General features: G+C 48.8%; 42 protein-coding genes (1 of these 42 cut by a window edge). 22 read left to right on the forward strand and 20 right to left on the reverse strand.

Annotated elements, in window-relative coordinates:
- From BFC18_RS06475 to BFC18_RS06485, 3 genes are all read left to right on the forward strand, one after another.
- Positions 1-502: the final stretch of an alkene reductase gene (locus BFC18_RS06475; RefSeq protein ID WP_070124517.1), read on the forward strand. Its footprint begins 581 nt before the window's first position; the window shows 502 of its 1083 coding nt (coding positions 582-1083); the start codon falls outside the window, past its left edge; it ends in the stop codon at positions 500-502.
- Between the two features lie 184 nt (positions 503-686).
- Positions 687-1244 carry a DJ-1/PfpI family protein gene (locus tag BFC18_RS06480; RefSeq protein ID WP_070124519.1) on the forward strand — a complete coding sequence of 186 codons (558 nt, stop codon included), beginning with the start codon at positions 687-689 and terminating at the stop codon, positions 1242-1244.
- A gap of 31 nt (positions 1245-1275) precedes the next feature.
- On the forward strand, positions 1276-1668 hold the full coding sequence (locus BFC18_RS06485) for a ribbon-helix-helix domain-containing protein (RefSeq protein ID WP_070124521.1): 393 nt from the start codon (positions 1276-1278) through the stop codon (positions 1666-1668).
- A gap of 130 nt (positions 1669-1798) precedes the next feature.
- Here BFC18_RS06485 and fkpA read toward each other — a convergent pair whose 3' ends face one another.
- Positions 1799-2569: an FKBP-type peptidyl-prolyl cis-trans isomerase gene (gene fkpA, locus BFC18_RS06490; RefSeq protein ID WP_070124522.1), complete on the reverse strand. Its 771-nt coding sequence runs from the start codon at positions 2567-2569 to the stop codon at positions 1799-1801.
- A 203-nt stretch (positions 2570-2772) separates the two neighbouring features.
- On the opposite strand from fkpA, the gene BFC18_RS06495 reads away from it, so the two are divergent.
- From BFC18_RS06495 to BFC18_RS06505, 3 genes are all read left to right on the forward strand, one after another.
- Entirely contained in the window at positions 2773-3768 is a 996-nt protein-coding gene (locus BFC18_RS06495; RefSeq protein WP_070124523.1) for a WD40 repeat domain-containing protein, read from the forward strand.
- The gene (locus BFC18_RS06500; RefSeq protein WP_070124525.1) at positions 3761-3991 is read left to right on the forward strand and encodes a SlyX family protein; all 231 of its coding nucleotides are present in this window, start codon (positions 3761-3763) and stop codon (positions 3989-3991) included. The genes BFC18_RS06495 and BFC18_RS06500 overlap by 8 nt, the downstream gene beginning before the upstream one ends.
- 104 nt (positions 3992-4095) lie before the next feature.
- Positions 4096-4803 (forward strand): transposase, encoded by a 708-nt coding sequence (locus BFC18_RS06505; protein WP_070124527.1) that lies wholly within the window; start codon positions 4096-4098, stop codon positions 4801-4803.
- Here BFC18_RS06505 and BFC18_RS06510 read toward each other — a convergent pair whose 3' ends face one another.
- Together BFC18_RS06510 and BFC18_RS06515 are read right to left on the reverse strand one after the other, a co-directional pair.
- Positions 4804-5961, reverse strand: coding sequence for a DUF748 domain-containing protein (locus BFC18_RS06510; RefSeq protein WP_070124529.1), 1158 nt, complete (start codon positions 5959-5961; stop codon positions 4804-4806).
- A gap of 214 nt (positions 5962-6175) precedes the next feature.
- Positions 6176-6382 (reverse strand): YheV family putative zinc ribbon protein, encoded by a 207-nt coding sequence (locus BFC18_RS06515; RefSeq protein ID WP_070124531.1) that lies wholly within the window; start codon positions 6380-6382, stop codon positions 6176-6178.
- A gap of 141 nt (positions 6383-6523) precedes the next feature.
- Between BFC18_RS06515 and BFC18_RS06520 the strand changes: the two genes are divergently transcribed.
- Genes BFC18_RS06520 through BFC18_RS06535 form a run of 4 tightly spaced genes read left to right on the forward strand, consistent with a single transcriptional unit; the run spans position 6524 to position 10163 of the window.
- The gene (locus BFC18_RS06520) at positions 6524-8431 is read left to right on the forward strand and encodes an ATP-binding cassette domain-containing protein (RefSeq protein WP_070124533.1); all 1908 of its coding nucleotides are present in this window, start codon (positions 6524-6526) and stop codon (positions 8429-8431) included.
- Entirely contained in the window at positions 8415-8900 is a 486-nt protein-coding gene (locus BFC18_RS06525) for a TIGR02444 family protein (RefSeq protein ID WP_070124534.1), read from the forward strand. Before BFC18_RS06520 ends, BFC18_RS06525 begins: the two co-directional genes overlap by 17 nt.
- An 8-nt stretch (positions 8901-8908) precedes the next feature.
- Positions 8909-9919 carry a hydrolase gene (locus BFC18_RS06530; protein WP_070124612.1) on the forward strand — a complete coding sequence of 337 codons (1011 nt, stop codon included), beginning with the start codon at positions 8909-8911 and terminating at the stop codon, positions 9917-9919.
- Between the two features lie 7 nt (positions 9920-9926).
- A complete protein-coding gene (locus BFC18_RS06535; RefSeq protein WP_070124536.1) occupies positions 9927-10163 on the forward strand; it encodes a YheU family protein in 237 nt (78 codons plus the stop codon).
- A gap of 75 nt (positions 10164-10238) precedes the next feature.
- Here the strand turns inward: BFC18_RS06535 and BFC18_RS06540 are convergent, their stop codons facing one another.
- Positions 10239-10781: an outer membrane beta-barrel protein gene (locus tag BFC18_RS06540; RefSeq protein WP_070124538.1), complete on the reverse strand. Its 543-nt coding sequence runs from the start codon at positions 10779-10781 to the stop codon at positions 10239-10241.
- Between the two features lie 448 nt (positions 10782-11229).
- Here BFC18_RS06540 and BFC18_RS06545 point away from each other — a divergent pair, with 448 nt between their 5' ends.
- Together BFC18_RS06545 and mdoH are read left to right on the forward strand one after the other, a co-directional pair.
- On the forward strand, positions 11230-12870 hold the full coding sequence (locus tag BFC18_RS06545) for an OpgD/OpgG family glucan biosynthesis protein (RefSeq protein WP_245680352.1): 1641 nt from the start codon (positions 11230-11232) through the stop codon (positions 12868-12870).
- Positions 12851-14857: a glucans biosynthesis glucosyltransferase MdoH gene (gene mdoH / locus BFC18_RS06550; RefSeq protein ID WP_070124541.1), complete on the forward strand. Its 2007-nt coding sequence runs from the start codon at positions 12851-12853 to the stop codon at positions 14855-14857. Before BFC18_RS06545 ends, mdoH begins: the two co-directional genes overlap by 20 nt.
- Positions 14858-14941: 84 nt before the next feature.
- Here the strand turns inward: mdoH and BFC18_RS06555 are convergent, their stop codons facing one another.
- Genes BFC18_RS06555 through nudE form a run of 3 tightly spaced genes read right to left on the reverse strand, consistent with a single transcriptional unit; the run spans position 14942 to position 16911 of the window.
- Entirely contained in the window at positions 14942-15511 is a 570-nt protein-coding gene (locus tag BFC18_RS06555; protein ID WP_070124543.1) for a YceI family protein, read from the reverse strand.
- Entirely contained in the window at positions 15508-16344 is an 837-nt protein-coding gene (cysQ, locus tag BFC18_RS06560) for a 3'(2'),5'-bisphosphate nucleotidase CysQ (RefSeq protein WP_070124545.1), read from the reverse strand. Before cysQ ends, BFC18_RS06555 begins: the two co-directional genes overlap by 4 nt.
- Positions 16345-16347: 3 nt before the next feature.
- Positions 16348-16911 (reverse strand): ADP compounds hydrolase NudE, encoded by a 564-nt coding sequence (nudE, locus tag BFC18_RS06565; RefSeq protein WP_070124546.1) that lies wholly within the window; start codon positions 16909-16911, stop codon positions 16348-16350.
- Positions 16912-16981: 70 nt separating this feature from the next.
- On the opposite strand from nudE, the gene yrfG reads away from it, so the two are divergent.
- The 4 genes from yrfG (at position 16982) to BFC18_RS06585 (ending at position 20481) form a co-directional block, all read left to right on the forward strand.
- On the forward strand, positions 16982-17668 hold the full coding sequence (yrfG, locus tag BFC18_RS06570) for a GMP/IMP nucleotidase (protein WP_070124614.1): 687 nt from the start codon (positions 16982-16984) through the stop codon (positions 17666-17668).
- On the forward strand, positions 17668-18213 hold the full coding sequence (yjjX, locus tag BFC18_RS06575) for an inosine/xanthosine triphosphatase (RefSeq protein WP_070124548.1): 546 nt from the start codon (positions 17668-17670) through the stop codon (positions 18211-18213). The genes yrfG and yjjX overlap by 1 nt, the downstream gene beginning before the upstream one ends.
- A 232-nt stretch (positions 18214-18445) precedes the next feature.
- Complete coding sequence (locus BFC18_RS06580) at positions 18446-18844, forward strand: HVO_A0114 family putative DNA-binding protein (RefSeq protein ID WP_083272944.1); 399 nt, start codon at positions 18446-18448, stop codon at positions 18842-18844.
- Positions 18845-19104: 260 nt separating this feature from the next.
- On the forward strand, positions 19105-20481 hold the full coding sequence (locus tag BFC18_RS06585; protein WP_070124550.1) for an NAD-dependent succinate-semialdehyde dehydrogenase: 1377 nt from the start codon (positions 19105-19107) through the stop codon (positions 20479-20481).
- A gap of 107 nt (positions 20482-20588) precedes the next feature.
- Here the strand turns inward: BFC18_RS06585 and BFC18_RS06590 are convergent, their stop codons facing one another.
- The 13 genes from BFC18_RS06590 to gspC form a co-directional block, all read right to left on the reverse strand.
- A complete protein-coding gene (locus BFC18_RS06590; RefSeq protein ID WP_070124551.1) occupies positions 20589-23342 on the reverse strand; it encodes a TonB-dependent receptor in 2754 nt (917 codons plus the stop codon).
- Positions 23343-23676: 334 nt separating this feature from the next.
- On the reverse strand, positions 23677-24432 hold the full coding sequence (locus BFC18_RS06595; protein ID WP_070124553.1) for a type II secretion system protein N: 756 nt from the start codon (positions 24430-24432) through the stop codon (positions 23677-23679).
- Positions 24432-24902, reverse strand: coding sequence for a type II secretion system protein GspM (gene gspM, locus BFC18_RS06600; protein ID WP_070124554.1), 471 nt, complete (start codon positions 24900-24902; stop codon positions 24432-24434). Before gspM ends, BFC18_RS06595 begins: the two co-directional genes overlap by 1 nt.
- A 3-nt stretch (positions 24903-24905) precedes the next feature.
- Positions 24906-26099, reverse strand: coding sequence for a type II secretion system protein GspL (gene gspL / locus BFC18_RS06605; protein WP_070124555.1), 1194 nt, complete (start codon positions 26097-26099; stop codon positions 24906-24908).
- Positions 26099-27094, reverse strand: coding sequence for a type II secretion system minor pseudopilin GspK (gspK, locus tag BFC18_RS06610; protein ID WP_070124557.1), 996 nt, complete (start codon positions 27092-27094; stop codon positions 26099-26101). Before gspK ends, gspL begins: the two co-directional genes overlap by 1 nt.
- A complete protein-coding gene (gene gspJ, locus BFC18_RS06615; protein ID WP_070124559.1) occupies positions 27091-27729 on the reverse strand; it encodes a type II secretion system minor pseudopilin GspJ in 639 nt (212 codons plus the stop codon). The genes gspK and gspJ overlap by 4 nt, the downstream gene beginning before the upstream one ends.
- Positions 27726-28181 (reverse strand): type II secretion system minor pseudopilin GspI, encoded by a 456-nt coding sequence (gspI, locus tag BFC18_RS06620; protein WP_070124561.1) that lies wholly within the window; start codon positions 28179-28181, stop codon positions 27726-27728. The genes gspJ and gspI overlap by 4 nt, the downstream gene beginning before the upstream one ends.
- Complete coding sequence (gene gspH, locus BFC18_RS06625) at positions 28178-28816, reverse strand: type II secretion system minor pseudopilin GspH (RefSeq protein WP_070124563.1); 639 nt, start codon at positions 28814-28816, stop codon at positions 28178-28180. Before gspH ends, gspI begins: the two co-directional genes overlap by 4 nt.
- 11 nt (positions 28817-28827) lie before the next feature.
- The gene (gene gspG / locus BFC18_RS06630; protein WP_425388356.1) at positions 28828-29253 is read right to left on the reverse strand and encodes a type II secretion system major pseudopilin GspG; all 426 of its coding nucleotides are present in this window, start codon (positions 29251-29253) and stop codon (positions 28828-28830) included.
- Between the two features lie 8 nt (positions 29254-29261).
- The gene (gene gspF, locus BFC18_RS06635; protein WP_070124566.1) at positions 29262-30485 is read right to left on the reverse strand and encodes a type II secretion system inner membrane protein GspF; all 1224 of its coding nucleotides are present in this window, start codon (positions 30483-30485) and stop codon (positions 29262-29264) included.
- Positions 30486-30488: 3 nt separating this feature from the next.
- Complete coding sequence (gspE, locus tag BFC18_RS06640; protein ID WP_070124568.1) at positions 30489-32051, reverse strand: type II secretion system ATPase GspE; 1563 nt, start codon at positions 32049-32051, stop codon at positions 30489-30491.
- Positions 32052-32053: 2 nt separating this feature from the next.
- The gene (gspD, locus tag BFC18_RS06645; protein WP_070124570.1) at positions 32054-34087 is read right to left on the reverse strand and encodes a type II secretion system secretin GspD; all 2034 of its coding nucleotides are present in this window, start codon (positions 34085-34087) and stop codon (positions 32054-32056) included.
- A gap of 21 nt (positions 34088-34108) precedes the next feature.
- The gene (gspC, locus tag BFC18_RS06650) at positions 34109-35050 is read right to left on the reverse strand and encodes a type II secretion system protein GspC (RefSeq protein ID WP_070124571.1); all 942 of its coding nucleotides are present in this window, start codon (positions 35048-35050) and stop codon (positions 34109-34111) included.
- A 140-nt stretch (positions 35051-35190) separates the two neighbouring features.
- Here gspC and hslR point away from each other — a divergent pair, with 140 nt between their 5' ends.
- The 6 genes from hslR (at position 35191) to BFC18_RS06680 (ending at position 42560) form a co-directional block, all read left to right on the forward strand.
- Positions 35191-35595: a ribosome-associated heat shock protein Hsp15 gene (hslR, locus tag BFC18_RS06655; RefSeq protein ID WP_070124573.1), complete on the forward strand. Its 405-nt coding sequence runs from the start codon at positions 35191-35193 to the stop codon at positions 35593-35595.
- Positions 35596-35618: 23 nt separating this feature from the next.
- Positions 35619-36518, forward strand: a complete 900-nt coding sequence (hslO, locus tag BFC18_RS06660) for an Hsp33 family molecular chaperone HslO (RefSeq protein WP_070124575.1) — start codon at positions 35619-35621, stop codon at positions 36516-36518.
- A gap of 481 nt (positions 36519-36999) precedes the next feature.
- Entirely contained in the window at positions 37000-38562 is a 1563-nt protein-coding gene (locus BFC18_RS06665; protein WP_070124577.1) for a phosphoenolpyruvate carboxykinase, read from the forward strand.
- Between the two features lie 238 nt (positions 38563-38800).
- Positions 38801-40117 carry a Na+/H+ antiporter NhaC family protein gene (locus BFC18_RS06670; RefSeq protein WP_070124578.1) on the forward strand — a complete coding sequence of 439 codons (1317 nt, stop codon included), beginning with the start codon at positions 38801-38803 and terminating at the stop codon, positions 40115-40117.
- 14 nt (positions 40118-40131) lie between these two features.
- Complete coding sequence (locus BFC18_RS06675; protein WP_070124580.1) at positions 40132-41298, forward strand: MFS transporter; 1167 nt, start codon at positions 40132-40134, stop codon at positions 41296-41298.
- A gap of 239 nt (positions 41299-41537) precedes the next feature.
- Positions 41538-42560, forward strand: a complete 1023-nt coding sequence (locus BFC18_RS06680; protein ID WP_070123325.1) for an IS110 family RNA-guided transposase — start codon at positions 41538-41540, stop codon at positions 42558-42560.
- Positions 42561-42827 lie beyond the last annotated feature (267 nt).

Here is a 42827-nt window from a genome sequence, read left to right on the forward strand (position 1 = left end):
CGACGAGTACGGCGGCAGCGTTGAAAATCGCCTACGTTTCTTGAAAGAGGTTACCCGCGCCGTGCTAAAAGTCTGGGATGCTTCTCAGGTGGGCATCCGCTTGTCACCGGTTGGGAATCAGAACGATATCGCAGACAGCGATCCGTTGGCCACTTTCAGTGAAGTTATTAACTTTATCAATCCACTGAACCTGGCTTATCTGCATATGGTTGAGCGCTTTCCAGGGATGCCGGCAAACAATACCGATCTCGCAACTATCATTGAACTGCGAGAGCAATGGCAGGGTTTCTATATTGCCAATGGCGATTACGACGTGCTATCCGCTAAGCAAGCAGTAGAGTCTGGCTATGCTGATGCAGTCGCATTCGGTCGTCCCTTCATTGCAAACCCCGATCTGGCTGAGCGCCTGGAAAAAGGCGTAGCCCTTAATGAGCCCGACCAAGACACCTTCTACGCCGGTGAAGAGAAGGGTTATATCGACTATCCATTTTATAATGACTAGCGCTTAAGTGCAGTTCGCGCGAAAGGAAAGGCCTTTCGCGCAGTTTACCCTCTTAAAAATCATGCTTAAAATTGTTTCAAATCAGTAGTCTAGTGAATGTAGTAACATGATGTTACCGGCTAGGTGCTCTGCTATGTTCATATAGATTTGCAGTATTGTTGATAACCCAATTAAGGACACGACGATGAGCAAAATTCTAATGATTACCGGTGACTTCGTAGAAGATTATGAGAACATGGTGCCCTACCAGGCTTTGATGGCCTGTGGTCATACCGTAGACGCGGTTTGCCCGGGCAAGAAAGCCGGCGACACGGTTAAAACCGCTATTCACGATTTCGAAGGTGACCAAACCTACACCGAAAAGCCCGGTCACAATTTCGCCCTCAATGCGACGTTCGCAGACATTAACGCTGATGACTACGATGCGCTCTACATTCCAGGTGGCCGCGCGCCAGAGTATCTGCGTTTGAACGATGCAGTAATTGAAATGGTGCGCAGTTTTTTTGTTGCCGATAAACCGGTAAGCTCCATTTGTCATGGTCCACAATTATTGGCCGCGGCCGGCGTTCTTGAAGGTAAGCGCGTTTCGGCGTATCCGGCTTGCGAACCCGAGGTGAAACTGGCTGGTGGAACCTATGTGACGGTGGAAATGGACGAGGCCATCACCGACGGCAAGTTAGTGACAGGTCCAGCCTGGCCTGCGCATCCAGCGTTGTTAAGTCAGTTCATGGCTTTGCTGTAACGCACTATTTAAATGATTAGAGGACAAGATGATGTGTGGATTATTCATTAATGCCGACGCTGACCTGTGGGAAAGTAAAACCCGCTCGATGCGCATTGAGGGTGTGGTGACATCAATTCGCATGGAGACGTTCTTCTGGAATATTTTGCAGGAAATTGCCTGTCGCGATGAAATGACGGTAAATCAGCTGGTCACCAAGCTTTATCTGGAATCGCTGGACGCCGACCATGATGTAGGTAACTTTACTTCGTTTCTACGGGTTTGCTGTGGACGATATTTGTCATTAAGTGCCGATGGGCATCTACAGCGTGATGAAGCGAAACCGTTGGCGGGTTTAGCATCGGCCAAACTTATTGAAAAAGAAACTGAGGCAGCCAATTTGCGTCAACTCAATGCCGCAAACCGACGAGGTGAAAGCCACTAAGTATTGTGCCTTCGTGCTGCTTGCGTGCTTTTCAGGGGATATAAAAAAGCCAGTCAGGGCAACCTGACTGGCTTTTTCTTATGCATTGCAAGGGTAAGTAAATGGGTCATTGACCCCTTACTTACGCGACTTATTCAGCTTCTGAATCGTCAACCACTTCCAGTAATTCAACGTCGAAAATCAGTGTTGAATTAGGTGTGATAAGGCCAGTAGAGCGTTCGCCGTAAGCCAATTCTGCAGGGATAACGAAACGGAATTTCGCACCTACTTTCATAAGCTGTACGCCTTCAGTCCAACCAGGAATGACGCGGTTCAGCGGGAAGGTAACAGGTTCGTCACGTTCAACAGATGAGTCGAAAACTGTGCCGTCAATTAAGGTGCCGTGGTAATGTACTTTAACTTGATCAGTGGCCGTAGGGCTTTTGCCTGTACCTTCCTGAAGTACTTCATACTGCAGGCCTGAATCAGTAACCGTTACACCTTCTTTCTTCGCGTTTTCTGCTAAATACTCTTCACCAAGTTTGATGTTTTCTTCAGCGGCTTTAGCAGCCATTTCTTGCTGCGCTGCGCGAACTGCCATTTCAGCAGCCTGAGCATTTTCCTGAATTTCGCCCTGGGTCATTTTGCTTTGATCTGCCAGTGCATCAAGGAAACCTTGCTTCAGGGCTTCTTTATCTAAAGGAAGACCGATTTGATCTTGTTGTTTTACACGGTTATTTACAAAAATACCCATGCCTGCGCCCATGGCGTACGCTTGTTTTTGTTCTACTGACATGTCAGCTAAGGCACTACCTTGCGCTGCTTCTTCTGCTGCAGGCTGCTTCGGTGCTTCTTCTTTTGGCTGACAGGCAAACAAACCCAGTGCAGCTACTGTCGATAAGGCGACAAGCGACTTACGCATAAAAACTTCTCCATTATTATAAAATCTTTGTCGTGCCCCGGGGTACGACGGGTTTGTGTGATATACCCAAAAATTATTTTTCGTTGTGGGTATAAACATAAGAATTTAGCAAAATGATCACTTTCGAATCATTTTGCTAAATCGATTCGATTTGTTCCATGCTATGGTAAACCCAGAGACATTGAAAGCGAAACCTATAAGACATGCTTCATCGACGATCGTTCAAAACTACGCTATTACTGGCATTTTTCAGTGTGTTGCTGAGTGCCTGTTCAGTACCGGAAACCGAGCCGGAGGAGCGCTGGCTGCACGCTGAAGATGGTGCCTATGCCGCCGACATTTCACCAAACGGTGAATACAGCGTGGTGTCCGGTGTCGATAATGGCATTAATGTATGGCACAACAAAGACAACAAACTGCTTTTTCACTGGCAACATCAAAGTGAAGGCAACAACCTGGTGCTTGCGATTCATATTTCTGCAGATAACAAGTTCGTAGTTACCTCAGACCGTGAGGCGTTTGCATTGTGGAGCATTGAAAGCGGTGAGCCTGTAGGATTTTGGCGGATCGACGAATCTACTATTCGTGATGTGGCCGTAACGAATAACGGAACGGGTATTCTTGTAGGCCGTTCCAACGGAAAGGTTATGTACTTCGAGCCAGAAACCGGTCGGCGTCTGGAATTTCTGGGGCATCAGGAGCGTATCAATTCCGTCGACATTTCGCCCAACGGCGAATATGCGCTAACCGGTGGCAATGACTATGTGGCTTATCTTTGGAGCACGCGCACGGGGCAAATTATTCACACATTCACTCACAGCAGTCGAATTTCCTCGGTAACGCTGGATGATGAGGGTCGTTTTGCCTTTACTGCAGACAGTAAGCAAGGCGCTAAGATCTGGAACGCACAAACAGGTGCACAGATGAGTAACCTGCAGTATATTGCGCGCCAGAAAATTTTTACCGATGCGGTTTTCTCTGCTGATGGTAAGTATTTACTTACTGGCTCACCCTCAAGAAATATTTATTTGTGGGATGTAAAAAATGGTGAGCAGGTGGATGAATGGAAGGTAGCTGCTAAAGAAGGCACCCGTCCTGCCACCGCCGTAGTGTATGCGGTGGGCTTCGTCGATAAGAAAACAATCCTTTCAGAAAGCAGTAGCGGCCTAGCAGAAATGTGGACAATAGAACATGAGTGAATCATTAACACTGGAACAAGCGATGGAAGCCATCGAAGAATTACAGACCAAGGTGTCGTTCCAGGAACATACTATCGACACCCTTAATGACGCCCTGACCGATCAACAGTATCAGATTGAAAAACTGCAGGTGCAAATGCGATTTGTGATGGAAAAAGTGAAAGGTTTTGAGCCATCAAACATTGCCAAGCTCACTGAAGAAACACCGCCGCCGCACTACTAAAACGGCGGTGCTATAAATAATCCGCCGACTCTTTTAGATATATCTGAAATTCTTGTCTACGCTTTAAAAATACACTTATTTAATTAGCTGACGAATCGATATTCATGGCAAGAAAGCTCAGAACCTCCCCTGCGGGAATTCCACAGCTCGTGCAGCGTACAGGGCGCACGGGTGTCATGCCTTTCAAAGACGATACCGATCGTCTGACCTATCTAGATTATCTCGGGCGTTATGCGAGCCGTTATCAGGTTGCCATGCACGCCTGGTGTGCGGCGAAAGAAAGTATTTCATTTCTTTGCACGCCATCTACTGGCGATGGCATTTCTCATATGCTTCAGGCTACCGGTCGTTTGTACGCGCAATACTACCATCAGCGATATGGCACAAAAGGCACCATTTGGCGTGATCGTTATAAATCAGCATTAGTACTCGACGATGAATTACTCATTGAAGTGTATCGCTACATCGAACAGCAACCCGTTCGTGAGGCGTTATGTGACAATCCTGAACAGTACGCCTGGTCGAGTGTGGTGAGTAACGCATTGGGCATTCCCAGTGTGATGTTAACGGCTCATGCCGCTTATGAACGCACGGCAAATACGCCGGAAGCGCGACGTACGATGCACCTTGAACGTTTACAGGACATTGATGAGGACATGGATGCCGACATAGCCAAGTCGCTTAAAATGGGCTTGGCGATGGGCGATCCGGGCTTTATAAAACGCATTGAAAAAGTCACCGGTCGGCGATTGACGGAAGGCAAACGTGGACGACCGCGCAAAGTCGACTCTACGGCCCATCAACATCCTTGATCATGGTGTCTCGTTGCCCGGAGGCTCTGATTCCCGGGCATCGTTGTTTTGTTCGTTTTTCTCACTTTCCTCATTTGCCTGTTCAGCATCGCGCCATTCAACACTGTTTTCCAGGTCGCCCTGAATAGCCTGCACAAACGCGTTCTTCAAAATGCCAACGATGGTCGTAAATATTGGCGTTTCCACATTGTTAAGTGAACCAGAAATAGGGATGCGAGTGGCGATTTGATCTTCACTCTGGTTTTCGAACAACTCGGCAATAAAGCCAGATAATGCCTCGGCGATACTACGGAAAAAGCCGTCATCATCCCGCTCTACATCGCCTTTCCATGAGAACACCTCCACATGCCGCAGTACGGGCTTGGCGTAGCCAGATATCTCACCGTCATCGCTTGCCAATTCTAGAGCGAGTTCTAGCGTACCCGCTTCCAGATCAAAGGGCGCGTAGGTATCTAGAAAACTCTTGAAGTTGACGAGGGCGACATCGTTAGCCTGAAAATTAATGTCAAAAGTCGGCTGTTTAGTGGCTGGATTCAGTGAACCGGAAAGCGTCATCGTACCCTGCTCTTCAGCGCTGCCCGACGCCTGCACTGTGGCGATGAGGTTTTTAGATAAGTCGCGACTGTTTACCAGGTTCTTTGCGATTGCATTGATGTCGTGAAGCTGGACATGAATAGCCGGCGTGGCGTCAGGATTAAAGAAATTCACCGAGCCGTTGCGTATTTCGAAACGGTCGACTTTTAAAGGTACGAGTTGATCAGCTAAGTAGAGCCAGTTTTCATCTTCCCCGGATTGACTCGCGGCCTCGCTGCCACCATCTACAAAATTCAGTTCAGGTTGAGAAAGGTAAACTTGCGCGACCACAGATTTATTAAAAAGCGCAGACCACAGCAAGCTAAACTCCACGCGTTTCGCTTCAAAGAACGGCTGTTCTACTTCACCCGTGCGCTTGAGAATAACCACATTATCGAGGCTGTAAGCGCCTCGCCAAAGCATTAAGTCTACGTCGCCCACGCTACCGGTAAATTGCTCGCCTTCGTCCAGTACGTCGTTTATGTACCACTGGGCTGCGAATGGCAGGCTTAATCGAACGGCAACAAGCACACAGGCGATGACAGCCAAACATTTGAAAGCTCGACGAGATTTACGGGAAGCCATAATGTATTGCTCACCTCTGTTGGGAAAAATAAACAAAGGCTTCAATTGCTATGCCAGCGTGGATTTAATGGTAAAAGATGCAGAGTGGCAGTGATAACTATATGAAAGGTAAGTCAGAAACTTACATTCATGGGGCGCGAGTGAAGAATGATTTGCAGCCAGTTATTGGCTGCAATCTACAGGCTTTACCCACAAGGCAGGTAAATCTGACAAATTATTGGGGCTTGAAAACACCGATAACATTTTCGTCGGCGCGGGTTTTAGCTTCCACTTTTTCGTCAGTTTGCGATTGGGTGTAACCACATTTCACGCATTCCAGTTTTTCCACGTTATTTTCAAAAAACAACATGATGGAATCAAGGGCCTGACATTTCGGACAGGTAGCACCGGCAATAAATCGTTTTTTCTTTCTCTCAGCCATGGAGACTCCGTAAAATTTTTCGCTGCAAACGGGTTGCTGATTTTATCCTCTGGATTATGGTCATGAACATGTGAAACGCAAGCCATTATCAGGGGAGTTTGCTATCATACGCCGCTTAACGCGGAGGACAACTGCACAGGCATGATTACTTTATCTGACGTAACCCTGATGCGTGGTAGCAAGGTGCTATTAGAACACGCCAGCACACAAATTTTTCCAGGCCACAAAACGGCCCTGATTGGTAGCAACGGTTGTGGTAAATCTACCCTGTTTGCTCTGCTTCGGGGCGAATTGTCTATCGATGCCGGCGACTGTCAGGTTCCCGCACATTGGCGCATTGTTAGCGTGGCGCAGGAAACGCCGGCTGTCGACCGCAGTGCTATTGACTATGTTATCGATGGAGACAAACTTCTCCGTGATTGTCAGGCAAAACTGGCCGATGCCGAAGCCCGTCACGACGGTGAAGCAATGGGGCAGCTACATGGTCAGCTAGAACAAGCTGGCGCCTACGACGTAGAAGCAAGAGCGGCGACCATTCTGGCTGGACTGGGGTTTACTACAGCACAGCTTACTGCGCCGGTGACCGATTTCTCTGGTGGCTGGCGAATGCGTTTGAACCTGGCTCAGGCTCTGTTGTGCCCCTCCGATCTCTTACTTTTAGATGAACCAACAAACCACCTCGACTTAGATGCGGTTATCTGGTTGGAAAAATGGCTGCAACGCTATTCCGGCACACTTATTCTTATTAGTCACGATAAAGCCTTTATCGATAATACCGTGGCGCAAATTGTTAGCGTTGAACAGCAGCAACTTATCGCCTATACCGGTAATTATTCGTCTTACGAAAAACAGCGGGCTGAGCGTTTACGTTTGCAGAACATTGAATACCAGAAGCAGCAGGACAAAATTGCTCATCTGGAGTCATTTATCACCCGCTTTAAGGCGAAAGCCAGTAAAGCTAAACAGGCACAAAGCCGTATTAAACAGCTTGAGCGTATGGAGCAGATATTGCCTGCACACGCTGCCAGCGCCTTCAATTTTGAATTTGCGGAGCCTACCGGTCTGCCGAATCCGCTTATTCAGATGCGCGATATCAAATTGGGCTATGGTGAAAAAGTTATCCTCAATAATGTGAAGCTGAATCTGGTGCCCGGTAGTCGTATTGGTTTGCTGGGGCGCAATGGTCAGGGTAAATCAACACTGATCAAGTTGCTGGCTTGCGTGCACGACCCGATGCAGGGCGATTTCACCACCGCCAAAGGTCTTAACGTGGGTTATTTTGCCCAGCATCAGTTGGAAACGCTGGACCCGAAAGCTTCAGCCATCCTGCACCTGCAACGATTAGATAAGCAGGCCACAGAGCAGCAACTGCGTGATTATTTGGGCGGTTTTGGCTTTCACGGTGATCAGGCACTTGAGCCGGTTGCCCCCATGTCGGGTGGTGAGAAAGCACGACTGGTGTTAGCGCTGATTGTGTATCAAAAGCCCAATCTATTGCTGTTGGATGAACCTACCAACCACCTCGATTTAGAAATGCGTCATGCACTGAATATGGCCTTACAGGGCTTCGAAGGCGCAATGGTGCTGGTTTCGCATGATCGCTTCTTGTTATCGTCGGTTTGCGAAGACTTCTATCTGGTAGACAGTGGGCAGGTGGAGCCATTCAATGGCGATCTCGATGACTATCGTACCTGGATCTTAGCTCAGCAGAGCGAGGCCAAAGCGGCAGCGCCCAAAGACGATAGACCTAAAGTAGATCGCAAGGCTGAAAAGCGTCGCGAGGCCGAGTTCCGTAATTCCGTTGCGCCGATTAAGAAGGCCATTGAAAAACATGAAAAAGCGATGGAGAAAACCTCGACCGCATTGGCGCAAGTCGAAGAATCTCTGGGCGATACCTCAATTTACGAAGAACAGAATAAGGCAAAGCTGATGGCGCTTCTCGATGAGCAGACGACGCTGAAGCAAGCAATGGAAGAGCACGAGATGGCCTGGCTGGATGCGCAGGAAACCATGGAAGCAGCAAGGGCGAATTATGAATCTGAATGCTGATACATTCTGGCAGTACAGCCTGGAGATATACGGTCGCGACGGCGTAAGTGAACAAGCGTTGTTGTTGCAAGATGAGTTTCAGGTAAATGTGAACATGTTATTGCTGCTGTGCTGGTGCCTTGATAACGGCATGATCGTTACGCTGAATCAGTGGCAGGTGCTGCATGCCGCTATTGCTGATACCGACACGCAACTGGCTAGTCATCGTGGCAAGCGGCGGGATGCGAAAGCGGCAAGTCCGTTTAATCAGAAAGCTTATGAAGCCCTTAAGCAGGAAGAACTGGCCATTGAAATGCAGCAGCAGGAAGCACTTACTACCATGTTTAACCGCCTTACTGTGGAATCTGTGCCGGTAAAGGGCGTAAATGGCAGTGTGGCGGGTTTTGTGAACTTGTTTAAGCTTCGCCAACAACCTGCAGCAGTAAAGCGCATCACCGCCGTTATTCAGTCGTTGCAGGCCGGGCAGTAAACACGGTGATCAAACAACCTGACAGTGGTCATGGCATTGTACGTCGCAGTGATTTCACCCCGGCTCGTTGGGCGCGCAATCGTCATGTACAGACTATTTGGCCACGTTTCTTTCAAAAACGCTTACCGTTGTCGGTTAAATGGGAACGTATTGCCACTCCTGATGATGACTTTCTCGATCTTGCTTGGGGACCACAACCTTTTTCTTTGAAAGGTGTCGTCGTTATGTTTCATGGTTTAGAAGGCAGCATACGATCGCACTATGCTAACGACATGATGGCCGTGCTCAGTCAGCAGGGCTGGCAGTGCGTCATGATGCATTTTCGCAGTTGCAGTGGCGAAATTAACCGTCAGCCCAGAGCGTATCATTCTGGCGAAACCAGCGACCCGGTATATTTTCTCGACTGGCTGGAAAAGCGCTTTCCTCAACTGCCTAAAGTCGGCATTGGCTTTTCATTGGGCGGCAATATGCTGCTTAAGCTACTTGGCGAAAACCCCGCACAGAAATGGCTGCAAGCCGCTATTGCGGTGTCTGCGCCAATGAAACTGGCCGATTGCAGCCAAAGTATCGCCACCGGCTTCTCCCGTGTTTATCAAAATTATTTGCTAAAAAGTATGAAGTCCACGCTGATTAAGAAAATGCAGCGTATGGACTACCGGGGCCTGATAAACGTATCGGTTGAGCAGGCATCCCAGTTATCTTCGTTCCAGGAGTTCGACGAAAAAGTCACTGCACCCCTGCACGGTTTTGCTGATGCGACTGACTACTATGAAAAATGTAGTGCACTGCCGTTTCTTGGTGCCATCCAGTGCCCAACCCTTATTCTTCATAGCCTGGATGACCCGTTTATGAGTCCGTCCGTGGTGCCGGATGCCAGCGATTTGGCACGAGCCGTAACCCTTGAACTCAGTGACTTTGGTGGTCACGTGGGATTTATGCAAGGTGGTCTGTTAAAGCCCACAGTGTGGTTACAACAACGCGCTGCCGAGTGGTTCCGCCAATATCTGCCAACACATTGAGGTAAGAATGATTATTCCCATCACCGAGCTAGCCCCAGACACGCTCCGCAATATTGCTGAGTCTTTCGTACTGCGCGAAGGCACCGACTACGGCGAAGTAGAAGCCTCCTTTGATGAAAAAGTTGATCAGGTTTTACACTCCCTGAAAAACGGTGAAGCGGTATTGGTGTACTCAGAACTGCATGACTCGGTAAATATTCGCCCTAAAGATGAATACCAGGCTGGTGAAGAGGAATCGTTTTAAAAAAGCCCAGCCAGATGGGTTGGGCATCTGAGCCAGGCTTTGACCTATCGGGTCTACTTCAAAATTGAAGGGATTTTAGAAAGTGTAACGCGCGTTTAGCTGGGTGATATCAAGATCGTCAATCTTCTCGAAGCTAGCGCCCACGGCCCAGCGTGGTGTGAAGTAATAGTTCGCGCCTACTTTTACTGTTACATCGCCGGTGTCCACATCGTAGTAACCAATTTGGCCCAATAACTCGACTTGTTCGGTAACCATGGAACGCAAACCAGCGTGTACGCTGTAGCCATTCTCATCATAGTTTTCCAGATCTACTCGCTCGAAGTTCGCGCCGAAATAGGCATCGGTGGATGAATCCAGTGGCATGCGGTAACCCAGCCCCACCGTTGTCATATCCAGATCGGTGCCATTGTCGTCTAACATTTTGTGCTCACCGGTAACGTAAATATTGTTTTCGAGCAGGTAAACCCCGCCCACATCTACGCCGTCAAAATCGCCAGCACCCACATCTGCGTTGGTATAGCCACCTTCAACAAAGCGCCAGTTCGGTGATGCTGCCATTGCCGCTGAAGAAAGGCCAGAAAGAGCAACGACAGTCAGTAATGATTTGGTAAAACGCATAAAGAGACTCCTTATCTATGCTTGGAAGAAAATCATTTAACTGCGACTGAAGAGCAATCATCTTGCCATTTCGTATATCGGCAAAAGGATATTCTTACCATTCCTGTGTATAAGGCGCTGATTTTAAATAGCTAAATTTATTATCGTCTCATCTTCAATCAAACACTGAGAAGTTGTGCCTGTATACAAAAAAAACATGACTGAACAACTGTTATACAAAAAGTGTCGGTGGGTACAGACAGTTCTCCCTGATTTACTCACTGCCTTGTAATTGTTGCTGTTTGATAAACACTCACCGAATTGGTGTGAAATATTAAATTTCTGATTTGAAAGGAATAATTGTAATTTTAAGTGAGTTTTTAAGCTGGAACACCTCTTGCAAAACTCTGTGCAAGAAAAAAACAAATCGTAACGCACAGTTATCAAAATTTATCGGAGTCAGTAAATCATGCTGCCGCAATTACAGTTAGCCAATAACACGGAAATTACGACACCTTCACTGGCATCTTTGTGCTCTTTCTTTTCCATCAGCCCAGCCGTCATGCGCGCTTTTATTTACTGCATTTGTGTGGGCTTTAGCACGCTTAGTCTGGCAGACGAGGTATCTGATGAGAATCTACCTGCAGGCAAACCAATTCTGAATCGCGTTATTGATGCTGCACAGAAAAATGCCGGTCGCGATTATGTGGTCAATGACCATGGTCTGGCAGATGAACTTAAAAACATCGACTATGAAACCTATCGTCAAATTCGCTTTAACCCAGAAAAGGCATTGTGGGCAGGTGAAAACGACTACGAAGTACAGTTCTTCCACCCTGGCTTTCTGTATCAGCAGCCTGTCAGTGTGGTGACCATCGCGTCGGACAACAGTGAGAACCTGGTACCGTTCGAAAGCGATAATTTTATCTACGAAAAAAATGCCGAACCTCTGGCTGGCCTTACTGATGAAAAATCCGGTTATGCCGGATTTCGTCTTCATTACCCAATAAAAAATCAGAAATACAAAGACGAATTTGCTGTGTTTCTGGGGGCCTCCTATTTTCGTCTGGTAGGCAAAAATCAGGTTTACGGTATTTCCGCACGTGGCTTGGCAATTGATACGGCCATGCCTGAGGGTGAAGAGTTTCCTCACTTCACTAAATTTTGGTTGATAGAGCCTCAAGAAGGTCAGCCAATTAAGATTTATGCCCGTTTGGAAAGCCCTTCTGTTGCCGGGGCGTATAGCTTTGAAATTATGCCAGGTACTGACACCACCATGAAGGTGAAAAGCTGGATCTTCGCCCGTGAAGACGTTGATAAGCTCGGTGTCGCTCCCTTTACCAGCATGTTTTTGTACGGTGAAAACTCACAAATCCGTCGCGATGATTATCGCCCGGAAGTGCACGACAGTGACGGCGTACAAATGCTAAATAGTAAGGGAGAATTGATTTGGCGTCCGCTTACCAACCCAACTAAATTGCAGATTACATCTCTGAGTGACATTTCCCCCAAAGGCTTTGGCATGCTGCAGCGAGATACCGATTTTTCTAACTACCTGGATGCTGAAGCGAATTATCACCTTCGTCCGAGTCTGTGGGTAACACCTAAGGCTGGCTTCAATGAGGGTAAGCTGGAAATTGTTGAAATTCCTACCGATTCTGAAGTGCACGATAATATTGTGGCTTACTGGGTGCCCGTTGAACCTTTCCTCGCTGGCCAAAGTCGTTATTTCGAATATGAACTGAAAACGGTTGAGAAAAAGCCAATGCGTTACGGCGTTGCAACCGTAGAAAGAACCCGTCAGGGGATCAGTACCTTACCCGGATTCGAGACCACTGAAGAGCGTAATGTTCGCCGCTTTGTTGTGGACTTCAAAGTGCCAAAAGGCATGAACCTCAAACCTGACGACGTAAATCTAATTCTCGACGCCACCAATGCCAGCGTTGATCAGGCCCGTGTTTATGAAGTGGATGGTGGTAAAAGCCTTCGTGTGACGTTCCTGGTGATCCCTGAAGGCGAAGCCGTAGTGGATATGCGGATGTTTCTGAATCACAACGAAACACAAATGAGTGAAATATGGAGCTATGTGTATGAGCCAATCCAACAGTAAGGCTGATAACGCGATAGCCGAAAAGGATGTCGCCAAAGCAAGTAAATTGAACGTACGAGGTCGCCGCTGGCGACTTCTGTTAATGGGATTCCTGACTATCGTTTCTACGGCCCTCACCGGCTATAGCATGTTCGAGATTTTCCGCCCTAATCGATTCACTGAACTTGAAATGGTGCAGTTAGGCTTGGCAATGGTGTTGTTTTTATGGCTCACCTGGTCATTCTGGACATCAGTAATTGGTTTCTTACTAAAGCTATTCCACATCGACCCCATATCATTGCGCCGCGAGCTTCCTACCGCCGATGTGAACACGCCGATTACTCAACGTCACGCCATTGTGATGCCGGTTTACAACGAAGATACCGATCGCATTATCGTAGGTTTTGAAGCTTGCGTGAACGCGATCCTTAACACCGAATACGCTGATAACTACGATTTCTACATGCTTAGCGATACGCAGGATGAGGCAAAAGCAGAAGCTGAACTTAGAGCCTGGAAGCGTTTAGTGGATCGTCTAGGTGAACATGGCGATAAAGTTTTTTATCGTCGCCGTGAAGATAATTGGGGTCGCAAGGTCGGTAATATTCACGATTTCTGCGTACGCTGGGGTGGGCAGTATGAGTCTATGCTGGTGCTTGATGCCGACAGCGTCATGTCTGCTCACCGGGTGTTGGATATGACACGCCGCATTGAGGCGAATCCCGAAGCTGCGCTTATCCAAACCATTCCGATGCCGGTGCGTCAGGATACATTTTTTGGTCGCTTCGTGCAGTTTGCTGCTCATCTTTACAGCCCTATGCTGGCCACGGGTCTTTCGTTCTGGCAGACCGACAGTGCCAATTACTGGGGCCATAACGCCATTATCCGGGTGAAGCCGTTTATGCAGCATTGTGGATTGCCTACACTGGAAGGCAGAGCGCCATTTGGTGGCGATATTCTAAGCCATGACTTTGTGGAAGCTGCGTTGCTACGACGTGCGGGTTGGGAGTGCTATCTCATCACAGACACCGACGGTTCCTACGAAGAGGTGCCAGGCAATATGGTGGACTACGCTATTCGCGACCGCCGCTGGGTACAGGGGAATATCCAGCATCTCGGGCTGCTGCGCACCAACGGCTTGAAAACTACCAATCGCCTCCACTTCGGCTTTGGCGCCTTTGCCTATATGTCTTCACTGTTGCTGTTCATGATGCTGATGGCGGGAACGGCAGATGCATTGGTAAAAGCGCTGGTGGACCCAGTGTACTTCACTTCCGATCACCAATTGTTTCCTGATTGGCAGATTGCCCGTGAAGGACTCATGATTGCTACCCTGTGGGGCACTATTGCACTTCTGTTCGCGCCGAAAGCCCTGGGGCTGATCCTGGCTCTTATCCAACGCAGAAAAGATTTTGGGGGTGCCTTCAAGCTGATTTTCGGTGGCCTTGTGGAATTGTTCATGGCCGTACTTATTGCGCCTATGATGATGTTCTATCACAGCTACTTTGTGATTAGTGTGCTTATTGGCCATCAGGTTAAGTGGGAAGCGCAGACCCGGGAAGGCCGGATGGTGCCGTGGAAAGTGGCAATGTCGAAAGCCGCAACCATGACGGTACTGGCATTAATTTGGGGCGGTGCTACTTTTTATTACACGCCTTCGCTATTCCTTTGGTTACTGCCAGTGCTCACCGGCATGGTGTTCGCTGCGCCAATCATTCGCCTTACCAGTAGCCCGGGGTTTGGCCGTGCTTGCCGCAAAGCAGGCGTATTTGTGATTCAGGAGGAGTTACGTGAAGCCCCCGTGCTGGTTGAAGTACGTGAACATATGGCAACGTTTAATTTGAGTGAGCTAGAAGGCTACGCGCCAGAACAGCCTGGGTTGCCAGAAGATGTGCCTCATAGCATGGTAGTACAGGATTTGTCGGCTCCACCATTACCAAAACGCGCCGATGAGGTTGCGCTTAATGCAGCCAGTGAATTGAATACCAACGACAGAAACGCGGCCTAAACGCTTAATTTAAAGCCACAGTCGCAGATAAAAAAATGGCTCATCATTTGATGAGCCATTTTTATTTATCACCAAAGGCTCAGACTATTCCGTAAACGTTACCGCAAAAGTAACAGGTACTGCTGCGGTGATGCTGCTAAGTTTAGCAACGTCCTGCAAGGCTTTAACGCCACCATCTAATTTGAAATCTGCTGCACTGACGATGGTCGGTGCCGTGGTTGCCACGGTGATTTCATCATCAGAAACTTTGCTTACTAGCACGCTGAAAGTCGCCGGGGCGGTAACCCCATGAAGGCTCAGTTCACCTTCCACTTTACCGGTCGTGCTTTCACCCGCGCTGAGTTTCATTAATTCAGCCGGTACCGTTGCAGTGAATGTAGCCGAAGGGTACTTACCACTTTCAAACAACATTTCCTGCATGCGGGTATTACGCAGAGGAATATTGGTGTTTACGCTGCTAAGTGGTACTTCAACCGTTAACTTTCCAGCGTCGCTTAAACTTCCCTCCAGCTTGTCGAAGCTGTGAACTTCGGTCACCTGGGCATTCTTGGTTGATAGAAAGTTCAGGCTGGAACCTTCGCTGTCCAGAGTCCATGCCGCAGATGCTGGCAGTGCAATGCACGCTGATAACGCCAGCAACGTTCTCTTCATCATTCCTTCGCTCCTTTGTCGTATTGTACGATGTCGTTCCAAGGCACACGCTGGTCGCCAAGTACTACGAAATCTGGGTTTTCCAGCGTGTTACGCTGGTTGTATGTGAGTGGTTCAAAGTTTGCGGCAAGAATACTACCGCCAGCTTCAGACACGATACATTGCGATGCGCCTGTGTCCCACTCTCCGGTAATGCCGAGTCGCATGAATACGTCAGCTTTGCCTTCAGCAATAAAGCAGGCCTTTAGTGAGCAGCTGCCCAGCGGCAGAGTTTGATAAATCCGCTTTGCTGACATGCGAGAAAAGACTTTCTCTCTCGACTGACGGCGACTAATGGCGATCATCACTACGCTATCGTGAGGATCGTCTAGCTGGCGCACGTTAATCTGTTTATGCTCGTCTGGCGCTTCTTTAAAAGCACCATGGCCTTTAGAGGCGTAATACAGCGATTGTCCCGGAGGCCAGAATATGACACCAATAACCGGCTCATTGTTCTCGATAAGCGCGATATTTACGGCAAAATCACCACTACGGGCGATAAATTCCTGAGTACCGTCGATGGGGTCGATTAACCAATAACGATCCCAGGTTTTACGCTCTTCCAAACTGGCATGTTTGTTCTCTTCCGAGAGAATGGGAATATCGGGTGTAGCTTCAATCAGGCGTTTGTTAATGATGTCGTTAGCCAGGTAATCGGCACTGGTAACAGGCGATTCATCATCTTTGGTGTATTCATCGAAATCACCCTGATCGTAAACTTTTAACACGGCTTCGCCGGCTTCTACAGCGACTTTCTTTGCCAGTTCAACTAAGGCTTCTCGGGGATCGTTTGGCATGCGTTAGTGCTCCTCTAACCACTTCTGAGCTAAAAACAGGGCGGCGACACAACGGGCTTCGGTGAAGTCTTTTCGCGCGAGCAGTGCATTAGCCTGACTAACAGGCCATTCCACAACTTCAAGGGGCTCGGGTTCGTCGCCTTCCAGCGACTGCGGATACAGGTCGCGGGCAAGTACGATTGTCATTTCGGCATTAAAAAATGTCGGTGCCATACTCACGGTATGAATAACGTGTAAGTCGCGGGCAGCGTACCCGGCTTCTTCCTGTAGTTCGCGATTAGCCGCTTCCAGAGCGGTTTCTCCCGGATCGATCAATCCTTTTGGAAAACCCAGTTCGTAGGTATGTGTACCCGCGGCGTACTCTCGAATAAGTACCATGGTGTTTTCATCGAGCATGGGCACAATCATCACTGCGCCCCGGTTTCCGCCAGCCATTCGCTCAAACTGGCGTTCTTCGCCATTAGAGAATGTGAGATCCAGCCTTTCGACTTTAAACAACCGGCTACGGGCTACAATTTCCCGGTGTGTAATTTCTGGCAGTGTTTTGGCGGGATCAATTTTACTCATGTTTATCCGTTACAACTTTCGTTATGATGACAACCAATGATTAAGCTTAATGTATTTGAAGGAAAATCGCTTGCCATTTCTACCCTGGAGTGAAATTGACACGGTTCTGCTCGACATGGACGGAACCTTACTGGATTTGCACTTCGATAATCACTTCTGGATCGAGCACCTGCCGAAAAAAATCGCTGAACGCAGTGGTAAGACGGTAGAAGAATGCAAAGCGACCATGATGGCCCACTATCAGCGAGTGATGGGGCAGATACAGTGGTATTGCCTGGACTATTGGGCTGAACAGTTAAACATGGACATCATGGCTGCCAAGCGCGAGGTTGAGCATCTGATTTCCATGCGCGACGATACCTTGCCATTTCTCGATGCGCTGCATGAAACCGGCCGACAGGTCATTTTGGTGACTAACGCCCATCCTGATAGCCTTTCTTTGAAAGTTGAGCACACTCGATTAGACAGCCACATCGACACGCTGATTTCCACCCACGAATTCGGTGTGACGAAAGAATCGCAAAATCTGTGGAAGCAATTGCAGGCTCGTGTTGGTTTCGACCCGTCACGTACACTGTTTGTAGACGACAGCCTGAATATTTTAGAAGCTGCGCAGAAGTTTGGTATCGCGCATTTGCTCGCCGTAAGCAATCCTGACAGTAAACAGCCGGTACGGTCAATTAACGCATTTCCTGCGGTAGAAGATTATCGTACGATGGTAGAAGAGATTCGTCGCCATCCAGTAAGGAAACGATAATGACGGTATGCATCGTGGGCTCTAAAAACCCGGTAAAGCTAAACGCTGCCAGATCATCACTTAGCCTGTCGCTGGACTTGCCTGCCCTTGAGGCCATTGGCATGAATGTGCCAAGCGGTGTTCCAGAACAACCGATGAATTCGGCAGAGACGCGTCAGGGCGCCATTAACAGGGTCAAAGCCTGCATCGCACAAGCCGATGAGACGTCCCGCGAGCAAGACTGGTTTATCGCCATTGAAGGCGGTGTGGACATGTTTGAAGATGGCCCGGCCACCTTTGCATTTGTCGCTATTTACCATAAAAATCAGTGGTCCGTAGGGCGCAGTGCTAACTTGCCATTGCCACCCTCCGTGTTCAGCGCATTACAGGCCGGTGAAGAACTCGGCCCGCTGATGGACAAACTGTTCAACACCGACAACATCAAACAGAAAGGCGGCGCCATCGGCCTGCTCACCAACCATCTCGCAACACGCCAAAGCGTGTACGAACTCGCTATATTGCTGGCAATGGCGAAATTCAATCATCCAAATTTGTTTGCTGACTAACGTAGCTAGTTAAGATTATCTTAGCCAGAAACTGGACGGCTATATCTCTTTTGGTTATGCTCTGGTCATAACATTGGTGTGCGAGATAAAAATTGGATAACGGACTAGCTAATCTTCTTGCCTTACATGATACCGAAGCGCACAGAGATGATGGTTATAAAGACGCTGCTTCGCTATTAAATGATTTTTTCACTGGAATTGATATAACCATTGAAACTATAGAGAGTAAAAGATGATGAAAGCTCGAATCGGCATCATGTCAGAGCAACTTATCCGTGTGCGGGCGATAGCCATTGCTCAGGGAAAATATACACCTGGCAAGGATGAACCAAAAGTCTGGTACACCTCTCTCAATGGAATATCTCAGATTTTGAATCCTGATAACATCGCACTACTGAGACTGATTGATCGTGAACGTCCAGAAAGCGTTACTGCGCTTGCCGAATTAAGTGGTCGCCAAAAGTCGAATCTATCCAATACATTGAAATCATTAAGTGATAAAGGATTTCTTCGCCTTGAAAAAGGACCAGGGCGGAGTTTGAAGCCAGTTGCATTGTTTACGGATTTTGAGATCGTTATTACGCAGGAAATCGAGAATCTGCTTGCGGAATTACAGCAGCAAGCAGCATAGGATGCTTCTGTGATCTTTTTCTCCGATAATTTGTTCGAAGGATCATCTAGAAAACTCCCTGCGTTATTCACTTCAGTAGTGTGAAAAAAATTCCTTATCTGTGAATAGGTTAACATTAACTTGAAGTAATGTTGGTCTGTTCGTTGACGCTAACTTCCTGAATAAACATAAATTTTACAATTTAATATTTGTCTGGCTTCATGCTTGCACCTGTTTCTCACAACATTGAATTAATGAACATGATGAAACAGGAGCAAACTATGACCGACAAAGTACAAACGATTAATCCTGCCACTGAAGAAACTGTTGCCGAATATACGCTGATGTCCGAAGCGGACGCGAATCAGGCTGTTGATAATGCCCATGAAGCCTTTCTGAGCTGGAAGAAAACCAGTTTCGATGAACGGGCAAAACTAATGAATAATCTTGCCGATCAGATTGAAAACAATGCCGACGCCATTCTCGATTTAATGACCAAAGAGATGGGGAAAGTAACTGAACAAGGTAAGCAGGAAATTGCGCTGTGTGCTTCCATTTGTCGTTACACCGCCGAAAATGGCGAAAAGGTGCTGGAAGATGAAAATCGTGTATACGATGGCGGCAGTGCCATTATTACCTTCCAGCCAATTGGTGTGATTTTGGGCATTCAGCCGTGGAACTTCCCGCTCTATCAGGTTATTCGTTACAGCGCAGCCAATGTCATGGCCGGTAACACCACAGTGATGAAGCATGCTGCCAATGTGTTTGGTATGGCGGAATTTATCGAGAAGCTCTATTTGAATGCTGGTTTCCCGAAAAACGTGTACCAGTCATTGCTGATTGATGGCAAAACTGCCAGTAAGCTGATTGAGCATGACAAAGTGCGCGGCGTTACCTTTACCGGCAGTGACAATGTTGGCAAAACTGTGGCAGAAACCGCAGCGGGCTTGTCGAAGAAAACTGTACTGGAGCTGGGCAGTAACGATGCCTTCGTGGTGCTGTCGGATGCCGATATTGAAACCGCGGTGGAAGCCTGCGTACAGGGACGCATTGTTAATAACGGCGAAACCTGTGTGGCGGCCAAGCGCTTCATTATTGTAGACAGTGTTTACGACGCTTTCCGTGACAAGTTTGTTGAAGCGTTCAAGGCGCTGAAGGTGGGCGACCCTACCGATCCGGAAACGGATCTTGGCCCTATGGCGCGCGAGGACCTGCGGGACAAGTTACACGAGCAAGTTGAAGAATCAGTAAAAAGCGGTGTCACAGTGACACTAGGCGGTGAAGTGCCTGACAAGACAGGCTGGTTCTATCCGGTAACTATTCTGGAAAACATCAAGCCGGGTATGCCTGCATATGATGATGAGCTATTTGGTCCGGTGGCTTCTTTTATCCGCGCGAAGAATGATGCAGATGCTATGCGTATTGCCAACGATTCCCGTTATGGTCTGGGCGGCGGTATCTTCACCACCGATAAGCAGAAAGCCATTGATCTGGCCCGGGAAGAATTCGACACCGGAATGGTTAACATTAACGGCTATTCACTGGCACAGCCTAACCTGCCCTTTGGCGGTGTGAAAGACAGCGGCTATGGTCGTGAGCACGGCGGTTTCGGCATGAAAGAATTCGTTAACGAGAAAACGATTTTTATTGCTGAATAAGCGTTTTATGTAAATGCGTAAAGTATTTAGCAACGCCCTGACTTACGAAAGTAAATCAGGGCTTTTTAGTTTATTAAGAATAGATTTTTACGGCAGTTAAGTGCTGATTAAATCGTATAAGTCGCACCTATGTAAAACGTTCTGCCACTTTGTGAGGTGTTATATAAGCGATTGCTACTGTCGGAATATTGCTCTTCCCGCTCATCGCTCAGGTTTACCCCTTCCAGGCTCAGTTTTAGATTTTCTGACACGTTGTAAAACGCCGAGAAGTCCCAGTAAGTGGTACCGTGGAAGCCAGATTCATCTTCATCTACGCTGGAGGTTTCTACCCAGGTAATGTATTTATCGCGGTGCGCCGCCGATACTCGCGCTCCCCATGCATCAGTCTCGTAATACACCGTAAGGTTATAAGTATTCTTCGACAGACCGTAGAAAGGACGCACAATCTGGGTAGTTTCACCATCAACAATCACATCATGCTCCGAGTCACCATCGGCATAGGTATAGTTTGCAATGGCGCCCAGCTTATCGAATGGCGCAGGCAAAAAGTCAAAATCACGCTGCAAAGAGAATTCCCAGCCGCTGAAGTCACTGTCCTGAAGGTTTTGCGGCTGATACACGTCGTAAAGCGTGTCAGCGGTTTGCGGGTTGCCGTCTGCGTCCACCGCGCCGTCGATGAGTTCCAGCGGATAACCGGTTTCACCATAAGCGGTTGGTGTGGTGGTAGTGCTGATAAAGTTTTCTATATCCTTTCGGAAATAAGACACAGCCACGTAGCCAACTTCATCGAAGTAATATTCTACACCTGCTTCCATGTTTACAGTTTCAAACGGTTGCAATGCCGTATTTCCCGCGCTGATAGAAAGGCCGCTGGCCCCGGCTTGAGGATCGGTGTTGATGCTGCCGCCAACGGCAAGGTTGTTAAGTGTCGGACGGGTTAGGTTCTTGCCCGCACTGGCGCGCAGTACTAGATTGTCAGTGGCATACCAGGCCAGATTCATGGTTGGCAGATACCCATCGTAGTCACTTTCCAGTGTGACGTACTCCGTCTGGTTGAACAGACCCGCAGAGGTAATGTCGGTTTGATAATAGCGAACACCGGCATTCGCTCTCAATTCAGTATCGCCCAGGAACAAGCTAAGGTCGTACAGCACGTAAGCCGCCTTTGTTTCTTCTTCCACTTTGTTTGGTGTGCGCACCATGTCGCCGTTTCTGTCGATGCCATAAGCCGCGAGTACACTGTTCACATCGGTACTCAGCCAGGCTTGTTGACTGTGCTGGTTATTTACAAACACGTAATCGGGATTTACCACGTCGGATACGGCGCCAGACTGCCAATCATCAAGCAACAGATTGTCGGTTTGCAGATAATTGTCTGAATGTTCAAATTTCTTGTAAGACATGCCCACTTTCAATCCGCTATAACTGTTCAGCGCATAGTCGGCATCAATTTTGGCCACATCAAAAGTGTTTTCAATATCGTTAGCGAGCAGGTCGATATCGTGATAGCGAAATTCATCGATGTTGGTGGGGCTATAGCCGTTGATATAACTGTTCTGACCATAGAAACGGTCCTGGGTGAAATCAATGGTTTCGTCACCGAAGGATTCCAGATAAACCTTGGCACTGTTGTCCTGATAAGTGCTTTTCATGGTGCCGGCAAGAGCGGACAGTGTGAGATCAGACGATACCGTCCAGTCTGCATTCAACACAAATTGAGTTATTTCACTGTCAGCCGTTTGATTACGGGTTTCAGACTGGATATTGGTGTTACTGAAAGAGGAATACACCACTTCATTATTGGCGTTGTATTCAATGTCGTTGAGTTGAGAACAGACATAACCTGCGCCATTGTCGTAGTCTGGGCCGGCACAGCCCAGCGCCGTAGAGTTTGAGCCATTATTGGCGAGGTGATATTCATCACGATCGATATCTAGTTTGCCGTAAAGAGCGTCAAAGCCAATAGACAGGTCGCTATTCGGGCGATACTGCAATGCTAGCGTCGCGCCCAGGCGGGTTTGGTCACTGTTAAACAGTGAATAGCGACTCCCCCGGGAAAAACGTAAATCGCCACTGTTAACTGCCGCTTGGTCGGCTTCCGACAAGGCTGAGATATCAGAGCCTTGTGCATCGAGTGGGCGCCAGCGATAGGTGTTATAACCTTGTTCACTGGTATTGCGATTGCTGTAAGCCACAGAGACTAACGCACCGAATTTGTCCCAAGTGTTAGAGACCAGCGCGGCAATGCGCGGGCTGGTGTCGTTGGTATTTGCGTTATCGCCGGCCTGGGCGCTGATGGCGCTACGGAAGCCGTCGTAGTCGAATGGTTTGGCCGTGTGCAGACCAACGGTACCGCCAATGCCTCCTTCGTCCATGTCTGCAGAATACGATTTCTTCACATCAATTTGGTTAAACAGTTCAGAGGCAAAAATATTGAAGTCAAAAGAGCGGGAGTTATTGGTGCTTCCCCGGCTGTCCATGGATGACGAAGAGGTGCCCAGTGCTTCCATACCGTTCAGTTGTACCTGCGTGAAATCGGCATTCAAACCGCGTAGAGAGATCTGTCGACCTTCACCCGCTTCGCGGTTAATGGTGACACCAGGAACCCGCTGGAGCGATTCAGCCAAATTCAGATCGGGAAAGTCGGCAATGTCTTCTGCCAATATCGTGTCTTGTGTACCCAGTGCATCTTTTTTTAAGTCTTTGGCTTGAATAAGCGAGCGACGGTAGCCGGTTACTTCGATTTGCTCCATCGCCTCTGCAGAAGGATCGGATTCTTGCGCCTGCGCGGTTTTTGGCAAACTGCCTAAAATACTCAATACGGCCAGAGCGAGAGACGTTTGTCTAAAAGCGGTGTGCATAGTGGGTCCTTGATAATTCTATTTGTGTCGCTTCGTTATTGTTTTCAGGACCGACTATGGCAGGGATTGTGCCAGTCTAGATGGGGATATTCAGAACCGCTTTTTTCTTGAACGATAAACCGTAATCTCGAGGGCGAATGGATAAATTGATGGGATGAATGACACCGATGTCAATCGGTGATCTTTTAGGACTGACGGTGTTAAGAGATGTTCTGTTTGAAGGCGCTGTGTGAAGTGTTCCTGAAAAGCAACACTTCACCACGAGTTAATTGCGGAAAGCCTTATATTTTCTGTTTTATTCGTTGTGGTGCTGCCGGAAGCGACAGCATACCCACTAGAGTTTTATCGGCGTATAGCCATCAGGACCGGGAGCACCGAAAATGGCGGCGGCATCGTGAACTTCATCGGGGAGTGATTCATCAATTTTAAATCGCCCGTCGATAGAGAAGTTTTTAAAGCCCTGTTCAACAATCACGTCCAGGGTTAAGCCTAACATGTTTGGCTCATTCACTTTGATCCCTAGTCCCTTATCTACACAACGTAGCTCGGCCGAATAATTACCAAAATCGATAGGGCCGCGAGTACCCGCCACTGTTGCATTCAGCCAGTCACCAAATCCTTTCAGCTCGTTACAATCTGGACCGAAGGATAAGGTTTCGATACGGGCACGGAAACGTCCGTCTGCATTAACAGGTAAAGGTAGGGGCACTTGCGCCAATACCCGGTCTGCAGGCATAAATAAAAGGAAGTCATCGGATTCGATGGTTTCTGAAGAAAACAGGCTGGTGCGTATCTCTCCTTTGAAAGATACTTCGTCGGCGGCACGAAGGTTACCGCCTTTCACGTCAGCGTGAATGCCGCCAGTGAGTAATGCCAGGCCAGACAGCTCCCATTCCACATTGGTCACTGGCGTACCTTCAAATACCACGGCCTGCGCTTTACCGTTCCACACCGTGCCGGTTACACCGTAAATATTCAGCCCTTTCGGCAATGCTTGCCCTTGCAGCAGAAAGGTGGCTGGCATGTAGATCACCAGAAAGAACAGAAACGTCAGGATTGCCGCCAGTGTCCACAGAATTTTTGCTTTCATTATTTACCCAGTTGAAGTCGACGAATACGAACCATGCCCGGCGCGTTGCCTTCTGCGAGGTCGGCCTGAAGGATAAGGATCCCCATTTCTTCCATATTCTGCAGCCAGCCCAGAACATCATTAAACGGGGCTTCATCCACCGTTACCTGAATTTCATCATCTTGAGGCTGCATGCGGGCGATGGCGATATTGAATCGCGCTGACGAGGTGTTTACGGCCTGGGGTAGTGAACCACTGAAAACCTTATTGCCTGAGGTGCGGCGCAGCTGCTGCGCGCGAACGGCATTTTCCTGCACCCACAAAAGTAACTCGCTTTGGCTCTCTAGTCGGGCTTGTTGCTGTTCAAGGCTATTTGAAAGCGGTTGCCAGATCACCCAGTAAAACAGCGCGATAATGAGCACAACACCGGAGATCAGTACCAGACGTTGCTCACGCTCGCTAAGTTGGCGGTATTTTTCCATTAATTTCATCGCTTAGCCCCGTATCGCTACTGTGCCGATAACCGCATCATCACGATTATTAATTGCGCCCTGTTCAATTTCAAACCCGGCACTTTCTGCCTGGCGTTTGAACTGCTCTAACGACTCAAAGTTTTTACCTATAGCCTGCATGCGTATTTCTGTTCGCGAAGCATCGAAACGCAAGGTTTGTGGTTTTACTTCAGAGGTAGCAAACGCATTCGTTAGTTCGCCCATCATTGCCAGCATAGACGCACTACCGCCGCCCTGCTGCATCTGCGCCATTTCACTGCGGATCTTCAAGCGTAAATCCCGGTAAGTACCAAGGTTTGGAAATCCGGCTTTCACGGCCTGATCAATCTGTGCACTAAGCTGGTCATTTTGCTGGCTTAACTGATAAATGCTCACGCCCTTATCAACCAGGCTGGTGGTAAGTGCAACAACGGCCAGGACAGCGGCTACCCGCCATTGATGGAGATGGCCGGTGCGCTTGCGTTTAATACGGTATTCGTTTTGCAGTAAGTTGAACGAAGAGCCAATCGCTTCTTTCGCCATCACGTGCATGGGCAGCTCGAGGTCGGCGGTGTGTACATCCAGATTGGGGATGGCGGACAACTCCATATCGGCGTAATTGTGCACGGTGGTTAACGATTCAGCCCGGCGCAATCGATGGCTGAATGCGGGTAACAGCCAGCTGAGCTCACCTTCCATGCCTTGCCATTCATCCTCACGAATAAGCAGGTCCTCACCGACGGCAAGCACGCTCCACGCGCCCTCATGATGAGGGACGGCGAGTACATCAGGTAACAATTTGTCGCAGTACAGGCCAGCTTCGCTCAGCCAGTCCTGCCAATCTTCCATTTTTTCGCGGCTGACAATCGCTACCGCCTGTTGGTCGCCCCGTCGAGGCCCCATGGCAAAAAATTGTTTGCTTACATCCTGTGCCAGTTCATCTTCTAGCATGAACGGTATGGCACTCAGCACTTTGCGACTTGCCCGTGGCGGCAAGGCTACCCAGCGCATTGCGATATCGCAGGTGGGTACCAGCGCGATAGCTGGCCGTTGGCCCGCCCGCTCTTTTAATGTTGCCAGCTGTGAGGCTTCGGGCAGTTCACCGGACGCGATGATTTCCTGTTCATCGGCCGACCAAACCAACCACTGCACACGGTCTTCCTGCCGTGAGCCTAGCCTGACCAGTAATTGTTCCATTACTTTACTCCTCCGAATTCGCGTCGCACAACTTGTACGTTCTCTCCACCCTGAGCTTTAAACAGCGTGCTGAGCGAAAAAGTGGCTTTATTGTACTTGGTCTTTGTATGCAAGATAAAATATCTGGTAGTGATGGTAAACCAATCAAGTTGTTCAGCGGTAAGATTCATTGCCGCAACAGACGGTTCACTCAAAAAGTCGTTTACGTCGTCCCAGCCATCTTGAGGGCGACTCGATATCAGGCTGGTGGCGTCGGTTAACGTCATGCCTGTTAGTCCTGCGAGTAATGCCGCACGCTCTTCAGTGAGCGTGTTAACGTTAATTTCCATGGCAGTCTCGTTGGGAATAACGCAAATCAATTCCTGAATATCTTTAAGCCAAAGTGGGCTGACGCCATTCACCAGACGCAGCTCTGACTGATTGGTCATGAGGTTATTCGCTGCCAGATAAGGGTGTTCACGACTTTCGTATTCGGCATCTTCAGCGCCATAAGTGCGCATGCGATCGTCCCCATCCAGCCAGTCAGCTAAGCTGTCTCGTACCGTTTCTGCGGTGTAGTTATCGATATTATCGCCGGTTGCTTCCAGCATGCGACCGAACGCCAGCATGGTTTCTGTTGCCTGGGTTGAGTTGCTACTGCTTTGACTACTCTGTGCTGCTTCGCCTAGCGCATTCAGATTAAAACAGCTCTGAGCATCCTCGAGTTGCGCTTGAATACCGCCGTTCTCCAGAGGGAATGTAAATTCCTGCGCCCAGGGCTGGGTAATCACAATTTTATCGGCCGTTTCATCGAAAATGCTTTTTATCGATTTGCGGGCGAAGGCTTCCGCGCTCATGGCATACCAGTAGGCTTGATTATTGTCTTTGATATTAGACGCCCGCTTCACCTGAATTTGTAGTCTTGAACCCATGTCGGTAGCAATAATCACGACTAACGCTACGATCATGAAAACTATAATCAGCGCGACGCCACGTTGTTTATGCATGCTTCTCATAAACTGGCCCCGCTAACCGTAAATTCGCGGCGTATAAGGCCAAAATCTTTGCTCACAAACTCGAATGCAACGGCTTTGGGGAGTGCCGCGCCGACGAAGGATTCACTCCAGTTCAGGCCTTCAGATTCATCAAAGTTGCCGTTTTCGTCTTCTTCAACATCGGCAATAAATTCAACTTTAAAATCGGAAATGTCTTCCAGCAGTACTCTGACTTTAGGCTCGGTGCCAACCACGTTGTCCACATAGTTGGTGTACAGTCGTTCAAGGTTGCCATCGCGAACCCGGTAGGCAACGGCTTGCAAGGTGCTACGGGGCAACATCATTTGCGGGTTCTGCCAACCACTGCGCACAAACTGAATGCCCTCACCATCGCTTTCATCGGTTTCGCCACCACGCATGACTACCGTATTGCTCTCACCTGATCCCGAGCGTACCGCACGGGGAACGGCCTGCTGCATGTCCCGCTCTATGGTGGTGACGGCGCGCTGAAGCTTTTGAAATTTATCAAAGCGGGCAGATGACAGCTCGTCGCTGTCGAGTACGGTGGTAAGCACTGCCGTGGAGGCCACGCCAATGAAAGCAAAAATCGCAATTGCGATAAGAATTTCAATGAGAGTAAATCCACGTTGTTTCATGGATCTGTCCCGTTCTGATTGTTATTGCTGCCGCCTGATCCATTAATATTGATGGTAGCGTCCTGCGCAATACTAGCCGGCTTGCTCACGTAGGTAATCACGTTCGCCTGGAAGTACTCGTACTGTGGATCTTGACCTACGTTCACTTCTACTGCACGTAAGTCGTCATCGGTGGTTTTGGTCACAACCTGTTGCCAGTACCAGGTGCGATCTGCCATTTCCATGGTACCGCGCTGGTTGTTTTTCGGTGGCCAGGTGCCAGTGAGCTTCATTTCGTTCAGACGATTATTGGCTACCCAGGTGGCAAAGGTGACTTCTTCAACCTGGCTGACGCTGGATAAATGTTCGGCGGCAGACTTCATTACCGCAGTACCGGCCAGCGCAAAAATGACCAATGCGGCCATTACTTCAATGAGGGTCATGCCAGACTGACGGCCAAGTTGCGCTTTCATTGTGGGGGCAGCTCCAGCGGCCCTTCCAGTTTCAAAGGAGGCACGTCTTCATTAAGAATTTGATAGTAAACCGGAGAATCGGTACCAAAGTCTGGCTCGTAATTCATTGTTAGCGTAAATGGGGTGATTTCGCCGCTGGACATAATGAGTACCTGAGGCGGGGGCAGCTTGCGATCTTCTTCGTTACCGATTTCTACGCCTTCTTCGTCTAGCGAGAAATTTTCATTAAACATTTCGCGGTCGAACAGCTGCTCCTCGGTATCCCAGGGCAGGTCATCTAGGTTTAAATCGTAAGTAAACGGGTCGGCGAGCACGTGGGCTTCATAAAGTGTTTCGTCAGTAATTTTTTCCCACTCGTCGTCGTCATTCAGAAACACAAAGTAATATTCGTGATCATCCTGTTCAAAACGAATGCCCAACTGCTGCTGATTCAGTACCGCGTAGTCACTGGCCATATCTACCAATACTTGCAGGCGCTGGGCTTCTTTTTTCAGTTGATCTGACTGGTTAACACCAAAAACATTGAATACCACATAGGTGGCAGCCAGCCCCATCAAGGCCATCACCAACATCAGCTCCAATAAGGTGAAGCCGCGCTGCGGTGTGTGCAGGTTGGGAAGACGGGGCTGTTTCATACACAATACGATTACAGGTACTCGTTCACGTTCCAGGTACCGATGTCGTCATCAGTGCCTGGTTCGCCGTCGGGGCCATTTGAATAGATGTCGTATTCACCCATTTCACCCGGACTCATGAACTGATAAGGATTGCCCCACGGATCTTCTGGCAGGCGCTGGATAATGCCACCCTTAGGGTAGTTCTTTGGAATAGGCTCGATAGTCGGCGCTTCAACCAAGGCTTCCAAACCTTGCTCGGTAGAGGGATAACGGTTTGCCTGCATCTTGTACATGGCAATTGCGCCTTCAAGTTGCTGGATATCTACCGCCGCTTTTTTCTTCTGCGCAATTTCCTGGTTACCAATTACGTTTGGCAGAACCATAGAAGCGATAATGCCGATGATAACCAGTACAATCATCACTTCAATCAGGGTAAAACCTGCGTGTCTTCTCATCTTTCTCATTAGATATTCACCATCTTATTCATAGCTAATATAGGTTGCAGTATGGCCATTACGATAAACAGTACCACCAGGGCCATCACTACAATCAACATGGGTTCAAAAATTTTAAGGGTTATGCTGACCTGGGCTTCGAATTGGCGCTCCTGGTTGTCTGCAGCACGCCCTAACATGCCTTGTAATTCTCCTGACTTTTCGCCAGAGGCAATCATGTGCATCATCATCGGCGGAAACATTTTTGAGTTGTCCAGCGCAGCCCGCAAGCTGCTACCTTCCTTAACATTGACCGCCGCTTCCATAATAAGATTCTTGATGTGCTGATTTTGCAGTACATCGGCGGATATGCGCATGGCTTCCAGCAATGGCACAGCGCTGGATGAAAGAATGCTTAAAGTTCGGGCGAATCGCGCAGTATTCAGGCTTTTGCTCACTTTGCCGATAACCGGCAACCGTAATATGAACTGGTGATACTTAAGCCGCATGGCGGGCTGCTGTACCAACCGGTTGGCCACGAAAATCAACAACATGATAAACAGTAGCAAGAACAGACCGTAACTACGCATCCAGTCACTCAGGTCAATTAAGAACTGAGTAATAGCCGGAAGTTCCTGGCCCATATTGGTAAAGTTGCCGACGATCTTGGGCACCACCAGAGTAAGGAGCAATGAGATAACCCCTATGGCGAAGGTAAGCATAATGCAGGGATACACTAACGCCTGGGTAATTTGGCTACGTGTTTGCTGACGGCGTTCGGTGTAATCAGCCAGTCGGTTTAGTACCACATCAAGGTGTCCGGATTTTTCACCGGCAGCCACCATGGCGCGGTATAACTCGTCAAATACGCTAGGGAACTGGCCCATGGCATCCGCTAAACCATGACCTTCTACAACTTTACTGCGCACTGCCATCATCATATTTTTGTGACGGGGTTTTTCGCTTTGTTCGGCCACGGCCAATAAAGCTTCTTCAATAGGAAGTGCCGATTCAATAAGGGTAGAGAGCTGGCGGGTGATAAGCGATAAATCGGCGGCTGAAATTCGCGGACGGAATAACGACGACATGCCTTTAGACTGGCTGCTGGACTTCTCCGCTACCATTTCCACTTCAAGGGGAATAAGGCCCTTTTCTCGCAGCTGTTGGCGTACCTGACGGGCGTTATCACCTTCAAGTACACCTTGCTTATTACGTCCGCTTGCGTTTACCGCTTTGTAAGAAAACGCTGCCATGGATTAATCCTCGCGGGTAACACGCAGCACTTCTTCTAACGAAGTCATGCCGGCCAGTACCTTGCTGCAACCGTCTTCACGAATACTCGGGGTATGTTGTCGGATATATTTCTCTATCGCCTGCTCGCCTTTACCGTCGTGCATCATGCCACGAATGGATTCATCAACCAGCAGCAACTCGTGGATGCCGGTTCGGCCTCGATAACCGGTTTGATTACAGGCAGCACAGCCCTTGGGCTGGTAAATTGTTGGCAGAGGTTCACCAGTCTTCACACCCAGTAGCTCAGCTTGCTGTTCGGTAGGCTGCGTTGGCACCCGACACTCGGAGCAGAGTGTACGCACCAGACGTTGCGACAGCACCGCTAACAAGCTCGACGACATTAAGAATGGCTCGATACCCATATCTTCTAATCGGGTAATTGCACCCGATGCTGTGTTGGTGTGCAGTGTGGATAATACTAAGTGACCGGTCAAACTGGCTTGAACTGCAATTTGGGCCGTTTCGATATCGCGAATCTCACCCACCATCACCACGTCAGGATCCTGGCGGAGAATGGCCCGTAAGCCACGGGCGAAAGTCATGTCTACCCGCGGATTAACCTGGGTTTGACCAATGCCGGGAAGATCGAATTCGATAGGGTCTTCCACCGTTAGAATGTTGCGGTCTTTCGAGTTGATCTCGCTTAGACCTGCATACAAGGTGGTACTTTTACCCGAACCTGTGGGGCCGGTTACCAGAATAATACCGTGTGGTTTGCGGATAAGCTCTGAGAATACATCGCGGATGCGCTTGGTCATCCCCAGATCTTCTAAATTTAGTCGCGCGTTGTTTTTATCTAACAAACGTAGTACCACGCGCTCGCCGTGGTTAGATGGCATGGTGGAAACCCGCACGTCTACCGCGCGACCCGCAATGCGCAGCGTAATACGGCCATCCTGCGGTACCCGCTTCTCGGCGATATCGAGTTTCGCCATAACCTTAATACGAGATACCAGCATGGAAGACAGCTTACGATTCGGGCGAAGGATTTCGCGCAGTACACCGTCAACCCGGAAGCGCACAATAAGCTGGTTCTCGAAGGTTTCGATATGAATATCGGATGCACCTTCTTTGATAGCTTCGCCGAGCATGGCGTTGATCAATTTGATGATCGGGGCATCGTCTTCGCTATCGAGAAGGTCTTCGGTGTCAGGGAGTTCTTCGGCTAACGAGAACAAATCGCTTTCGTTGCCCAAGTCTTCCATGAGCTGCTTAGCTGCAGACGAGTCACGCTGGAACGCCTGGGTAAGCAGACCTTCAAATTTATCCTGTGGGATCTCAGCAATAGTAAAAGGCTCGCCATAGAAGCGGCGTACTTCAGCAAACACGGTAAACGGCGTTGCTTCGGTGAAGTATAGGGTGGCCGGATCGGTATTGGTTTCAAGTAACACATGGTGGCGCTTGGCAAAGCTAAAGCTAAGCTGACGCGGTCCGGCCTCTTCTGCCAGTTCTTCATCTGACAGGCTATCCATAGCCTCTTCCTGCGCTGCGATAGCCTGCTCGAGCGGGTCTTCAGTCGCAGCCATAATTAGTCGTTATCCTTTTTCTCTTTTTCCAGAATGTACTCTTCAAAAGACGGCGGCAGCGCCATGTCATCATCCCACTTGGGCATAGAAGGCTGCTCTTGATATGGCATCAGCGATACGCCTTCATCATGACGTTTAAGCTGTTGCGCGCGAATATAGTTGTACTTGCGACGGCTGATGTCGTTCATGCGCACGCCATCACGCACAATCGTTGGCTTTAAGAATACCATCAGGTTACGTTTACGCTTGCTGGTGGAGGTCGATTTAAACAGGTGACCAAGAATAGGGATATCACCTAAGATAGGCACTTTCTGTTCACTTTCCTGAACATCTTCATCAATCAGGCCGCCAAGCACAATCGTGCCGCCATCATCCACAATTACCGTGGTCTTGATTTGACGTTTGTTGATTGAGATATCCACGCTGGTGGCACCGCTTACGCTGGATACTTCCTGTTCGATAGTCATCTGAACCGCATCGCCTTCGTTGATTTGCGGTGTTACTTTCAGCTTGATACCCACTTCCTGACGATCAACTGTGGTAAATGGATTGGAGTTGTTTGAACCCGTGGTGGTGCCGGTGATGATAGGCACTTCCTGACCCACTATAAAGAAGGCTTCTTCGTTATCCATGGTGGTTAGGTGCGGTGTTGCCAGAACGTTTGAATTGGTATCGCTGCTAACGGCTTGAACCACTGCACCCCAGCCGTTTTTAATCACCCCGGCAAGAAGACCATTAGCGCCACTTAGCAAGCTAGCCAGTGCGGTATAATCGCCTTCCTCGGTGGAATCGATCTGAACCACGTTACCTTCGTCGGTGATATACGCTTCGGTGGTGGTCTCATCTTCAGCTTGTTTGAGCGCAACCGCAAGCGAGCCTACTGGCACAACACCATTGGTGAACTGTGTACCGCCGCCTTCTTCAGACACCCACTGCACGCCAAGTTGAGCACCGTCACCTTCAAAGACTTCAACGATGATGGCTTCTACCTGTACCTGCGCACGACGTACGTCGAGCTGACGAACCACTTCTTCGAGAGAGCGCATCATGTCAGGTTCGGCGGTAATAACCACAGCGTTTGAATCTTCATGGGCGTCGATACTGATTTCGCGGTTAGAGCCACTGCGACGGGTTTGACCATTACCTTGTTCTTCGGCTTGAATGCTGGCCGATACACCTTGCAGCACTTTAACAAGATCTTCTGCTTTGGCGTAGTTTAAGAATAGAACGCGGGTATTACCGCTGGTTTCCAGTTCCTGATCCATACGCTGAATCAGGTTTACAATGCGGCTGCGAGCTTTGGCGTCGCCTGAAACGATAACGGAGTTCGTACGATCGTCGGCAACGGCGCGGGGTTCAGACTTACCAGTGTTGGCAGCCTTACCCTGAGATTTATTGATGCTGTCGATAATGCGCACCATTTCAGATGCCGAAGCAAAACGCAGTTTAACGATTTCAACTTCTTCGTCACCAGCGCGGTCAACCCGCTCGATAATTTCAACCAGGCGGTTTACCACCGCAGCTCGGCCGGTTAGCATCATCACATTTGATGGGTCGTGAGCAACAACGTTACCACCACCGGCCTGATCATTAAGTTGGCGAAGGATTGGAGCCAGTTCCCGAACCGGCACATTATAAACGGGAACCACGCGGGTGATCATTTCATCACCGTCCATGGAAGTGCCTTCAACAACCGGAATATTGGAGGTCTTTGCCTCCTTTGCGCGCACGACTTTCAGCACTCCACTGGGCATTTCTACCACAGCAAAATCGTAAACCTGTAAGACGTTGAGGAAGAACTGATAGTACTGCTCTTCATTAAGCATATCGTAGGAGCGTACGCTGATTTTTCCGCGTATACCATCGCCCACAATAATGGTTTTTTTCAGATTTTTACCCACAATCGAGATGAACTCGTTAATGTCGGTATCTTTGAAGTTAGGCATGTACTCTGCAGCTGTCGCAGACACGCAAAGTGCAGCGGCGCAGATTGCTGCTGTGATCCGCGAGAATATCTTCCGGCTCGATTGCCTCATGACTCTGTCTTCCTACTTTTATTATTCATTACCCGGCTCTGGCATTTCCAGATAGATGGTAATGTACTCGCCATCACGTGTCAGCGTCAGTTCAATGGTTTCGGCCTGACGCAAATCATTCATGGCTTCCTTTGATTGCTGGGTATCTGTCAAATCAAGTCCATTGATTTGAATTACAACGTCACCAGCTTGTAAACCAGCTGATTGAAATAAAGACGGGTTTTTCCCCGGTTTTATTTCGTATCCGATAAGCTGACCATCGCCTATTTTTGGCGTGATCGCGATGAAATCTGTAAAGCTACCTGGGCTTTCACGCAACGAAGACGACACATCTTCGTCTATGGTAACTGCATTTTTGGGCGGTGGAACGCGAGGTCTGACTGGCGGTGGAACGCGGCGGGTAGTGTCGTTGACGGCAGCTCGTTTACGGTTTGCTTCATCGTAGTCTACGCCGTCAAGCATCAGGGTTTCTTTACGAACGCCATTTTTAATGATGACACGATCGTTCATTACCCGATCCAGGGTTGCGTTGGTACCTTCAATTTTCTCACCCAGGCCATACACATTTTGTACACCACGATTTTCAATAATTGCCGTACCTTCATTCACAGAGGAACTGGCCACCACGCCTGTAAGCGTGAGATTTAATTTGGTTTCTGGGGCGTCGGTATCGACTTCTTCTTCAACAGGGGCAGCCTGTTGGTTCAACGTACCGAATAAATTTAACTGTTGCAATCCGCCAACATTGACCCCACGTTGCGCTGATGCGACAGGTTTCGGTGCAGAAGACAAGGTGGCTGGTGTGGCAGGGCCAGACGGTTCGGGTATAATTCGCCATATTAGCTTTGCTGCGAACGCTAATAAATAGACGCTCAGCAGTACAACAACTAAAAGATTTAGTTGTTTCTGGTGCCGGCTGAAGAAGGTTGCCAGAGACTGAGAATCAATTTTGGTTAATGTCATGCGATCCGTCGTACGTACTGCTTTTATTATTACTTTTATTATTTAATTGAGTGCGGGTAAAACCCACTATAGCCGACCCATCATAGCCTAGTCGAGGCGCGGGTCACAACACTAAAACGTAAGAGTGACAAAAATATTACATGAGCAATCGTGACGCTAACGATACAGATGTAACAGTCCGCCTGGACAAATGGCTATGGGCTGCAAGATTGTTTAAAACCCGTGCTATTGCCCGTGAAATGGTGCAGGCAGGAAAGGTCCACTATAACGGTCAGCGAACAAAACCAAGCCGAAACGTAGAGCCCGGTGCAATGATAAAAGTTCCGGCGGGCTGGGATATTAAGGAAATAAAAGTGTTGGGCTTGAGCGAAAAGCGGCTTAGCGCACCATTAGCCCAGGCACTTTACGAAGAAACAGCCGAGAGCATAGCGCAGCGGGAATCGAATCAGGAGGCCCGTAAATTTAGCGCCTTTCATAGTCCGCGACCGGAAAATCGTCCGGATAAAAAGCAACGCCGACAAATTATTAAATTCAAGCAGCAATAGGCTGCACTGACAGGATAGATTTCATGAGCAACTATGATGAGTTACATCGCTTTCTGCTAAATGCCGCCAATGTTCGCGGTGAACTGGTGCGATTAGAAGAAAGCTTACAGCCGATTGTGCACAGTGTGGAATACCCGGTGCAAATTCAGCGTTTACTAAGCGAAATGGCGGCGGCTACGACGTTGCTAACCGCGATCCTGAAATTCAAAGGTGAAATTGGCCTGCAAATTCAAAGCAAAGGGCCAGTAAACTACGCGGTTATTAATGCAACGCATGATTACACCATGCGTGGCGTGGCGCGCTGGGATGAATCTTTAAGTGTACTGCCAGAGAGCTTTCAGGAGTTGCTGGATAGCGCCGTACTGGTTATCACTATTACTCCCCAGGAAGGCGAACGCTATCAAGGTGTAGTCGCGCTGGATAAGCCCACGCTGGCAGAGTGCCTCGAAGAGTACTTCACCCAATCTGAACAATTGGCGACGAAAGTCACATTGATGACTGACATGAGTGAGCCAACTCGCGCACGTGCTGCTGGTATGCTGCTTCAGGTGCTGCCAAGCCAAGCTGCCAATACCGACGTGAAGAATGACACACAGTTTGATCACGTTTGTAAGCTGACGGAAACGCTGACTGAAGAAGAAATGTTTAGTTTGCCGGTAAACGATATTCTTTACCGCTTGTATCATCAGGAAGAAGTGGAAGTTTATCCTTCTCACCCTGTTAGCTTTGCCTGCTCATGTTCTAAGCAGCGCAGCGCCGACGCATTACGTAATGTAGACAAAGAAGAGCTTCTGCAAATTATAGAAGAAGATGGCGCGATCAAAATGAATTGTCAGTACTGTCATTCAGAGTATGTGTTCGACAGTGTGGATGTAGAAGCCATTCACAACGGTCAGTTTATCGAAACCCGAAAAGACCAGTAAGCGCGTTTTCTGGTAACGTGCGCAAATTTGCTCTGCTGTTTGCGCACGCTGCTATAAAGACTATTTTCGATTTTTTATTGTGCCTTCGTAACAGGCTATCCAGTCCTGCGCTGTTACCTTTCTTACCAGTTTGCCAATCAGCTCAAAATGAATGCGGTGCAGGAAAAGCATGAAAGCAATGCCTTTTCTTGAGGGCCCGAAATAAAGAGCAGTACTAAAAATACTACAAAACCTGTAATTACTGCTTTTGAATTACAACTCTTGTTTCATGTTGTTAAGCTATTAAATTCAGTTGGATATAAGTCGTGCCATTCTTTTTTGACTCATCATTTCTGAAAGTTTATTTCTGCAAGATGTAATTTAGATCAAAAAATAGTCGCTATTTGTTAACGTGATGTTTTCTTGTGCCCTAATTTATATGCAATTTAACTAAGATGGATTTTTGAAAGTTAAATTGAAAACTTACTTGAGGGCTTACTAAATGACCGCCGCACCACTCATCAATTCAAAATCAGCAGTCAATGTAATGGCTGATCTCAACTCAGCAGAACTCATTGAAATCGCCCTTAAGCGAGGCGAAGGTAAACTTGCCGACAACGGCGCTTTGGTGGTTGAAACGGGCCACCGGACAGGTCGTTCACCGGCAGACCGATTTATCGTTAAAGAGCCTTCCACTGAGGCTGATATTGATTGGGGCAAAGTTAACAAGCCATTCGATGCGGATAAGTTTGATGCACTGTGGGCTCAGGTTGAGTCATATATCAGTACTCAGGAATACTTTCTTTCTCATCTTCAAGTGGGCGCTGACCCCGAGCACGCCTTGCCGGTTATTGTAAGAACGCAGACCGCCTGGCAGCATGTTTTTGCCCGCAATATGTTTATTCAACCCGAGACCTGGAACCCACAGGGCAAAGAAGCCTGGCAAATTCTGAATGTCCCTGGCTTTACCTGTGAACCTGAGCGCGATGGCACCAACAGCGATGGCACCGTAATCATCAACTTTGCAGAGAAAAAAGTACTCTTAGCCGGTATGCGTTATGCCGGCGAAATGAAGAAAGCCATGTTTAGCGTACAGAACTTTTTGCTGCCGGCAAAAGAAGTGCTACCTATGCATTGCTCTGCTAACGTGGGACAAGACGGTGATGTTACCTTGTTCTTTGGACTGTCTGGAACAGGCAAAACCACATTGTCTGCCGATCCTAAACGCTTCTTGATTGGCGATGACGAACACGGCTGGGCGCCGGGTAGCGTCTTCAATATCGAAGGTGGATGCTACGCAAAATGTATCGATCTGTCACAGAAAAATGAGCCGGTGATCTGGGATGCCATTCGTTTCGGAACCATTCTGGAAAACGTGGTATTAGATGACAGCCGTACGCCAGATTATACCGATGTCAGCCTGACGCAGAATTCCCGCGCAGCCTATCCGCTGGAGCATGTTGAGAAGCGCATTGCCGAGAACATGGGCGGCGAGCCCCGTTCAGTGGTTTTCCTCACCTGCGATGTCAGTGGTGTGCTACCTCCAGTCTCTGTACTTAGCGAAGAAGCGGCGGCGTACCATTTCCTGAGTGGCTATACCGCAAAGGTCGGTTCTACAGAAATTGGTTCAACGGCTGATATCGAGTCTACTTTCTCCACTTGCTTCGGCGCGCCATTCTTCCCGCGTCCGGCTGGCGTGTATGCAGAGCTGCTTATTAAGCGAGTAATAAGCTTCGGTGCGAAAGTGTACCTGGTGAATACCGGCTGGACCGGTGGCCCTTACGGAACCGGTAAGCGTTTTGATATTCCTACTACCCGCGCCGTGATCGACGCCATTGTGTCTGGTGAACTGGCTAATGTCGAAACCAGACATATTGCTGGCCTCAACTTGGACGTGCCGGTTGCTGTGCCAGGTGTGGACAGCAAGCTGTTAGTGCCCTCTGAAACCTGGGCCGATCAGGCGGCTTACCAGACCTATGTAGAAAATCTGGTGAACGACTTCCAGGCTAACTTCAAAAAATATGATGTGAGTGAAGCCATTGTTAAGGCCGGACCAGGCTTCTAAATTGCTTTCTATCCGACGTTAGTCGACGTTATTGCCCGCGACCTGTTCGCGGGCTTTTTTCGTTAATATCACCGTGTTTCTTCAAAGAAAATGCTTTTTCAAGAGCTGTTCTGCCCAAAATCGTCGACTTTTCGGGGCAAGCGACGGTTTTTACTGGTTTGTCTTATTCACCCCAGCAGGAGAATTGCGCTAAAATCGCACGGTCTCCGATCAACTTAACGCCATTTATCGAGGTCCCGTGCAACAACCACCCGCTCCCCAGTTTCTGGGCTTAACCCCTATTCTATTTTTCGTTGCCGTTGTGCTATGCGCTGGCCTCATCACCGACGATATTACTGCTATGCCCGTGTTGGTGGCGCTGTTTCTCGCTGCCGGTTATGCCCTGATTCTTAATCCAAAAGGTGAGCGACTATCATTGAATGACAAGATCGGGCGGTTTTGTGAGGGTGCGGGCAACAAGAATATCATTCTGCTGGTTATCATTTTTCTGCTCGCAGGCGCATTTTACTCACTGACAATCGATATTGGTGCGCGCGATGCTACGGTGAATATGGCGCTCAGCGTTATTCCTACCCCTATGATCCTGCCGGGATTATTCTTGATTTGCTGTTTCATCTCGTTTTCTATGGGCACATCCACCGGCACGATTACCGCACTTGCCCCAATCGGACTTGGTTTGAGTGAAGGGCTTGGCGTTTCTCCTGCACTCCTCGCCGGTGTCGTGGTGGGCGGCGCTATGTTTGGTGACAACCTGTCGTTTGTGTCTGATACCACGATTGCTGCAACGCGTAGCCAAGGCGTCAAGCTCACCGACAAATTCAAAGCGAACTTATTGATCACATTGCCGGCATCGATTATCACCTTCATTTTATTGATGTTTGTACCCGTTGCCGATACCAGTACATTGCAACAAGGCGACTACGATGTGGTGCGCATGCTGCCCTATATGCTGATTATCATTTGTGCGCTGATTGGACTCAATGTGGTACTGGTGCTGGCTATTGGTATTGGCTCTGCGGCGATTATCGGACTCTTGGTGGGAAGTTTCGCACCGATGGCGATGTGGCAGAGTATTCAGACCGGCATTGGCTGGATGCAAAACCTGTCGCTGATTGCGGTAACCATTGGTGGCATCGTGGCGCTGATGCATGCTTATGGCGGCATTGCCTGGCTTATTAACACGCTGACACGTCGTGTTCAGAGTCGTCAGGGGGCAGAATACAGCATCGCCGCACTGGTCAGCTTGCTGGATCTCTCTACGGCGAATAACACCATCTCCATTGTAGCCGCCGGCCCAATAGCAAAAGACCTCAATGAACAATACGGTGTCGACCCTCGTCGTACCGCCAGTATTCTTGATGTATTCTCTTGTGCGTTTCAAGGGCTGGTACCCTACGGAGCACAAATCCTGACGATTGCGGCAGTGGGCGGACTATCGCCATTGTCGGTTTCCATGTACTGTTGGTATCCCATGTTGCTATTTGTATTCGGTGTTGTTGCGATTGCGTTCAATATTCCACGGTTTGTTACCGTGAACGCCGATACTGACGTTTAATCTCCGGAGTATTTATGGATCGCCGCCCGGTCACCACCGTTATCTTCAGTGGCTTTTTCCTGTTTGGCATGCTGTTCATTCTGTGGGGCGTATTGCTACCGGAAATGGCGACAGATTTGGCGATGTCTGAAACCGTCAGCGGTGCCCTGTTTTTGTTGTTTTCTCTGGGTATGATGCTGGGCGCTATTTTCGGCGGAAAATATGTCACCAAATTCGACTTTCTCTATTTGCTTGCCTGGCTGTGCGCCATAGACGCCATCCTGATTTTTATCATGTCATTAATGACCACCTGGCAGGGCTTGCTGTTTATGGTATTTGTTGTCGGTGTGGTGAGCTCGGCGGTCATTACTATTGGTCACACATTGATTGCGCAGCTCTATGTGGAAAAGCGTTTTGCCATGATGGGCATTATGGATTTCATGTTCAGTCTGGGCACCTTCGCTGCCTCGTTCTATGTCACCCTGGTGTACTGGGTATGGCATGAATGGCAAAAGCCGTTGCAGCTGCTCACGTTTATGTTGCTGTGCCTATCGGCCTATATCTTTATGATCGCCAGCCGCAATAAGAAGCTCACTGCCGGACAGCCTAAAGCGCCAAAAACCTCTCTGAAATATATCGAGATGCTGAAACAGCCGGTATTTATGCTGCTGTGCCTGGTTAGTTTTGGTTATGGCGCAGTAGAGTTCGGCAACGCTAACTGGTTTGTCAGCTATGCGAAAGATGGTGGCTATGATGGCGAACAGGCGAGAAATCTACTGGCTTGTTTCACTGCCGGTATGACCCTGAGCCGATTAGTTTTCGCCTGGTTCCTGCGTTATTTCTCCGTTAACCGCTTGATGACCATATTGGTTACTCTGATGTTAGCCGGTGCGCTGGGTATCAAACTGGCTGAAGGCACTTTCGCCATTGGCGCATTCAACTTTCTTCTCGGATTTGGCCTCGGCGGCCTGTTCCCGCTGGTACTTTCTGCGGCAATGAACGTAGATGCAGGCAAAGGCCCGGTGCTGTCTGGCATCTCCATGATTGGCAACGCACTCGGTGTACAGATTGCCTCTTTCACCACTGGTTTCTGGGCCAATATCAGCGGCCTACAAACTGCTTTCTGGATCATACCCATCGCTGGAATGTGGCTATGGACCATGACCTGGTTCTACAGCCGCCAGATAAAAGCGCGGGCATAGGCCGGGTTGGTACCGCCTGCTTTCGGAAAGACGATATTCGCGATCTTTGTGAACGTCAGTCTTAGAAGCAGAACAAGGTCTTGTAGGTGAGGGAGATATGGGTATCAAAAACCGTCTGCCGCAGGGATGCGGCAGTCGAGGCCCCATGGATGATGAGATGGACACCTAATGTTGATACGGCGTCATAATGCGCCATGATTGAGTTTTCGAAGCAACAATCAAAACAAAAGGTGTCCACCATGAACGTTACGCTAATTAGCATCGATTTGGCAAAAAATATTTATCAGGTCTGTGGTGTCAATCAGGCCTGTAAGCCGCAGTTCAACCGCCCTATCAAGAGCGATAAGTTACTTCCTTTCCTCATTAAATATCACCCGGGTGTCACTGTAGCGATGGAAGCTTGTGGTGGTTCGAATTACCTTGGCAGAACGCTACAGGCGCACGGGTTCAATGTGCGCATTATTCCAACACGGCATGTAAAACCCTTCGTTAAAGGAAATAAAAATGACCGCAATGATGCCTTTGCGATTGCAGAAGCAGCCATGCGTCCAAGCATGCGTTTTGTTTCACCTAAAACCGTTGAGCAAACAGACCTTTCTATTACGCATAACATTCGTGAGCGTCAGGTAGCGGCCAGAACCAACATCGTCAATCAGCTTCGCGGGCTGTTGAGAGAATACGGCATCAACATGCCTCAAGGCATTGAGCGTGTGAAAGAAATGCTGCCGTTCATCCTCGAAGATGCGGAAAACACGCTGACCACAGCGGCACGTCGTAATTTCAACTTGATGATGGAGGAATGGCGCTATCTTGATGACGCGATTCATCAGCAGGAAAAGATTATTCGGGAACAGGCCCGCACCTCGCCAGCTGCAGAGTTAGCCATGACGATTAAAGGGGTCGGTATTATAACGGCGACTGCCGCCGTGGCGCACATGGGAGACCCGTCACAGTACAAGAATGGTCGCCAATATGCAGCGTGCCTGGGCTTAGTCCCCAGAGAATACTCCAGTGGCGGTAAACAAAAACTGGGTGGCATCACCAAACGAGGTAACCGATATCTCAGAAAGTTACTTGTGCAGGGAGCCTGGTCCATCATAAGGCACAGCAAGAATGCGGATGACCGGTTATCTCGTTGGGTCGAGCAAGTGATTATACGAAGTGGAAAACATAAAGCTGCCGTCGCTCTGGCAAACAAACTGGCTCGCATCCTCTGGGCGGTGCTAGCAAAACAAGCGCCCTTCGAGTTGAAGGGAATGTAAGATAAATCTCACCAAAACGTTGTAGATAAAACAGTAATGAAATAACAGGTTACGCCGGGCCAGACCCAACGCTGAGTGAACCCATGACACATGATGTCGGAGGGATGATAAGAGCAAGTCTGGCGCGGTACTCATTAGGGCCAGGGACATATGAAGCTCCCATTAACAGGCCGGATATACGACAGCAGCGTAATATCTGTTATTTAAAACTGAAAAAATATAGCCCTGGTGAAGCTATTCACTTGCACCAGGTGTCCATATATGGGT

It is taken from the genome of Alteromonas confluentis (assembly GCF_001757105.1).
Taxonomy (GTDB): domain Bacteria; phylum Pseudomonadota; class Gammaproteobacteria; order Enterobacterales; family Alteromonadaceae; genus Alteromonas; species Alteromonas confluentis.

Bases quoted from the DNA above. Each gene is read 5' to 3' on its own strand.
- BFC18_RS06480 (WP_070124519.1), top strand. From the start codon at position 687: ATGAGCAAAATTCTAATGATTACCGGTGACTTCGTAGAAGATTATGAG.
- BFC18_RS06485 (WP_070124521.1), top strand. From the start codon at position 1,276: ATGTGTGGATTATTCATTAATGCCGACGCTGACCTGTGGGAAAGTAAA.
- fkpA (WP_070124522.1), bottom strand. From the start codon at position 2,569: ATGCGTAAGTCGCTTGTCGCCTTATCGACAGTAGCTGCACTGGGTTTG.
- BFC18_RS06495 (WP_070124523.1), top strand. From the start codon at position 2,773: ATGCTTCATCGACGATCGTTCAAAACTACGCTATTACTGGCATTTTTC.
- BFC18_RS06500 (WP_070124525.1), top strand. From the start codon at position 3,761: ATGAGTGAATCATTAACACTGGAACAAGCGATGGAAGCCATCGAAGAA.
- BFC18_RS06505 (WP_070124527.1), top strand. From the start codon at position 4,096: ATGGCAAGAAAGCTCAGAACCTCCCCTGCGGGAATTCCACAGCTCGTG.
- BFC18_RS06510 (WP_070124529.1), bottom strand. From the start codon at position 5,961: ATGGCTTCCCGTAAATCTCGTCGAGCTTTCAAATGTTTGGCTGTCATC.
- BFC18_RS06515 (WP_070124531.1), bottom strand. From the start codon at position 6,382: ATGGCTGAGAGAAAGAAAAAACGATTTATTGCCGGTGCTACCTGTCCG.
- BFC18_RS06520 (WP_070124533.1), top strand. From the start codon at position 6,524: ATGATTACTTTATCTGACGTAACCCTGATGCGTGGTAGCAAGGTGCTA.
- BFC18_RS06525 (WP_070124534.1), top strand. From the start codon at position 8,415: ATGAATCTGAATGCTGATACATTCTGGCAGTACAGCCTGGAGATATAC.
- BFC18_RS06535 (WP_070124536.1), top strand. From the start codon at position 9,927: ATGATTATTCCCATCACCGAGCTAGCCCCAGACACGCTCCGCAATATT.
- BFC18_RS06540 (WP_070124538.1), bottom strand. From the start codon at position 10,781: ATGCGTTTTACCAAATCATTACTGACTGTCGTTGCTCTTTCTGGCCTT.
- BFC18_RS06545 (WP_245680352.1), top strand. From the start codon at position 11,230: ATGCTGCCGCAATTACAGTTAGCCAATAACACGGAAATTACGACACCT.
- mdoH (WP_070124541.1), top strand. From the start codon at position 12,851: ATGAGCCAATCCAACAGTAAGGCTGATAACGCGATAGCCGAAAAGGAT.
- BFC18_RS06555 (WP_070124543.1), bottom strand. From the start codon at position 15,511: ATGATGAAGAGAACGTTGCTGGCGTTATCAGCGTGCATTGCACTGCCA.
- cysQ (WP_070124545.1), bottom strand. From the start codon at position 16,344: ATGCCAAACGATCCCCGAGAAGCCTTAGTTGAACTGGCAAAGAAAGTC.
- nudE (WP_070124546.1), bottom strand. From the start codon at position 16,911: ATGAGTAAAATTGATCCCGCCAAAACACTGCCAGAAATTACACACCGG.
- yjjX (WP_070124548.1), top strand. From the start codon at position 17,668: ATGACGGTATGCATCGTGGGCTCTAAAAACCCGGTAAAGCTAAACGCT.
- BFC18_RS06580 (WP_083272944.1), top strand. From the start codon at position 18,446: ATGATGAAAGCTCGAATCGGCATCATGTCAGAGCAACTTATCCGTGTG.
- BFC18_RS06585 (WP_070124550.1), top strand. From the start codon at position 19,105: ATGACCGACAAAGTACAAACGATTAATCCTGCCACTGAAGAAACTGTT.
- BFC18_RS06590 (WP_070124551.1), bottom strand. From the start codon at position 23,342: ATGCACACCGCTTTTAGACAAACGTCTCTCGCTCTGGCCGTATTGAGT.
- BFC18_RS06595 (WP_070124553.1), bottom strand. From the start codon at position 24,432: ATGAAAGCAAAAATTCTGTGGACACTGGCGGCAATCCTGACGTTTCTG.
- gspM (WP_070124554.1), bottom strand. From the start codon at position 24,902: ATGAAATTAATGGAAAAATACCGCCAACTTAGCGAGCGTGAGCAACGT.
- gspL (WP_070124555.1), bottom strand. From the start codon at position 26,099: ATGGAACAATTACTGGTCAGGCTAGGCTCACGGCAGGAAGACCGTGTG.
- gspK (WP_070124557.1), bottom strand. From the start codon at position 27,094: ATGAGAAGCATGCATAAACAACGTGGCGTCGCGCTGATTATAGTTTTC.
- gspJ (WP_070124559.1), bottom strand. From the start codon at position 27,729: ATGAAACAACGTGGATTTACTCTCATTGAAATTCTTATCGCAATTGCG.
- gspI (WP_070124561.1), bottom strand. From the start codon at position 28,181: ATGAAAGCGCAACTTGGCCGTCAGTCTGGCATGACCCTCATTGAAGTA.
- gspH (WP_070124563.1), bottom strand. From the start codon at position 28,816: ATGAAACAGCCCCGTCTTCCCAACCTGCACACACCGCAGCGCGGCTTC.
- gspG (WP_425388356.1), bottom strand. From the start codon at position 29,253: ATGAGAAGACACGCAGGTTTTACCCTGATTGAAGTGATGATTGTACTG.
- gspF (WP_070124566.1), bottom strand. From the start codon at position 30,485: ATGGCAGCGTTTTCTTACAAAGCGGTAAACGCAAGCGGACGTAATAAG.
- gspE (WP_070124568.1), bottom strand. From the start codon at position 32,051: ATGGCTGCGACTGAAGACCCGCTCGAGCAGGCTATCGCAGCGCAGGAA.
- gspD (WP_070124570.1), bottom strand. From the start codon at position 34,087: ATGAGGCAATCGAGCCGGAAGATATTCTCGCGGATCACAGCAGCAATC.
- gspC (WP_070124571.1), bottom strand. From the start codon at position 35,050: ATGACATTAACCAAAATTGATTCTCAGTCTCTGGCAACCTTCTTCAGC.
- hslR (WP_070124573.1), top strand. From the start codon at position 35,191: ATGAGCAATCGTGACGCTAACGATACAGATGTAACAGTCCGCCTGGAC.
- hslO (WP_070124575.1), top strand. From the start codon at position 35,619: ATGAGCAACTATGATGAGTTACATCGCTTTCTGCTAAATGCCGCCAAT.
- BFC18_RS06665 (WP_070124577.1), top strand. From the start codon at position 37,000: ATGACCGCCGCACCACTCATCAATTCAAAATCAGCAGTCAATGTAATG.
- BFC18_RS06675 (WP_070124580.1), top strand. From the start codon at position 40,132: ATGGATCGCCGCCCGGTCACCACCGTTATCTTCAGTGGCTTTTTCCTG.
- BFC18_RS06680 (WP_070123325.1), top strand. From the start codon at position 41,538: ATGAACGTTACGCTAATTAGCATCGATTTGGCAAAAAATATTTATCAG.